This is a genomic window from Methylophilus sp. (assembly GCF_052437885.1).
In the GTDB taxonomy this organism is placed as follows: Bacteria; Pseudomonadota; Gammaproteobacteria; order Burkholderiales; family Methylophilaceae; genus Methylophilus.
Genome location: NZ_JBQVPB010000002.1, coordinates 229,150 through 286,820 on the forward strand (window position 1 = coordinate 229,150; position 57,671 = coordinate 286,820).

The 57,671-nt window shown below is 52.4% G+C and carries 50 protein-coding genes and 1 tRNA gene (2 of these 51 only partly in view); 35 read left to right on the plus strand and 16 right to left on the minus strand.

The features are described from left to right. The 11 genes from ACT6RZ_RS02925 to ACT6RZ_RS02975 form a co-directional block, all read left to right on the plus strand. Positions 1 to 118 carry the final stretch of a F0F1 ATP synthase subunit delta gene (locus ACT6RZ_RS02925; protein ID WP_444700692.1) on the plus strand. The gene continues 419 nt to the left of window position 1, outside the view, so the window shows 118 of its 537 coding nt (coding positions 420-537); the start codon falls outside the window, past its left edge; the stop codon is at positions 116 to 118. A 16-nt stretch (positions 119 to 134) separates the two neighbouring features. Next, complete coding sequence (gene atpA / locus ACT6RZ_RS02930; RefSeq protein ID WP_055830703.1) at positions 135 to 1,676, plus strand: F0F1 ATP synthase subunit alpha; 1,542 nt, start codon at positions 135 to 137, stop codon at positions 1,674 to 1,676. A 29-nt stretch (positions 1,677 to 1,705) separates the two neighbouring features. Next, positions 1,706 to 2,575: a F0F1 ATP synthase subunit gamma gene (atpG, locus tag ACT6RZ_RS02935; RefSeq protein WP_442585137.1), complete on the plus strand. Its 870-nt coding sequence runs from the start codon at positions 1,706 to 1,708 to the stop codon at positions 2,573 to 2,575. 66 nt (positions 2,576 to 2,641) lie between these two features. After that, entirely contained in the window at positions 2,642 to 4,078 is a 1,437-nt protein-coding gene (atpD, locus tag ACT6RZ_RS02940; protein WP_444700693.1) for a F0F1 ATP synthase subunit beta, read from the plus strand. Between the two features lie 72 nt (positions 4,079 to 4,150). Then, the gene (locus ACT6RZ_RS02945; RefSeq protein WP_444700694.1) at positions 4,151 to 4,576 is read left to right on the plus strand and encodes a F0F1 ATP synthase subunit epsilon; all 426 of its coding nucleotides are present in this window, start codon (positions 4,151 to 4,153) and stop codon (positions 4,574 to 4,576) included. Between the two features lie 78 nt (positions 4,577 to 4,654). Further along, positions 4,655 to 6,025, plus strand: a complete 1,371-nt coding sequence (gene glmU / locus ACT6RZ_RS02950; protein WP_444700695.1) for a bifunctional UDP-N-acetylglucosamine diphosphorylase/glucosamine-1-phosphate N-acetyltransferase GlmU — start codon at positions 4,655 to 4,657, stop codon at positions 6,023 to 6,025. Positions 6,026 to 6,029: 4 nt separating this feature from the next. Continuing rightward, positions 6,030 to 7,865, plus strand: coding sequence for a glutamine--fructose-6-phosphate transaminase (isomerizing) (gene glmS, locus ACT6RZ_RS02955; RefSeq protein WP_444700696.1), 1,836 nt, complete (start codon positions 6,030 to 6,032; stop codon positions 7,863 to 7,865). 150 nt (positions 7,866 to 8,015) lie between these two features. Next, positions 8,016 to 9,236, plus strand: coding sequence for an EAL and HDOD domain-containing protein (locus ACT6RZ_RS02960; protein ID WP_444700697.1), 1,221 nt, complete (start codon positions 8,016 to 8,018; stop codon positions 9,234 to 9,236). Positions 9,237 to 9,358: 122 nt separating this feature from the next. Beyond that, positions 9,359 to 9,823 carry an Hsp20 family protein gene (locus ACT6RZ_RS02965; RefSeq protein ID WP_444700698.1) on the plus strand — a complete coding sequence of 155 codons (465 nt, stop codon included), beginning with the start codon at positions 9,359 to 9,361 and terminating at the stop codon, positions 9,821 to 9,823. Between the two features lie 157 nt (positions 9,824 to 9,980). Next, positions 9,981 to 11,645, plus strand: coding sequence for an energy-dependent translational throttle protein EttA (gene ettA / locus ACT6RZ_RS02970; protein WP_444700699.1), 1,665 nt, complete (start codon positions 9,981 to 9,983; stop codon positions 11,643 to 11,645). Between the two features lie 199 nt (positions 11,646 to 11,844). Then, positions 11,845 to 12,180 carry a YegP family protein gene (locus ACT6RZ_RS02975; RefSeq protein ID WP_444700700.1) on the plus strand — a complete coding sequence of 112 codons (336 nt, stop codon included), beginning with the start codon at positions 11,845 to 11,847 and terminating at the stop codon, positions 12,178 to 12,180. Positions 12,181 to 12,199: 19 nt separating this feature from the next. On the opposite strand, the gene ACT6RZ_RS02980 is transcribed toward ACT6RZ_RS02975, so the two are convergent. Next, positions 12,200 to 13,009 (minus strand): SDR family oxidoreductase, encoded by an 810-nt coding sequence (locus ACT6RZ_RS02980; RefSeq protein WP_444700701.1) that lies wholly within the window; start codon positions 13,007 to 13,009, stop codon positions 12,200 to 12,202. Positions 13,010 to 13,069: 60 nt separating this feature from the next. Between ACT6RZ_RS02980 and ACT6RZ_RS02985 the strand changes: the two genes are divergently transcribed. The 4 genes from ACT6RZ_RS02985 (at position 13,070) to ACT6RZ_RS03000 (ending at position 16,275) form a co-directional block, all read left to right on the plus strand. Beyond that, positions 13,070 to 13,444, plus strand: a complete 375-nt coding sequence (locus ACT6RZ_RS02985) for a DUF6394 family protein (RefSeq protein ID WP_444700702.1) — start codon at positions 13,070 to 13,072, stop codon at positions 13,442 to 13,444. Between the two features lie 13 nt (positions 13,445 to 13,457). After that, positions 13,458 to 15,146 carry a potassium channel family protein gene (locus tag ACT6RZ_RS02990; protein WP_444700703.1) on the plus strand — a complete coding sequence of 563 codons (1,689 nt, stop codon included), beginning with the start codon at positions 13,458 to 13,460 and terminating at the stop codon, positions 15,144 to 15,146. A gap of 158 nt (positions 15,147 to 15,304) precedes the next feature. Next, entirely contained in the window at positions 15,305 to 15,898 is a 594-nt protein-coding gene (locus tag ACT6RZ_RS02995) for a hypothetical protein (RefSeq protein ID WP_444700704.1), read from the plus strand. Beyond that, positions 15,895 to 16,275 (plus strand): hypothetical protein, encoded by a 381-nt coding sequence (locus ACT6RZ_RS03000; protein ID WP_444700705.1) that lies wholly within the window; start codon positions 15,895 to 15,897, stop codon positions 16,273 to 16,275. The genes ACT6RZ_RS02995 and ACT6RZ_RS03000 overlap by 4 nt, the downstream gene beginning before the upstream one ends. 72 nt (positions 16,276 to 16,347) lie before the next feature. Here the strand turns inward: ACT6RZ_RS03000 and ACT6RZ_RS03005 are convergent, their stop codons facing one another. From ACT6RZ_RS03005 to argS, 3 genes are all read right to left on the minus strand, one after another. After that, positions 16,348 to 16,986: a thiol:disulfide interchange protein DsbA/DsbL gene (locus ACT6RZ_RS03005; protein ID WP_444700706.1), complete on the minus strand. Its 639-nt coding sequence runs from the start codon at positions 16,984 to 16,986 to the stop codon at positions 16,348 to 16,350. A gap of 127 nt (positions 16,987 to 17,113) precedes the next feature. Continuing rightward, positions 17,114 to 17,704, minus strand: a complete 591-nt coding sequence (locus tag ACT6RZ_RS03010) for an SPOR domain-containing protein (protein ID WP_444700707.1) — start codon at positions 17,702 to 17,704, stop codon at positions 17,114 to 17,116. 82 nt (positions 17,705 to 17,786) lie between these two features. Continuing rightward, positions 17,787 to 19,445, minus strand: a complete 1,659-nt coding sequence (gene argS / locus ACT6RZ_RS03015) for an arginine--tRNA ligase (RefSeq protein ID WP_444700708.1) — start codon at positions 19,443 to 19,445, stop codon at positions 17,787 to 17,789. 59 nt (positions 19,446 to 19,504) lie between these two features. Here argS and ACT6RZ_RS03020 point away from each other — a divergent pair, with 59 nt between their 5' ends. From ACT6RZ_RS03020 to ACT6RZ_RS03040, 5 genes are all read left to right on the plus strand, one after another. Next, a complete protein-coding gene (locus ACT6RZ_RS03020; protein WP_444700709.1) occupies positions 19,505 to 21,778 on the plus strand; it encodes a primosomal protein N' in 2,274 nt (757 codons plus the stop codon). 144 nt (positions 21,779 to 21,922) lie between these two features. Then, positions 21,923 to 23,638 (plus strand): ShlB/FhaC/HecB family hemolysin secretion/activation protein, encoded by a 1,716-nt coding sequence (locus ACT6RZ_RS03025; RefSeq protein ID WP_444700710.1) that lies wholly within the window; start codon positions 21,923 to 21,925, stop codon positions 23,636 to 23,638. Between the two features lie 190 nt (positions 23,639 to 23,828). Further along, positions 23,829 to 28,253: a two-partner secretion domain-containing protein gene (locus ACT6RZ_RS03030; RefSeq protein ID WP_444700711.1), complete on the plus strand. Its 4,425-nt coding sequence runs from the start codon at positions 23,829 to 23,831 to the stop codon at positions 28,251 to 28,253. A gap of 128 nt (positions 28,254 to 28,381) precedes the next feature. After that, positions 28,382 to 28,455: transfer RNA gene (locus ACT6RZ_RS03035), tRNA-Gly, on the plus strand. 451 nt (positions 28,456 to 28,906) lie between these two features. After that, positions 28,907 to 29,194, plus strand: coding sequence for a hypothetical protein (locus ACT6RZ_RS03040; protein WP_444700712.1), 288 nt, complete (start codon positions 28,907 to 28,909; stop codon positions 29,192 to 29,194). A gap of 12 nt (positions 29,195 to 29,206) precedes the next feature. On the opposite strand, the gene ACT6RZ_RS03045 is transcribed toward ACT6RZ_RS03040, so the two are convergent. After that, a complete protein-coding gene (locus tag ACT6RZ_RS03045) occupies positions 29,207 to 30,856 on the minus strand; it encodes an RNA-directed DNA polymerase (protein ID WP_444700713.1) in 1,650 nt (549 codons plus the stop codon). A gap of 303 nt (positions 30,857 to 31,159) precedes the next feature. Here ACT6RZ_RS03045 and thiD point away from each other — a divergent pair, with 303 nt between their 5' ends. The 7 genes from thiD (at position 31,160) to ACT6RZ_RS03080 (ending at position 37,892) form a co-directional block, all read left to right on the plus strand. Beyond that, positions 31,160 to 32,020, plus strand: coding sequence for a bifunctional hydroxymethylpyrimidine kinase/phosphomethylpyrimidine kinase (gene thiD, locus ACT6RZ_RS03050; protein WP_379058183.1), 861 nt, complete (start codon positions 31,160 to 31,162; stop codon positions 32,018 to 32,020). Then, a complete protein-coding gene (gene thiE, locus ACT6RZ_RS03055) occupies positions 32,004 to 32,630 on the plus strand; it encodes a thiamine phosphate synthase (RefSeq protein ID WP_444700714.1) in 627 nt (208 codons plus the stop codon). Before thiD ends, thiE begins: the two co-directional genes overlap by 17 nt. 86 nt (positions 32,631 to 32,716) lie before the next feature. Beyond that, complete coding sequence (gene mpl, locus ACT6RZ_RS03060) at positions 32,717 to 34,087, plus strand: UDP-N-acetylmuramate:L-alanyl-gamma-D-glutamyl-meso-diaminopimelate ligase (protein ID WP_444700715.1); 1,371 nt, start codon at positions 32,717 to 32,719, stop codon at positions 34,085 to 34,087. A gap of 18 nt (positions 34,088 to 34,105) precedes the next feature. Then, positions 34,106 to 35,050, plus strand: coding sequence for a TonB family protein (locus ACT6RZ_RS03065; RefSeq protein ID WP_444700716.1), 945 nt, complete (start codon positions 34,106 to 34,108; stop codon positions 35,048 to 35,050). Positions 35,051 to 35,136: 86 nt separating this feature from the next. Next, positions 35,137 to 35,451 (plus strand): (2Fe-2S) ferredoxin domain-containing protein, encoded by a 315-nt coding sequence (locus ACT6RZ_RS03070; RefSeq protein WP_444700717.1) that lies wholly within the window; start codon positions 35,137 to 35,139, stop codon positions 35,449 to 35,451. 9 nt (positions 35,452 to 35,460) lie between these two features. Beyond that, complete coding sequence (locus tag ACT6RZ_RS03075) at positions 35,461 to 36,717, plus strand: biosynthetic peptidoglycan transglycosylase (RefSeq protein ID WP_444700718.1); 1,257 nt, start codon at positions 35,461 to 35,463, stop codon at positions 36,715 to 36,717. Positions 36,718 to 36,761: 44 nt separating this feature from the next. Continuing rightward, positions 36,762 to 37,892 carry a pseudouridine synthase gene (locus ACT6RZ_RS03080; RefSeq protein WP_444700719.1) on the plus strand — a complete coding sequence of 377 codons (1,131 nt, stop codon included), beginning with the start codon at positions 36,762 to 36,764 and terminating at the stop codon, positions 37,890 to 37,892. A 1,116-nt stretch (positions 37,893 to 39,008) separates the two neighbouring features. Here the strand turns inward: ACT6RZ_RS03080 and ACT6RZ_RS03085 are convergent. Together ACT6RZ_RS03085 and ACT6RZ_RS03090 are read right to left on the minus strand one after the other, a co-directional pair. Then, positions 39,009 to 40,205, minus strand: a complete 1,197-nt coding sequence (locus tag ACT6RZ_RS03085; protein WP_444700720.1) for an MFS transporter — start codon at positions 40,203 to 40,205, stop codon at positions 39,009 to 39,011. Positions 40,206 to 40,237: 32 nt separating this feature from the next. Beyond that, on the minus strand, positions 40,238 to 41,011 hold the full coding sequence (locus tag ACT6RZ_RS03090) for an exodeoxyribonuclease III (protein ID WP_444700721.1): 774 nt from the start codon (positions 41,009 to 41,011) through the stop codon (positions 40,238 to 40,240). 27 nt (positions 41,012 to 41,038) lie between these two features. Here ACT6RZ_RS03090 and pyrE point away from each other — a divergent pair, with 27 nt between their 5' ends. Next, on the plus strand, positions 41,039 to 41,686 hold the full coding sequence (gene pyrE, locus ACT6RZ_RS03095; RefSeq protein WP_444700722.1) for an orotate phosphoribosyltransferase: 648 nt from the start codon (positions 41,039 to 41,041) through the stop codon (positions 41,684 to 41,686). A 46-nt stretch (positions 41,687 to 41,732) separates the two neighbouring features. Here pyrE and ACT6RZ_RS03100 read toward each other — a convergent pair whose 3' ends face one another. The 9 genes from ACT6RZ_RS03100 to rpe all read right to left on the minus strand — a co-directional run bounded on the left by ACT6RZ_RS03100 (position 41,733) and on the right by rpe (position 49,508). Then, the gene (locus ACT6RZ_RS03100; protein WP_444700723.1) at positions 41,733 to 42,122 is read right to left on the minus strand and encodes a YidB family protein; all 390 of its coding nucleotides are present in this window, start codon (positions 42,120 to 42,122) and stop codon (positions 41,733 to 41,735) included. Positions 42,123 to 42,324: 202 nt separating this feature from the next. Next, positions 42,325 to 43,320 (minus strand): porphobilinogen synthase, encoded by a 996-nt coding sequence (gene hemB / locus ACT6RZ_RS03105; RefSeq protein WP_444700778.1) that lies wholly within the window; start codon positions 43,318 to 43,320, stop codon positions 42,325 to 42,327. A gap of 79 nt (positions 43,321 to 43,399) precedes the next feature. Continuing rightward, the gene (gene trpC, locus ACT6RZ_RS03110; RefSeq protein WP_444700724.1) at positions 43,400 to 44,188 is read right to left on the minus strand and encodes an indole-3-glycerol phosphate synthase TrpC; all 789 of its coding nucleotides are present in this window, start codon (positions 44,186 to 44,188) and stop codon (positions 43,400 to 43,402) included. After that, positions 44,181 to 44,570 carry a DUF3465 domain-containing protein gene (locus ACT6RZ_RS03115; RefSeq protein ID WP_444700725.1) on the minus strand — a complete coding sequence of 130 codons (390 nt, stop codon included), beginning with the start codon at positions 44,568 to 44,570 and terminating at the stop codon, positions 44,181 to 44,183. The genes trpC and ACT6RZ_RS03115 overlap by 8 nt, the downstream gene beginning before the upstream one ends. An 89-nt stretch (positions 44,571 to 44,659) precedes the next feature. After that, complete coding sequence (trpD, locus tag ACT6RZ_RS03120; RefSeq protein WP_444700726.1) at positions 44,660 to 45,685, minus strand: anthranilate phosphoribosyltransferase; 1,026 nt, start codon at positions 45,683 to 45,685, stop codon at positions 44,660 to 44,662. Next, entirely contained in the window at positions 45,685 to 46,251 is a 567-nt protein-coding gene (locus tag ACT6RZ_RS03125; protein WP_444700727.1) for an aminodeoxychorismate/anthranilate synthase component II, read from the minus strand. The genes trpD and ACT6RZ_RS03125 overlap by 1 nt, the downstream gene beginning before the upstream one ends. A gap of 1 nt (position 46,252) precedes the next feature. Beyond that, entirely contained in the window at positions 46,253 to 47,779 is a 1,527-nt protein-coding gene (gene trpE, locus ACT6RZ_RS03130; RefSeq protein ID WP_444700728.1) for an anthranilate synthase component I, read from the minus strand. A 168-nt stretch (positions 47,780 to 47,947) separates the two neighbouring features. After that, positions 47,948 to 48,661, minus strand: coding sequence for a phosphoglycolate phosphatase (locus ACT6RZ_RS03135; RefSeq protein WP_444700729.1), 714 nt, complete (start codon positions 48,659 to 48,661; stop codon positions 47,948 to 47,950). 139 nt (positions 48,662 to 48,800) lie between these two features. Beyond that, complete coding sequence (gene rpe, locus ACT6RZ_RS03140; RefSeq protein WP_444700730.1) at positions 48,801 to 49,508, minus strand: ribulose-phosphate 3-epimerase; 708 nt, start codon at positions 49,506 to 49,508, stop codon at positions 48,801 to 48,803. Between the two features lie 234 nt (positions 49,509 to 49,742). On the opposite strand from rpe, the gene hemA reads away from it, so the two are divergent. The 7 genes from hemA to ACT6RZ_RS03175 all read left to right on the plus strand — a co-directional run. After that, on the plus strand, positions 49,743 to 51,002 hold the full coding sequence (gene hemA / locus ACT6RZ_RS03145) for a glutamyl-tRNA reductase (protein ID WP_444700731.1): 1,260 nt from the start codon (positions 49,743 to 49,745) through the stop codon (positions 51,000 to 51,002). A gap of 114 nt (positions 51,003 to 51,116) precedes the next feature. Continuing rightward, a complete protein-coding gene (prfA, locus tag ACT6RZ_RS03150; RefSeq protein ID WP_444700732.1) occupies positions 51,117 to 52,199 on the plus strand; it encodes a peptide chain release factor 1 in 1,083 nt (360 codons plus the stop codon). A gap of 31 nt (positions 52,200 to 52,230) precedes the next feature. Then, the gene (locus tag ACT6RZ_RS03155) at positions 52,231 to 54,348 is read left to right on the plus strand and encodes a hypothetical protein (protein ID WP_444700733.1); all 2,118 of its coding nucleotides are present in this window, start codon (positions 52,231 to 52,233) and stop codon (positions 54,346 to 54,348) included. A gap of 44 nt (positions 54,349 to 54,392) precedes the next feature. Further along, positions 54,393 to 55,241 (plus strand): DNA alkylation repair protein, encoded by an 849-nt coding sequence (locus ACT6RZ_RS03160; RefSeq protein ID WP_444700734.1) that lies wholly within the window; start codon positions 54,393 to 54,395, stop codon positions 55,239 to 55,241. Positions 55,242 to 55,243: 2 nt separating this feature from the next. Next, positions 55,244 to 56,086 (plus strand): peptide chain release factor N(5)-glutamine methyltransferase, encoded by an 843-nt coding sequence (prmC, locus tag ACT6RZ_RS03165; protein WP_444700735.1) that lies wholly within the window; start codon positions 55,244 to 55,246, stop codon positions 56,084 to 56,086. 47 nt (positions 56,087 to 56,133) lie between these two features. Then, the gene (locus ACT6RZ_RS03170) at positions 56,134 to 57,267 is read left to right on the plus strand and encodes a sterol desaturase family protein (protein ID WP_444700736.1); all 1,134 of its coding nucleotides are present in this window, start codon (positions 56,134 to 56,136) and stop codon (positions 57,265 to 57,267) included. Positions 57,268 to 57,330: 63 nt separating this feature from the next. After that, positions 57,331 to 57,671: the start of a TIGR01458 family HAD-type hydrolase gene (locus ACT6RZ_RS03175; protein ID WP_444700737.1), read on the plus strand. It continues 457 nt past the right edge of the window; the window shows 341 of its 798 coding nt (coding positions 1-341); its start codon is at positions 57,331 to 57,333; its stop codon lies off the right edge, out of view.

A 57,671-nucleotide genomic window follows, 5' to 3' on the forward strand; every position in this document is an offset into this window, starting at 1 on the left:
AAGCGTTTCGGTAGATCCGGAAATCATCGGCGGCATCAAAATTATTGTTGGCGACACCGTCATCGACGCGTCTGTCCAAGGTCAGTTACAAAATTTAGCCTATACGCTAACAGCATAAGGCATAGGAGATTTAAATGCAGTTATCAACATCAGAGATTAGCGAGCTCATCAAGAGCCGTTTGGAAAACTTCTCTACTACCGCTGAAGCGCGTACCCAAGGTACTGTGATTTCTGTGACAGACGGCATTGTGCGTATTCACGGTTTGTCCAATGTCATGGCTGGCGAGATGATTGAGTTTCCAGGCAATACATTCGGTCTGGCACTGAACCTGGAGCGTGACTCCGTGGGTGCAGTGGTGCTGGGTGATTACGAGCACATCACCGAAGGCGACGTATGTAAATGTACCGGTCGTATTCTGGAAGTGCCAGTCGGCCCGGAACTGATAGGCCGTGTAGTGAACTCACTGGGTCAGCCTATCGATGGCAAAGGCCCGGTTAAAACCAAACTGACTGACAAGATCGAAAAGATTGCACCAGGCGTGATTGCGCGTAAATCAGTTTCACAACCAGTACAAACTGGCCTGAAGTCTATCGACTCCATGGTGCCGGTTGGTCGTGGCCAGCGTGAATTGATCATTGGTGACCGTCAGACTGGTAAAACAGCAGTGGCTGTTGATGCGATCATCAACCAGAAGGGTCAGAACATGACCTGTATCTACGTTGCGATCGGCCAGAAAGCTTCTACCATTGCTAACGTGGTACGTAAACTGGAAGAGCACGGCGCGATGGCTTACACCATCATCGTGGCTGCTTCTGCTTCTGACTCTGCTGCATTGCAATTCCTGGCTCCTTATGCCGGTTGTACCATGGGCGAATACTTCCGTGACCGCGGTGAAGATGCACTGATCGTTTACGATGACTTGTCCAAACAAGCGGTTGCTTACCGTCAGATCTCCCTGTTGCTGCGCCGCCCACCAGGCCGCGAAGCTTACCCGGGTGACGTGTTCTACATCCACTCACGCTTGCTGGAGCGCGCTGCGCGAGTCAACGAAGAGTACGTAGAGAAATTCACTGAAGGCAAAGTCAAAGGCAAAACAGGTTCATTGACTGCATTGCCAGTGATTGAAACGCAAGCCGGTGACGTATCTGCATTCGTGCCGACCAACGTGATCTCGATTACCGATGGCCAGATCTTCCTGGAAACTGACTTGTTCAACGCCGGTGTGCGTCCAGCGATCAACGCCGGTATCTCAGTATCCCGCGTGGGTGGTGCTGCACAAACCAAGATCATTAAAAAACTGGGTGGCGGTGTGCGTCTGGCACTGGCTCAGTATCGTGAACTGGCTGCGTTTGCGCAGTTTGCGTCTGACCTGGATGAAGCGACCCGTAAACAGCTGGACCGCGGTCGTATGTTTACCGAGTTGATGAAACAGGCACAATACTCACCACTGAGCGTTGCCGCGATGGGCGTCAGCCTGTTTGCAGCAAACAAAGGTTACTTTGACGATGTACCGACCAACAAGGTACTGGCATTTGAAAACGCATTGCATGGTTTCTTGAACTCCAAGTACAAGAACATCATAGACGCGATCGATTCCAGTAAAGATCTGAGTGGCGACAACGAGAAAGCATTGGAAGCTGCGATTCAAGATTTCAAAGCAACCAACGCTTATTAATCTCTGACACTTCGACTTAGGAACCTAACATGGCAGGTAGTAAAGAGATTAGAACCAAGATCAAGAGTGTAGAAAATACACGCAAGATCACCAAGGCGATGGAGATGGTAGCCGCTTCTAAAATGCGTAAAGCGCAGGACAGAATGCGTGCTTCGCGCCCATATGCGGATAAGATCCGTAATGTGGCTGCTCACCTCTCCTTTGCACAATCCGAGTACAGGCATCCGTTTCTGATCAAGCGTGATGTGGTGAAAAATATCGGCCTGATCGTGGTCAGCTCTGACAAAGGCTTGTGCGGTGGTTTGAATACCAACGTATTGCGTTTGTCGCTGAACCAGATGAAAGCCTGGGAAGCTGAAGGCAAAGGCATCAGCGTCAGCGCGATCGGTAACAAAGGCTATGGCTTTATGAACCGTATCGGCGCACAGGTGAAATCACATATCACAGGCCTGGGCGATACACCGCATCTGGAAAAACTGATCGGTAGCATCAAAGTGATGCTGGATGCTTATATTGCCGGTGAAATCGATCAGCTTTATATCTGCTATACCAAATTCATCAATACCATGAAGCAAGAGCCGACCATGCAGCAACTGCTGCCATTGTCCGGCGAGCAACTGGGCAGCCCGAACGGCCATTGGGATTACATCTATGAGCCTGAAGCTAAACCAGTGGTGGATGAGTTGATGACACGTTATATCGAATCACTGATTTACAACGCAGTGGCCGAAAACATGGCATCAGAACAGTCTGCACGTATGGTGGCGATGAAGTCTGCATCCGATAACGCGAAGAGCGTGATCGGCGAACTGAAACTGGTGTACAACAAAGCCCGTCAGGCTGCGATCACCAAAGAGATTTCAGAAATCGTCGGCGGTGCGGCGGCAGTTTCGTCCTAAGACGCGCGCTTAAAGCGCAAGTGAAAGAATTCAATTAGATCTGACTCATACAGTTAGGAAAAGAAAATGGCAAAGGCAAATCAAGTAGTAACAGGTAAAGTAGTGCAGTGTATTGGCGCTGTGGTTGACGTGGAGTTTCCCCGCGACCAAATGCCTAAAGTATTCGATGCATTGATCATTGATGACAAAAACTCCAATGCAGAAACCGGTTTGACACTGGAAGTGCAACAACAGCTGGGTGACGGCGTGGTACGTACCATTGCCATGGGTTCATCAGACGGTCTGGCACGCGGTACCGCATTCAAGAATACTGGTTCAGCAATCTCAGTCCCAGTCGGTGAAGGCACTCTGGGCCGTATCATGGACGTATTGGGTCGCCCTATCGATGAAGTCGGCCCTATCGATTCTACAGAATTCCGTTCTATCCACCAGAAAGCCCCGGCTTTCGAAGAACTGTCTCCTTCCGTTGACCTGCTGGAAACCGGCATCAAGGTGATCGACCTGGTTTGCCCGTTCGCTAAAGGCGGTAAAGTAGGTCTGTTCGGCGGTGCTGGTGTAGGCAAGACCGTGAACATGCTGGAACTGATCAACAACATCGCCAAACAGCACTCCGGTTTATCCGTGTTTGCCGGTGTAGGTGAGCGTACCCGTGAAGGTAACGACTTCTACCACGAGATGGCAGATGCTGGCGTGATCAAGCTGGACAACATGAAAGAATCAAAAGTAGCCATGGTGTTCGGTCAGATGAACGAGCCTCCAGGCAACCGTCTGCGCGTAGCGTTGTCAGGTTTGACCATGGCTGAAAAATTCCGTGACGAAGGCCGTGATGTATTGTTCTTCGTGGATAACATCTACCGTTACACACTGGCCGGTACTGAAGTATCTGCCTTGCTGGGCCGTATGCCTTCAGCGGTAGGTTACCAACCTACCCTGGCTGATGAAATGGGCCGTTTGCAAGAGCGTATTACTTCTACCAAAGTGGGTTCTATTACTTCTATCCAAGCGGTTTACGTGCCTGCGGATGACTTGACCGACCCATCACCAGCGACGACTTTCCAGCATTTGGATTCTACAGTTGTGTTGTCACGTGACATTGCATCTCTGGGTATCTACCCTGCGGTTGATCCACTGGATTCAACCTCACGTCAGCTGGACCCACTGGTGGTTGGCGAAGAGCACTACAGCGTGGCACGTAGCGTTCAACAAACACTGCAACGTTATAAAGAACTGCGCGACATCATTGCGATTCTGGGTATGGACGAATTGTCTCCAGAAGACAAACTGTCTGTAGGCCGTGCACGTAAGATCCAGCGTTTCCTGTCACAACCTTTCCACGTGGCTGAAGTATTTACTGGTGCGCCAGGCAAATACGTACCATTGAAAGAAACCATCAAAGGCTTTAAAGCGATTGTTGCCGGCGAATACGATCACTTGCCTGAGCAAGCGTTCTACATGGTGGGTGGTATCGAAGAAGCAGTTGAGAAAGCTAAAACACTGAACTAATGTGTTTATGGATACAAGCAGGCGATGCTAATCCCTGCTTGTTTCTTTCAGTGAAATAGAAAAGAGAACATTATGGCAAATACTGTGCATATCGATGTAGTAAGCGCGGAAGAATCGATCTTCTCCGGCGAAGCTGAGTTTGTCGTGGCGCCAGCAGGTGCTGGTGAAGTAGGTATCTACCCTAACCATGCACCTATGATCACGACCATCAAGCCAGGTGCTTTGCGTATCAAGCAGGCTGCTGACAAAGACGAAACCCTGATTTATATTTCTGGCGGCATGCTGGAAGTTCAGCCAGGTGTGATCACTGTGTTGGCTGACACTGCGATCCGTGGTCAGGATCTGGACGAAGCCAAAGCCATTGCTGCAAAAGAAGCCGCAGAAGAAGCCTTGAAAAATCGTTCTTCTGAGATTGACTACGCGGCAGCGCAAGCTGAACTGGCCGAAGCGGTGGCTCAGATTCAGGCGATCCAGAAATTGCGCAAATCTGTACACTAGACATTGCGTACTAGAGGCAAATTACAAAACAAGGTGGCTTTCGAGCCGCCTTTTTTGTTTCTGAGATAAAATAGCAATATGACTGACTTGAACATTATTATCCTGGCAGCCGGCAAAGGCACGCGTATGCGCTCTGACCTGCCCAAGGTTCTGCATGCCGTTGGTGGTAAACCAATTTTGCATCATGTTATTGATGCAGCACGGCAACTTGATCCGCAGAAAGTGATTGTCGTCTACGGTTTTGGTGGTGAGCAGGTTAAGCAACAAACGCCAGGCGATGATTTGCATTGGGTATTACAGGCAGAGCAACTCGGTACTGGTCACGCAGTACAACAAGCCCTCCCCTTGCTGACAGATAATGGATCTACATTGATTCTATTGGGTGATGTGCCACTGGTTGATGTGCAAGCATGCAAAGAAATGCTTAAGCAGGCAGACCAGCATCTTGTGGTACAGACCTTTATCAAGGATGATCCAAGCGGCTATGGCCGTATTGTGCGCAATGCAGACCAGCAAGTGCTTGAGATCGTTGAACACAAAGATGCCAGTGAGGCGCAGCGTGCTATTCAGGAAGTGAATACCGGCATCATGGCGATGCCGAATGCGCAGCTTAAAAACTGGCTGTCACAAATCTCTAATCACAATGCACAAAAAGAATATTATTTAACCGATATCATTGCATTGTCAGTGAAAGAAGGCCGCGCGGTGTTGCCACTAGTGGTTGCAGATGCATGGTCAGTGACTGGCATTAATTCCAAACTGGATCTGCAAGAGATAGAGCGCGAATATCAATCTCGTCAGGCCATTAATTTGATGGCCCAGGGCGTGACTTTATTTGATGCAAGCCGCATTGATATTCGTGGAAAACTAAACTGTGGGCTAGATGTTGTCATTGATGTGAACTGTGTATTCGAAGGTTCGGTTACGTTGGAAGATGGCGTTGAAATCGGGCCTAACTGTGTAATCAAGAATGCAACCATTGCCAAAGGCACCAAGCTGGCGGCGTTCACGCATATTGACGATGCAACCATAGGTGAAGACAGTAAAGTTGGTCCATTTGCACGTTTACGTCCTGGCACGCAGCTGGCTGCGCATACGCACGTAGGCAATTTTGTCGAGATCAAGAATGCAACGGTGGGCCTGGGCAGCAAGGTCAACCACTTAAGCTATGTCGGTGATGCCAGCATAGGCGCCAATGTGAATATCGGGGCCGGTGTCATCACTTGCAATTATGATGGCGCGAACAAACATAAGACCACGATTGAAGATGATGTGTTTGTTGGTTCTGATACGCAACTGGTGGCGCCGGTCACCGTTGGAAGGGGCGCTACCATTGCGGCAGGCTCAACCATTACTAAAAATGTACCGGCTGACTCACTGACCCTGTGTCGGGCACGTGAGCAACGTTCAATTCAAGGATGGAAACGTCCGCAAAAGGTGAAAAAATAAGCGTATGTGTGGCATAGTCGGTGCGGTAGCAAACAGAAATATCGTTCCATTACTCATAGAGGGCCTGAGCCGCCTTGAGTACCGTGGTTATGACTCAGCCGGCATAGCCGTGCTCAACCAGCAGATCGAGCGCGTGCGTTCAGTCGGCCGCGTGGCTGAGCTGGAGAACAAGGCGCAAGGCTTGCAAAGCCATATCGGCATCGGTCATACCCGCTGGGCGACCCATGGCGGTGTCACCGAGCAGAATGCGCACCCGCATGTCTCGCCAGCGCAGGATAATGCACAGATCGCCGTGGTACATAACGGTATCATCGAGAACCACGACCAACAGCGTGACCGCCTGACGGCCCTGGGCTACCAGTTCTATTCACAGACCGACACCGAAGTGATCGCCCATCTGGTGCACTATTATTACCAGCAGAGCAAAGATCTGCTGCAAGCGGTTCAACAGTCTATCACTGAGCTGACCGGCGCTTATGCCATCAGCGCGGTGGCACTGGATAATCCCGGACAACTAGTAGTTGCCCGCCTCGGTTGCCCATTGCTGATAGGCCTGGGCGAGCAGGAGAATTTCGTCGCTTCCGATGTGTCTGCAGTGCTGTCTGCCACGCGCAAAGTGATCTACCTGGAAGATGGTGATGTCGCCACGCTCAGTACCGATGCCGTGGTCATTTATGACAGGCAAGGCGAAACAGTGCAACGTAAAGTGCATATGAGTGATGTTTCACTGGCCTCGCTGGAACTTGGCCCTTACAGCCACTTCATGCAAAAAGAGATACACGAACAACCGCGCGCCATAAGCGATACCATAGAAGCGCTGATAGATGATGGCGCTTTTAGAAGCGAGCTGTTCGGCACCGCTGCCGCAGATATCTTCCGCCACATCGATAGCGTGCTTATCCTGGCGGCAGGCACCAGCTATTATGCCGGCCTCACTGCCAAATACTGGCTGGAAAGCATCGCCCGTATCCCTACCTCGGTCGAAATTGCCAGTGAATACCGTTATCGGGATTCGGTACCTAATCCCAGACAGTTAGTGGTCACTATCTCGCAATCCGGCGAAACGCTGGATACCATGGAAGCGCTCAAGCATGCGCAGAAACTGGGCCATGGCTACAGCCTGGCGATCTGCAATGTGCAGGAAAGCGCCATCCCGCGTGCCTCTACACTGATTTTCTACACCCGTGCCGGCGCTGAGATCGGCGTTGCCAGCACCAAGGCGTTCACCACGCAATTGATCGCGCTGTTCGTACTCTCGGTGACGCTGGCAAAAGAACGCGGCTTATTAGCGCCAGCGCAGGAACAAGCTTACCTGACCGATCTGCGCCAGCTCACCAGCAGCGTACAGATCGCCCTCAATCTTGAACCGCAGATCCGCGAATGGGCAGCCCGCTTCGGCGATAAAGAACATGCCTTATTCCTGGGCCGTGGCGTGCACTTCCCTATTGCGATGGAAGGGGCCCTCAAGCTCAAGGAGATCTCCTATATCCATGCCGAAGCCTACCCGGCCGGTGAGCTGAAACATGGCCCGCTGGCACTGGTAGACAGCAATATGCCGGTAGTGGTGATCGCCCCTAACGACGCGCTGCTCGAAAAAGTGAAATCCAATATGCAGGAAGTGAAAGCGCGCGGAGGTGAATTGTTCGTGTTTGCCGACGCTGACAGCCACTTTAATGCGTCTGAAGGTGTGCATGTCATCCGCACACCAAGACATGTAGGCGTGCTATCCCCTATCCTGCACGTGATCCCGGTGCAATTGCTCGCCTATCATGCGGCCCTGCTCAAAGGCACGGATGTCGATAAACCGCGTAACCTGGCCAAGAGCGTCACTGTAGAATAAGCGCAAACCTGAAAATAAGCCCAAACTGGGAAAAGCCCCGGCAATTGGGGCTTTTTTGCAATTAAGAAGTAGATTGCTTTCACCTATACTAGTGGTTGAGCACTAGTCACCGGTCACTCGTAATCGGTGCTAATTAGGAAAAATGTAGTCATGACCACATCACATCAGAGTATTATCGGGCGCCAGCCTGTTGTTAATGACAAGCAGGAGATCATAGGCTACGAATTCTTTTTCAGAAAAGAATCCGCTGGCAGTGATACGCCGTTTGCAGAAGATATTCAGACCTGCGCCAGGATTCTTTCCACCACCATGGATGAAATGCATGAAAGCTGGCTGCTGGGTCAGCAACTGGCTTTCATCAATGTCGATCACGTCATGCTCAATAGTGAATTCCTGGAACTGATGCCAGCCGAGAAAACGGTGCTGGAGATCGTGCATCAGGTCGATGTGACGCCAGAGATCATTGCGCGTTGCCAGGCACTGAAAGCCGCAAAATTTAGGATCGCCCTGGATAACCCGCAACGCCATGCGCATCTGGAAGCCTTGCTGCCGCTGGCAGATTACATCAAGCTGGATATGCGCGATGTCGATATTGCAACCGCCAGCGCATGGCTGAAAAAGTACCAGAAACCAGGCTGCAGATTGATTGCAGAAAAGGTTGAGCAAAACGCCCAGTTCAAGAGTCTGCAAGAGGCAGGCTATCAGCAGTTTCAGGGTTATTTTTACGCCAGGCCAGAAAATCTGAATGCCAAAGTCATCAACCCCAGTTTTGAAGGGGTATTGAATTTATTGAACCTGGTCAGCCAGGAAGCAGACAATCGCGACATTGAGAACGGTTTCAAGCGCGATACCACCCTGAGCTACAAATTATTGCGTTACATCAACTCGGTAGGCTTTGGCTTGTCTTGCGAAGTGCAATCCATAGGGCATGCCTTGACCATACTCGGGCGTAACCAGCTCTACCGCTGGCTGACCTTGCTGATGGTCACCGCCGGCAATAACAGCACCTCGCCTGCCCTGATGAAAACGTCTATCACGCGTGGCCGCCTGACCGAGTTACTGGGTGAGCCTTTCTTTGACAAAAAAGACCGCGACAACCTGTTTGTGGTCGGCGTATTTTCGCTGCTGGATGTCATGCTGAAAGTGCCGATGGAAGATATCCTGGAAAAACTGCAATTGCCAGAACCTATCGTCGATGCACTGACACAGCGTTCGAGTATTTTTGGCCCTTTCCTCAAGCTGACCGAGGCTTGCGAGGACGCCAACAGTGATCAGATCCTGCATCTGGCTGAAATGTTGCAGCTCAACCCGGAGAAGGTCAACCAGTGCCATATGGAAGCCTTGGCCTGGACCGAGAAGCTGGGCGTTTAAATACACAGATACTTTTTATCCACTTGAAAAAATCAGGCGCATTCCCATATTGAAATCACAGATGCTTGCAGTTTGAGGTCTGTGAATCATGTTGATCGCTTAATTTTTAAAAGGATAAACGTATGCGTACTTATGACTTAACCCCACTCTACCGCACCGCCATTGGTTTTGATCGTCTGGCAAAAATGCTCAACGACGGCCAGCGCAGTGAGAACGAGATCAGCTACCCGCCTTATAACATCGAACTGGTCGATGAAAATGCCTACCAGATAGTCATGGCCATTGCCGGGTTCCAGTTAAACGAACTGGAGATCGAGACCGAACACCAGACCTTGCGCGTGACAGGCCGCAAAGCCAAAAAAGAGCAGGAAACCACTTTTCTGCACCGTGGCATCGCCAACCGCGATTTTGAACATAAATTCCAATTGGCCGACCACGTTAAAGTCACCGGCGCCAACCTGGAAAACGGTTTATTGAGTATCGCCCTGGTACGCGAGATCCCGGAAGCGCTTAAACCGCGCAAGATAGAGATAAACAGCCAGGCATCAGCCAGTGTCTCTACATTGCTGGCGCAAAAAGCTGCCTGATCGACCTGATATAGTCACCTGATATAGAAAGGGCCCGCTGGGGCCCTTTTTTCATGGCGGCCAGCCGAATAATCTGATTCGGGTGCGTTTAAGCAAGCGCAGTTGGGGGATGCGTATTAAAATACGTTTTTAGAATTTTTCAAGGCTTGTCCATCCTATGGCCCAATATGTCATGTCCATGCTCCGCGTGAGCAAAATCGTGCCGCCCAAGCGGCAGATCATTAAAAACATCTCACTGTCGTTCTTTCCTGGCGCCAAGATAGGCTTGCTCGGCCTGAACGGTTCAGGTAAATCGACCGTTTTGCGTATCATGGCCGGCGCGGATAAAGATTATGAAGGCGAAGTGCAATGGCAGCCGAATATCTCCATAGGCTATTTGCCACAGGAGCCTGAGCTGGATGCGGAAAAGACCGTGCGCCAGGAAGTCGAAGCCGGCCTGGGTGCGGTGATGGAAGCCAAGCAAAAGCTGGAAGAGATCTACGCCGCTTATGCGGAGCCGGATGCCGATTTTGACAAGCTGGCCGAAGAGCAGGCCAAATATGAGAATATCCTGACTGCCAGCGGCAGTGATGTAGAGCAGCAGCTGGAGATCGCCGCCGATGCGCTGCGCCTGCCACCGTGGGATGCCAAGATAGGCCCGCTGTCAGGTGGCGAGAAGCGCCGAGTCGCCTTGTGCAAACTGCTGTTATCCAGGCCGGATATGCTGTTGCTGGACGAACCGACCAACCACCTGGATGCCGAATCTGTCGATTGGCTGGAGCAGTTCCTGGTGCGTTTCCCCGGCACTGTGGTCGCCGTCACCCATGATAGATACTTCCTGGATAATGCCGCCGAGTGGATACTGGAGCTGGACCGTGGCGAAGGCATTCCCTGGAAAGGCAACTACTCTAACTGGCTGGAACAGAAGGAGGAGCGCCTGGCCCAGGAACATAAACAGGAAGATGCGCACCGCAAAGCCATGAAGCAAGAGCTGGAATGGGTACGCCAGGGCGCAAAAGCACGTCAGTCCAAGAGCAAGGCACGTCTGGCCCGCTATGAAGAAATGTCCGGCGTCGAATACCAGCGTCGTAACGAGACACAGGAGATCTTTATCCCGCCAGGCGAGCGTCTGGGTAACCAGGTCATTGAATTTAACAATGTCTCCAAAGGCTTTGGTGACCGCCTGCTGATCGATGATTTGTCCTTCAGCATCCCGCCGGGAGCGATCGTCGGCGTCATCGGCCCTAACGGTGCCGGTAAATCTACCTTGTTCCGCATGCTGCAAGGTAAAGAACAGCCAGATAGCGGTGAGATCATCACTGGCCCAACCGTGCAGCTGGCCGCAGTCGACCAAAGCCGTGAGGGGCTGGATAACGATAAAACGGTATTCGAAGCCATCTCAGGTGGCCTGGATATATTAACGGTGGGCAAATTTGAAATGCCTAGCCGTGCCTATATCGGCCGCTTTAACTTTAAAGGCGGTGACCAGCAGAAGATAGTGGGTCAACTGTCGGGTGGTGAGCGTGGCCGCCTGCATCTGGCTAAAACCCTGATCTCCGGCGCCAATGTCCTGCTGCTCGATGAACCTTCAAATGACCTCGATGTGGAAACCCTGCGCGCGCTGGAAGACGCCTTGCTGGAGTTCTCCGGCTGCGTACTGGTGACCTCGCATGACCGCTGGTTCCTGGATCGCATCGCGACACATATCCTGGCGGCAGAAGGTGAGTCGCAATGGACATTCTTCAACGGCAACTACCAGGAATACGAAGCCGACAAGAAGAAACGCCTGGGTGAAGAAGGCGCCAAACCCAAGCGTATCCGTTACAAACCGATCGCACGTTAAAACAAAAAGTCCCGTTCTGATGAATGGGACTTTTGCTTTCAGCCATTACTTATCGCTATCAATATGATTTTAATCATACAAATGACGATAAATGCGCCATTTTGGGGCGGGAAAGATTTACAAATAAAAAAACATTGTTCATGATGAATATTCGTTTTTGTAGGAATTTCTTTATTCATCAGAAAACAAGGAGCGAGCGATGGCAGGTTGGTTTGAACTCACAAAAAGTGCTGCAAATGGTCAGTTCGGTTTTGCGCTGAAAGCCGGTAACGGCGAGCAGATCCTGAGAAGCGAGCAGTATACGACCAAAGCAGCGGCACAAAATGGCATTGAATCGGTACAGAAGAACAGTGCTGTGGACGAGCGTTATCAAAAACTGGTGGCCAGGGATGGCAGCCCTTATTTCAATTTGCTGGCAGCTAATAGTCAGATCATAGGCACTAGCCAGATGTATTCCTCAGAGGCCGGGCGTGATAACGGCATCGCGTCAGTCAAGAATAATGGCAGCAGCGCAACCATTAAAGACCTGACCTGATCGCCCTGCTACGCTGAACCTAAAGCCTCGCCTTGTGCGGGGCTTTTTTCATCAGCGCGTCCCACAAGCCGGCCGGGATCAGGCGTAGCAAACGCGCCACGATAGCCATTTGCCAGGGGATGACCGTATAGCGCCTGCCGCTGGCGATCGCCTTGACGGCCCGCTCGGCGAACACCTCTGCATCCAGCAGAAATGGCATGGCATAGGTGTTGATATCCGTCATCGGCGTGCGTATATAGCCAGGCGAGATGGTAGTGACGCCTATCTGATGCAACTGCATTTCAACGCGCAGGCTTTCCAGGTAGGTGATCGCTGCCGCCTTGCTGGCACTGTAAGCGCCGGAACCGGGCAAGCCGCGTATGCCGGCCACACTGGCGATGCCTACCAGTTGCGCCGGCTCGCCCCGGCCTGCGGCTGCTTTCATGGCGGCAATAAAGGGCTGGAAGGTGTGTACCAGGCCCATGACATTGGTGTCGAACACCGCCTGAAAGGCCGGAATATCCTCCTGGTATTCGGTGAGCGTGCCACGGCTGACCCCGGCATTGGCGATGACGATATGCGGGGTGCCGACCTCGGCCAGCCAGGTTTGCGCAATCGCCTGCATGCGCTCAGCATCGCGCACGTCTGCTGTATAGCAATGCACCTGGCTGCCATAGGCAGCACCGATCTCATTTTGCAGGCTTTCCAGCGCAGCCTGCTTGCGCCCTATCAGGCCCAGGGTGCAGTGCGCGCCATACCGGCGGGCATAAGCCCTGGCCAATGCCTGACCTATGCCGCTGGAGGCGCCGGTGATGATGATGTGCAGATGCGGGGGAATAGCTTGTTGCATAAATGGTACAGGAGAAAATGGTTGGGTTAGAATGCCATAAAACATCACGAGGGAACAATCATGAATCTGGAAAAAGTGATCTTTGGCTTTTTTATTATTTTGGCCATGACACTCAATTTTGGTTTTTTTGTCGGCCAAATTGATAATCCCAAACACCATTTGCATTATGAGTTGTATACCGCGATCGTGGTCAACCTGATCGCGACGGTGTTGAAATTCGGTGATCGCACGCAGATAGGCGCCATCCATCTTGCCACCAGCCTGGTCGCTGACCTGCAGTTGATCGCCGCCGCCATTATCTGGACCGCCGCCGGCACCCAGTCTACCGAAGCCGAAGTGATCGTGGGTATCGTGTCGTTGTCTGGCGGTGCCTTTCTGGCCAATGTGACTTCGGTGATCCTGCTGATTTACGAAACCGTCACCCTGCGCCGCTAGTGATATTGCAGCAATGAACCTCAACCAGATCATCTTTCTGATCCTGCGGCGCATGCGCGCGCCGTTGCTGATGGTGATCATCAGCTATGCCATCGCGCTGATCGGTTTTGTGCTGATCCCCGGCGCGGATGATCACGGCCAGGCCTATAGACTGAGTTTTTTCGACGCTTTTTATATCCTGAGCTATACCGCTACCACCATAGGCTTTGGCGAGATCCCCTACCCGTTCACCGGCCATCAGCGTATGTGGATGACCTTCGCTATCTATTTCACGGTGATTGCCTGGTTTTATGCCATAGGGGCGATCATTGCGCTGTTTCAGGAGGCATCGCTCAAGCAGGCGATCAAAACCGCCAGGTTCAAGCGCGATGTGTGTAACCTGATGGAGCCGTTCTACCTGATTTGCGGTTATGGCGAAACCGGTAGCGAGCTGGTGCGGGCGCTGGATAAAAATGAATTGCGCGTCGTGGTGCTGGAGATCTCGCCGGAGCGCATGAGTGAGCTGGAAATGACCGATTACCAGTTTTATGTGCCGCATCTGTGTGCTGATGCCAAACTGTCTGAAGTATTGCTGTTTGCCGGCATTAAAAACCCCATGTGCCGCGGCGTGGCAGCGCTCACCGATGATGACCATGCCAACCTGGCGATCTCGGTCGCCATCAAACTGATCAAACCGCAATTGCCGGTGCTGGCCAGGGTGGAAAATGATGTGGTGGCTGCCAATATGGCCTCGTTCGGCACCGACCATATCATCAACCCTTACAAGATCTTTGGCGAACATCTGGCCATGCGGCTCAATGCCCTGGGGACTTACCTGCTGCACGAATGGCTGACCAGGGCGCCGGGCGATGCGATCGCGCCACCGGCAGCCATCCCCAAAGGCAAGTGGATCGCCTGCGGCTTTGGCCGCTTTGGCAAATCGGTAGTCAGCAGCCTGCAGAATGGGGCCATGGATGTGACCATCATAGAGGCCGACCCCAAAGGCACGCAATGTAAAAACTGTATCGTCGGTAGCGGCGTTGAATCACATATACTGCAGCAAGCCGGCATAGAGCAAGCCACAGGCATAGTGGCAGGCACTGATAACGATATTAACAACCTGTCTATCGTGATGACGGCGCTGGAGGTGAACCCCGAGCTGTTTGTGATCATCCGCAAAAACAAGCGTCATAACGATCCGCTGTTCGATCACTTTAATGCCGATATCACCATGCAGCCTAGCGATGTAATCGCGCATACCTGTCTGTCGTATATGGTATCGCCCATGCTGGCGGAGTTTCTGACCACTGCCAGGCACCAGACCAATGCCTGGGCCAATGCGGTGATCGCGCAACTGGTGTCCAAACTGGGTGAGCAGGTGCCGGATACCTGGGATATCACCATTGAAGGCGAAATGGCTTTTGCGGTGTGTTCACTGCTGCAGCAAGGCTTGCAACCCACGCTCAAACACCTGGTCACCAGCTATGCCGGCAACCGGCACGAGATGCCGGTGGTACCCTTGATGCTGGTGCGCGGCGAACAAAAATACATGCTGCCCGAGCTTTCTACGCCGTTGCAGATAGGCGATAAGATCTTGTGCTGCGGCATGGATCAGGCAAAATCAATACAGCGCTATGTCATGCATGACATTAAAACCCTGCATTACATCGTCACCGGCACCGAAATGCCTGAAACCTGGATAGGGCGCTGGTTGAAATCGTGAAGTCTGCATCCGATATACCAGTAAGCCACAGTTGTTAGATTGAAAGTTTTGCCATGACCCTATGCGTGCTGACACACGTATCGTATTAACACCCCGCCGAATGAAACCCGCTCACATTTAAACCGGGTAGCTTTTGTTGTTGAATTTTTTAAGGCTGTATGACCGAATTATTAATTACCCCTGCCAAGGGTGCGCTTAAGACCAAAACTGTTTTATTGTTTGCCTTATTGTTGTCTTGCACTGTCACAAGTTATCTTGCTAAAGGCCTCAACGCGCTGACGCTAGCCCTGTTGATGCTGACAGTCCTGCTCAGTGCTTATGGCAGCTGGCGCATGTATATCGCTTCAAAAACGAAGATACTGATCAACAAGACCAGCAGGCAGATAGAAGTCACCCGCTATACTTTTTTTGGCAGCCGGCAACAGCAGCATTACCCGGTGATGTATTTCGGCGCTATCCGCTCTTATATTTCATTAGATCATGGCGCTAGAAATGTAGTCGAACTGATCACCAATGATGGACATGGCAGTTTGCATCTATCCAGCTTTATGCCCAGGGGCGGTAAAAAATTCTGGTCGGTAGAAGTTGAAACAGAGCATCCTGATGCCAGGCAGTTAGTCAGCCGCGTGGCTAATTTTATCCCGGTGCAGAACCTGGGCTTTGTCGGTCATCATTTTGCAAAGCTTCCACTAGAGAAAGACAGAACTCATTTTATTAAACATATATTAAATGATGATGAGGCTAAAAAATGATTCCACTCTATACCGCGCAAACCGAGTCTGAAGTCGCCGTCATCTCATCCATGCTGCAAGCGTATGAAGTGCCATATTTCATACGCGGCGCAGCTTTTAGCAAGCTCTACCCCGGCCTGCAGATCAAGGACTACAACACGCAGACCTTTATGGTGCCTGGCGAGTCTCTAGACCTGGCGCGCGAATTATTGAGTGACTTTATCAAGCCGCAACCGCCACAGCCCCGGGTGGAGGCCAGCGCCCCTATTTCCAGGGTATTCCGGGTAGTGCTCGAAATGCTATTGATAGGCTGGGTGTTTACCGGCAAGCGCTGGGACAAGAACCAGGCTGAAGAACAGCAGCCCACCGATGGTAACAACGCGAGAGATGATGCTTGAGAGCTGCCTTGCATTTAAGCCAAGCCAATAAAAAAGCCCTGCAGTGCAGGGCTTTTTTATTGCAGAGCAACCTTATTTCTTGGCTTTGTCTTTGCGTACATTGTTGATGATGAAGTCTGCCGTTTGCAGTGCTGCATCGTTACCACCGGCCATAGAACTGCCGGTAATGTATTTGCCATCAATGATCAGGCTGGGGACGCCGGTAGCGCCTGAAGCCTTGAACACTTGCATGGCTTTGTTCAGCTGCATGGTGGTGGCAAAAGATTTGAAGGCTTTTTCTACTTTCACTTTGTCCAGGCCGCCCTGCTTGATCACCCAGTCCATCGCCGCTGCTTCATCCGCCGGATTCAGAGTCTTGCTTTTATGGATAGCGTCAAACAACTGGCCGTGCAATTTGTCGAGCACGCCCAGCTCCTGCATGGCGTAAAAGGTTTTAGCCATGGGTGCCCAGCCGGCGTTAGGCAGCGCTGGCACACGTTTGAAATAAACGTCGGCAGGTAATTTTTTCACCCAGGCGTCCAGCGGCTGTTCCATGTGGTAACAATGCGGACAGCCATACCAGAAGATTTCCATGACTTCGATTTTGGCTGGCTGGTCGGTGGCGATCTGTTGCGTGACCTGGTCAAACTGCTGACCTGCTTGTGGGTCTGCCAAGGCCGCAGTGGAAGTGAGTCCTGCCAGTAGCATCAGACTTAACAACATTTTTTTCATAGAGTGAGTTTCCTTGTTCGATGGAAAGTAATGATTAAACGTGGATGATCTTTAATACATCTGTGACGTACTGGTGGTTTAACGTCTCAGGGTGACAACACGATGACAGCGCGCTGAGTCCATGCCATTAATGCGCAGAAGATTCAATATTGACCTTGATCAGATTGGCCTGGAAGCCATTGGTTTCCAGGTCGTGGCTGATTTTGCTGATCTTGGCCAGGTCGCGCAGCGGGCCTATGCGAACCCTGTGCATGGTGCCCTTGTTGGGGATATCCGCTGTTTGCACGAACGCCTCAAAACCGACCAGCGCCAGCCTGGTTTTCAGGTTGTTGGCATCATCTTCTTTGGCGAAAGCACCCACCTGCACAAAATAGCTTTCCTGCTTGATGGTGGGGTTCTTTTTCACTTGCTCTTCACTGATCTTGCTCTCGGTGTCGGGCAAGATAGTGTAGAAATCAAATTTGTTCGGGTCTTCGATCGCCGTGCTGCCGGGTTTGACTTCTTCTTCAGTCACCGTGTTCTTAATCGGTAATTCCTGCTGGCCTTCATCTTTTTTGAAAGTGCTGGAGAACGGGCTATGGTCGCCTTTGATATAAATGATCAGGGCCACTGTCAGGGCGACCCCCAAAAAAAGCCCTACCAGCAGGCCGTTAAAAAACGAGCTGCCACTGCTCTTGGCTTTGGCTTTTGTTTGCGAGGGTTTGTAATCGCGACTCATGTGTAGTGTTCAACCATTCATTTCTGTGAGGTATTTCTAACTCGTTATGCGACAGCGCAAGTTCTAACGCATTTAAATACGCTTACATTTTTTCCGGCGCGCTCACACCCAGCAGATGCAAACCGTTACGGAGTACTGACCGTGTGGCGGTGATCAGCGCCAGGCGGGCCTGTTTGATCTGCACGTCATCCACCAAAAATTTGGTGTCATTGTAATAACTATGCAAGGCACTGGCTAGTTCTTTCAGGTAATTGGCGACCATATGTGGCGCCAATGCCTGGCAAGCGGTGGTGACCACTTCAGGATATTGGCTCAGTGCCTGCATCAGGGCGGTTTCTGCCGCAGATGCCAGCGGTGACAGGTCAGCCCCGGCCAGGCTGCTGCTATCGCCGCCCCATTGATTGAGCACACTGCAGATACGCGCATGCGCGTACTGGATGTAGTAGACCGGGTTGTCATTGGTCTGTGCGCGGGCCAGGTCGATGTCGAACACCAGTTGCGAATCTGCACTGCGCGCCGCCAGGAAATAACGCGTCGCGTCACAGCCGACTTCTTCTATCAGGTCGCGCAAGGTGACATAACTGCCAGCGCGTTTGGACAGTTTGACTTCCTCGCCACCGCGCATCACGGTCACCATCTGGTGCAGCACGTATTCCGGCCAGCCTTGCGGGATGCCGGTATTCAAGGCCTGCAAGCCAGCACGCACACGGGTGATGGTGCTGTGGTGGTCGGCGCCCTGCTCGTTGATCACGCGCTTGAAGCCGCGGTTCCATTTTTCTCTGTGGTAGGCCACATCGGGCACAAAATAGGTGTAACCGCCCTCTTTTTTGCGCATGACGCGGTCTTTATCGTCGCCAAAGTCTGTGGTGCGCAGCCATAGCGCGGCATCCTGTTCGTAGGTATGGCCACTGCTGATCAGGGCTTGCACAGCGTTGTCTACCTTGCCTTCGGTATACAGGGCGCTTTCCAGCGAAAACACATCGAATTTGATCTGAAAGGCCTGTAGATCCAGGTCTTGCTCATGGCGCAAATAAGCCACGGCAAATTTGCGTATCGCTTCGGCGTCATTGATATCGCCGCTGGCGGTCACTGCCATATCATCCGCGGTCACGGTTTCTTTGGCCAGATAAGCGCGGGCGATGTCGGCGATATATTCACCACGGTAGCCATCTTCGGGAAAGCGCGCATCGTCAGTCGCTATGCCCTGCGCCCGCGCATGCACGGATTTGCTCAGGTTATCGATCTGGGCACCGGCGTCGTTATAGTAAAACTCGCGCGTGACATCCCAGCCATTCGCATCCAGCAGACGGCATAAACAGTCACCCACTGCTGCACCACGTCCGTGGCCCACATGCAGCGGGCCGGTCGGGTTGGCAGAGACGAACTCCACCTGCACTTTTTCATTGCGGCCGGAATCATTGCGGCCAAATGTGTCACCGGCCTGAAAAATGGTTTTGACTATGTCCTGCTTGCTTTGCGCCGAGAGGAAGAAATTAATAAAGCCGGCACCGGCGATCTCTACCTTGCTGATCACGTCATTGGCAGGCAAGCCATCAATAATGGTCTGCGCGATGGCGCGTGGATTCTGCTTAAGCGGTTTGGCCAGTTGCATGGCGATATTGCTGGCAAAATCACCATGCTCGGCAGACTTGGGCCGCTCAAGAATGATATTCAGGCTGGAGGTGTCTGCAACCAGCGGAGTGACCGCCTGCAGAATCAATTCTGTGATCGTTTGTTTCAAGGTTAAAATGGGGCTGAATAGTCAAACCGCCATTTTAACCTAATAAACCACTTTCACCCATGTGTTCAGCAGCCCTTTCCTCTCAGCCCACCGCTTCTGCCGGCATAGTCCGCGTGGTGCTGGATGTGCCATTGGATAGACAGTTCGATTACCTGAACCCCGGCCTTGATATACGCCTGGGCAATCGGGTGGTGGTGCCGTTTGCCGGCCGGCAGCTCATCGCTATCGTGATGGCGCTGCCAGAAAAAAGTGAAGTGCCGGCCAATAAGCTGAAAGCGGTGCTCCAGGTGTTTGACGATGTACCGTTTGATGACGCCACGCTCAAGTTACTGCGTTTTTGTGCAGATTATTATCACTATCCGTTCGGGCAGACAGTACTCTCCAGCCTGCCCTTGCGTCTGCGGCAGATCAAACCGGCAGTGTCGCGCAAAATGTGGATGTATGCCTTGGCGCAAGCGGTGCCCGAAGGCCTGGCCGGCAAGCGCCAGCTGGTGCTTGCCCGGCTGCTCACGCTGTTGCAGCAGCACAGTGAATGCAGCGAGGCCCAGCTGGGGGAGGTGTCTTCCGGCTGGCGTAAAAACATACAGCCCTTGCTGGACAGCGGGCTGGTGAGCCGGCGTGAAGTGGTGGCGATACGTCCCTCGCTAGCGGCTTCAGGCCATGAGCCGACGCTGAATAATGAGCAGGCGCACGCGGTTAAAGCTATCCTGGATCAGGCGGACCGCTTTCAACCCTGGCTGCTGTTTGGTGTCACCGGCTCCGGCAAAACGGAAGTCTATATCCGCCTGCTGCAGGCGGTGCTGGCTGAGCCGCGCTCACAGGCGCTGATCATGGTGCCGGAGATCAACCTCACGCCGCAGCTGGAAGGTCGTTTCCGCAGCCGTTTGAGCCAGTTTTCACTGGTCACCCTGCACAGTCATTTAAGTGAAAGTGAGCGCTTGCAACACTGGCAGGCGGCGCAGTCAGGTGAAGCACGCATAGTCATAGGCACGCGCCTGAGTGTATTCACACCCATGCCGCACCTCAAGCTGATGATCCTTGATGAAGAGCATGACAGCTCCTACAAGCAGCAGGATGGCATGCGTTATCACGCGCGCGATGTGGCCCTGGTGCGTGCCAAACAATGCCGGATCCCGGTGGTGCTGGGTAGTGCCACGCCTTCGCTGGAAAGCTGGTACAACGCGCTGGGGCAGACAGCCGGCCCTGCGGCCACCCACAAGAAACCAAGTTACCGCCTGCTGACACTGAAACACAGGGCCGCAGCACAGGCGCAATTGCCGCGCATATTCTGTGTCGACACCACGCACTCGCCACCTGAAGCCGGTTTGACGCCACAGTTAAAACAGGCGATCACACTACGCCTGCAACGCGGTGAACAGAGTTTGCTGTTTATCAATCGCCGCGGTTATGCGCCGGTATTGCATTGCTCCGCCTGCCAGTGGCTGGCAGATTGCCGCCGCTGTTCTGCCAAAGTGGTGCTGCACCTGCGGCAACGGCTATTGCGCTGCCATCACTGCGGTGATGAACAGCCGGTTCCCCTGCAATGCCCCAGCTGCGGCAATGCCGATTTGCGCCCGGTGGGCCAGGCCACCCAGCGGGTAGAAGAAACCTTGCAGCAACTGTTTCCACAAGCGCGGGTGGCGCGGGTGGACAGGGATACCATACAGGGCAAGGATGCACTGACTGAGCTGCTCTCCGCCGTGCATGCCGGCAAAGTCGATATTCTGATCGGCACACAGATGCTGGCCAAAGGCCATGACTTTGCCAATCTGACCCTGGTAGGTGTGCTGGATACCGACAGTGCGCTGTATAGCCCGGATTACCGCGCCAGTGAACGCTTGTTCGCACAGCTGATGCAGGTGGCGGGGCGCGCCGGACGCGGCGACAAGCCGGGTGAAGTATTGATACAGACGGCGTTTCCGCAGCATGCTTTATTTGCCGCCCTGCAACAGCAGGATTATGCCGAATTTGCCAACAGCCTGTTGCAGGAACGCATCACGCTACAGTTCCCGCCTGCCGCCTATATTGCGGTGATGAAAGCGGAAGCGGCTGACTATGCGCTGGTGGAGCAGTTTTTAACCGATCTGACGCAATCTGCCCGCGAATTCGTCGCGCAACATGCAGATGCTTTCCCTGAAAAACCGATGATTTACGACCCGGTGCGTCCGGGTATCGCCAGATTGAATCGCATGGAGCGTGGCTATGTGATGTTGCAATGTGGGCAACGCGGAGCATTGCAGCAACTGTTACAGGCGGCGGTCGCCTGGGCGAGGCAGCACCCCATGCAGGCCAAGATACGCTGGGTAGTGGATGTAGATGCGCTGGAATACTGAGTTTTGCAGGTTTTTTACAACAATTGAGGTGCTTAGTTTTTAAAGATTGTAAAACATTGTAGCCATGACTGTTAGGCCCGGAATGAAAATTGCTAGTGATATATCATATGGGCTTAAATATAAGGGTGCAATAAGGGAGTAATCTTGAAAAAACAAATAACCCGTTGGAGTGTAGTTAATCTGCTGGCGGTAGGTTACACAGTGCAGGCGTTCGCTGGCGGTGTGCAACTACCTGATGTACAAAACATACAGCAAAATTTACCTAGGCCTATCCTACCCCAACCTACGCCTATCATTCAAGTGCCGGAAGAGACGCCAGTGCCTGAGAAAAAGCAAAAAAAATCCGGCCTCAAGATCGTCGTCAAAGCATTCAAATTCTCTGGCAACAAACAATTCACCAATGAAGAGCTGGCCGCCCAGGTCGAGCATCTGACCGGTCACGAGATCGGTATGAAAGAGCTCAATGAAGCGGTGGGTACCATACGTAATTTTTACCGTCAGCGCGGCTTTCTGCTGACGCAAGTCTACCTGCCTACGCAGGATCTGCAAAAAACCACAGACACCGATTCGGTGGTCGAACTTTCTATCCTTGAAGGCACACTGGGTGATGTCAAGGCAGAAGTCGGTGAGGGGCTGAACCAGCCTTATTTCCAGTCGCTTTCTGAATATGGCCTGGATAAGGGTGAAGTGCTGAATGAGCGCAACCTGGTGCGTAACCTGATGGTGATGAATGGTTTGCCTGGCATACAGGTGACTTCGCAGCTCAACCCGGGCGAAGCAGTGGGTAGTTCAGATGTGGCAGTGTCTGTAGAACCCAGGACCAAGTACAACGGTTTTATCAGCGCCAGTAACTACGGCAACCGCTTTACCAATCGCGAGATGGTCGGTTTCGGCCTGGCGGTGAATAACATCAGCGGTCGCGGCGACCAGCTGGCGGTGGTTGGTAAATTCTCCAACGATGGCGGGCAACGCTCCCTGAGCGGCTTGTATTTCACCCCTGTGGGCGATGCCGGCACCATATTGAACCTCGCCTATAGCTATGTTGATTACAAACTGGGCAAAGACTTCAAGATATTCGATGCTTCTGGTGATGCACATTATTTCTATGGTTCCCTGGAGCATCCATTGCTGCGCGAAACCAAAAAAGGCATCGCCTTCAAGGTCGGCAGCAACTACAAGATCCTGGATGATGATGTGGATCTTTTCCTGATCAATAACCGCAGGGATATCGCCAGCCTTGAACTGGGCCTGGTAGGTGACTGGATCGATGAGAGCGGCAGTGTGGCTTATCAATGGAGCCTGATGGCGACACAAGGGCATGTTTCTTATAAAGACAACGTTGCCAAAGCCAATGATAGAGCGCAGCTGGATACCCAGGGTAGTTTCCTGAAGTGGAACTGGACTTCCAGCCGTACGCAGATCTTTGAAAATGGCATCAACTGGATAGTGCGTGCCGATTATCAGGGCACTGACAGCAACCTGGATATCGCCGAACGCTTCGGTATCGGTGCCATCAACCGCTGGCGCCAGTACTCCGAGATCCCTAGTCAGGCTGACCAGGGCTGGATGGTAGGTACGGATATCCGCAGGACTTTCGTCTCAACCGCAGCAGATGTCACGCCGTATATCCAGTCTGTGACGCCGTTCGTATTTTATGACGCGGGCCGCGGCAAGCTGAACCATGATCCATCTGGCAGTAATAACCATGTGCGGTCAAATCACGTGGGGATAGGTACTGATATCCAGTTCCCGGCGCAGTGGATATTGACCACCACCTACTCACAGCAAAAACGTGATCTGGATGGCGCTGCCAGCGATACTGAATATCAGTTATGGGCACAACTGCGTAAAAACTTTTAGATCATTGCAAACTAAATTGCAAGGTCAAAAAAGGCACTAAATTATAAAAAAATTAAGTAGCCCATTAGTCATACTGGGCTACATACAAAAAAAACTTCCTGAATCAAACTAGCGACTATCAGGAATTGAGAGAAGTTATGGAAGACCACCGATCTTGGAGGATCGGTGTACCCCCTTAGAGGAGAATGTCATGAAAGCAGCATCCCTAAACCACGTTTATCGATTGATCTGGAGCAAAGTCCAGCAAGCATGGGTGGCCGTAGCCGAAGGCACGCGCACCAGCGGTAAATCTTCTTTGAATGGCCAGGTGAATGACTCTAAAGAGTCTGGCAGTCGCAGCGCTTTACGCGCGGCTTTCACCTCTGGTACCAAATGGCGCGTTGTCATCGCGAGTGCGTTCGCCGCGACCTTGCTGCCATTCTCGGCCCTGGCCGATAGCAATGTAGTGGCCGGCGTGGTGGCGGGTGACCTGACTATCAAAGATATCAGTGCAACGCATACCCAATATACCCATACCGCCAACGTCAATATTGTGAATTTCTACAAATTCGGCGTGCTTGAAGGTCACCAGCTGGATGTGGTGATGCCAGATGCCGGTCGCGCACTCTATCGTGTGCTTGGCAACAGCGCCTCTGAGATCATGGGCAAACTGAATTCTAACGGCAGCCTGTTTCTGATCAACCAGAATGGCATACTGTTTGGCGCAAACTCCGAAGTCAACGTCGGTAATATCGTGGCTTCTACCCTGAATATCTCCAATGACGACTTCCTGTCAGGCCGCTACCATTTTTCTGGCGGCGATATTGGCGGCAGTGTCATCAACAAAGGCGCGATCAAAGCCCAGGACGAAGGCTATATCGTCATGCTGGGTAAAACAGTAGAAAACGCCGGTACACTGGTTGCCAATAACGGTAGCGTAGTGCTGGCAGCTGCCAAAGAGGCGGTACTGGATTTTTATGGCAATGGGCTGGTGAGAGCCAATCTGACTGCACAAGCGGTTGAAGGTATCGTGAAGAACAGCGGCCTGATTCAGGCCAATGGCGGTTTGGTGCAATTAGCCACCAATGCCCGTTCAGCTGCGATCAATATCACTGGTATCGTAGAAGCCAACCAACTGGTAGAGCGTGACGGTGTGATCCGCCTTGAAGGTGGCGATAACGCCAAGGTACAGGTTTCAGGCAAATTGCTGGCAACCGGCGAAAACACCACAGGCGGCACTATCGCCGTGACCGGCGAGCAGGTCGCATTGCTTAAAGGCGCAGTGCTGGATGCTTCTGGTGATAAAGGTGGCGGTACCGTGTTGGTCGGTGGCGATTACCAGGGCAAGAACGACAATGTCTATAACGCCAGGACCACCTATATTGACCAGGGTGTCACGATCAAGGCTGATGCCATCCAAGAAGGCAATGGCGGTAAAGTCATCGTTTGGGCCAATGATCTGACCCGTTACTACGGTGCGATCTCTGCCCAGGCAGGTGCATTACGCGGTAATGGTGGTTTTGTCGAAGTTTCCGGCAAGCAGAATCTGGATTTCCACGGCAAGGTCGATGTCAGCGCTGCCAATGGCGTGGGCGGTATCCTGTTGCTTGATCCGCAAAATATCTTCCTGAACAACAGCGTACAACCTGCCCCGACTAATAATCCGAATGGCACACCTGATATCGCATTTGCTGATAATGCGGGGGGTGACACCACAGTGCAGATCTTGGATGTGATTGGTTATAGCGAGCTGTTCCTGCAAGCCACTAACAATATCAATGTCGACAGTGCGCTGACCATGGCCGGTGGCAGCGTGCGTTTTGTCGCTGATAACAATATCAATATCAATGCTGCACTGACCACCACCATTGGCGGCAACATCGATTTAACCGCTGGTAACGACGTCAACGTGAATGCGCTGGTCACTGCAGGCACAGGCAACATCAATCTTGACGCGGGTAACAATGTCAACGTGAATGCGCTGGTCACCACAGGGTTTGGCAATGTGACACTGGCAGCCGATAACAATGTCAATGTGGCTTCTGACGTGACCGCAGCCCTTGGTGTGGTGACTATCAAAGCCGATGACGATAACAGTGGCGCGGGTAATATCGCCCAGGGCGCAGATATCACTGGTACAGGCGGCGTAGTCCTGACTGGCGCTACTATGTCTCATACCGCTGGCAATATCAGTTCAAATGGCGTTTTTCTTGGTCAGGCCGGTGGCGTGACTATCAATATTGCCGGTCTGGCAACACTGGGTAATGCCAATATCACTGCTAAAGGCGGCACTGCGGTCGCGGCTGGCCTGAATGGCGGCAACGTCAACATCACCGCCGGTAGCCTGAATATGGATGGCAACATCGATACTTCCGGCTCTGCTGCTGGTGTCGTCGGTGGCGAAGGTGGCCAGGGCGGTAAAGTCACTATCCTTGCCACCACAGGTGATGCCAAGGTTGGCAATATCACCACTGGCGCTGGCAGTGCGAGTACTCTTTCAACCATCTCAGTCTCCTCAGGTGAGGTCAGTGTGACCAGTAACGCTGGTGATGTGAATGTAGGCAATATCAATGTCAAAGGTGGCTTTAACGCAAAAGGCGCCAACGTCGCCCTGACAGCGGCCAATGGTGAAGTGACTGCCGGTAACATCGATGCCAGTGCTGGCACTGGACGTAACAATACCAGTGGCAAGAGCGCCGGCAAGGTAGATATCACTGCAGGTACAGGCATCACCACACAAGCCATCAATGCCAATGGTGCCAATGGTCTTGGTATGAACAAATCTGGTGGTAATGCCGGTGCTGTGACCCTGAATACCACCGCTGGCAACATCAATCTGGGTGCTGTGACAGTGAATTCTGGTACGAAAACAGGTGGTGGCAGTGTAGGTAATGCCGCTAATATCCTGGCCCAGGCTGGTGGTGACATCAATGTGAACGGCAATGTGGCTACCAATAGAGGCAGTGTGACACTGAAAGCGGATAACGACAATAGTGGCGCCGGTAATTTAGCCATAGGCGGCAATATCACTGGTCCTGGTAACGTGGTTCTGTCTGGCGCAACCCTGACACATACTGCTGGTGATATCAATGCCAACGGCACCAGCCTGACTACTGGTAATGCAGGTGGCGTGACTATCACGGTCACCAATCTGGCAACGCTGGGCACTGCTAACATCACTGCCCAGGGTGGCACTTCCACCGCGGCTGGCTTCAATGGCGGCAACGTCAACATCACCGCCGGTAGCGTGGATATGGATGGCAATATCAATACCTCCGGCTCTGCTGGCGTGGCCGGTAACGAAGGTGGCCAGGGCGGTAAGGTCACTGTGCTTGCCACTACAGGTAATGCCGAACTAGGCAATATCACCACTGGCGCTGGCAGTGCGGGCAGCGGAACAGCGATCTCGACCTCGTCTGGTGACGTCAGCGTGACCAGCACTGCAGGCAATGTGACGGTAGGCAACATCAACCTCAAAGGTGGCATCAACGCCAAAGGCGCCAATGTGCTGCTGGCAGCTGCCAATGGTGCGGTGACTGCCGGTAACATCGATACCAGTGCCGGTACAGGCAACAACAATACCAGCGGCAAGAGCGCCGGTAAGGTAGACATTAACGCCGGTACAGGCATCACCACACTGGCAATCACGGCCAATGGTGCTAATGGTCGTGGCGCCAACAGGTCTGGTGGCAATGCCGGTGCTGTGACCTTGAAAACCACCGCAGGCGATATCGCCCTCGGCCCTGTCACTGTGCTAGCGGGTGCTAAAACCGGTGGCGGTACGGTAGGCAATAGCGCTGATGTCCTGGCCCAGGCTGGCCGCGATGTGATACTGAACGGTAATATTCTGAGTGACAGCAATGCTGCTACTGCGGTCCAGCTGGTCGCAGGCCGTAATTTCCTTAACAACAGCAACTCCGGTATCACAACCGGGGCCGCTGGTAGCTGGACGGTTTACAGTAATGACCCGACCGGCGATGTCAAAGGTAGCACTCTGCTTGCGGATTATGACTACAAGCAATATGGCACTACCTTCGGTGGCGCGCTGTTAGGCACTGGTAACGGTTTTGTACATGCAGTGAGCCCGACTGTGACCGCCACACTGAACGGCACAGCGACCAAAGTGTTTGATGGTACCAATGTGGTGACTGACCTGAGTGGTCTGAGCATCACCACCAGCGGTGTGCTTGATGGCGACAAAGTCACTATCACTCCTACCCCTATCACGGCTGCCACTTACGATAATGCTGCGGTTGGCGCAGGTAAGCCGATAGGCAGCGTCTACAATGTGGTCAGCATCACCACCAATGAAGGCAAACAGATCTTTAACCCGACTGCAGCTTTGGGCTACACCGTAGTCACCAACTCAACCGCAACCGGCACTATCCTGGCTGTGCCTGGCGCACCGTTCGCGCTGGGCTTTGCCTCGCCGCGGGATGATGCAGGTCTGGGTGGTCTGATCCCGAATAACCCGGCATTGAACACCATGACCATCGTTTCCCTGAACCCTGCTGCGGGTGATGAGGAAGATCTGGACGCAGTCGCATGTCCGGTCAACGAAGATAGTCTGGGTAGCACGCCTATCCTGAATTCAGGTGTGAAATTGCCGGATGGTGTAAGCTCTAATTGTATTTAATTCAGCGCTTTAGCTTAATGAGCTGAGTAAAGGCCGGGCCATCGCCCGGCTTTTACTTTTTTGCTGAATAACATTTTCTTTGGCCGCTTAGCCAAGCAAGTAAAATACAAGTAAAATAATGGCTATTCGCGGCTGTAGTTCAATGGTAGAACGCCAGCTTCCCAAGCTTGATACGCGGGTTCGATTCCCGTCAGCCGCTCCAAGCCATACTTAAGCAATTGATTTTATTATGCTCCCATAGTATAGGAATCCAGTTCTTCGTAAGACTACTACGAAAATGTCTATGCAAAGAAGTCTTGGTTTATACCGCCGCCCGAGTGGAATCTATGCAGCGAGAATTTCTGTTCCAGAAAGGTTAAGAGTTTTCATTGGCAACTCAGAAATTCGCGCTTCAACCGCGTGCTTTGATTCAAATTCTGCAATTTTAAATGTGTCTGGATAGAGTCTGGGATATTGTTTGAATTATATCTATAAATAATTTATGGGATTCTAATCGCAGGGTTTTTCTTTGAGATTTATCCACTCAAAACACCTCAATATTCGCATGAAATCGATGAGTTAATTGAACGTGATCAATCAAGAAATCCCTAAATCAAATATCACAGCTAACCACTCGTCAATCGTATTAGAACTTTTAATCCAGGAAAGCCAATATGACATTAAGAGATGAGTTTTTAGCAGAGATCAAATCCGCGGTTAGTAAGTGTTATGAGTTGGGCTATGCGCCTACACGATTTGAACAAATGATTGAGTCCAACCACCCTGTCGAAGTAGCTAAAAAATTTGTTCTCTCAGGAGAATTTCAATACGGTTTTAAAGAACTTAATAAGCTTGGAAAGCCTGAATTAACTATTGAAAGCATCATGTTACAACCGAAATTTAGCTCTCTATTTACTTTTTTTGAGCTTGATGCCGCTAAATGGCGTTTAGCTAATGTCTAAAATCAAAATTAGTTACTGTGGAATGTCATTGGTTTCATTAGTAGGTGATTTAAAAAATTGAAAATCTTGCTCTTTCAATTCAGCCAGAAAGTGCTGGTTGTTATCGCGAAGCTCCTTAACTGACCAAAGTTGATATATAAGAAGCCATTGCTTATCACTTTCACGAGAGTCATAAGATTTGAGTTCATCGATTTTTGTTTGTATCGCATCCCTAACTTCATGGATATTGAATTTTTTAACATACTCTAAGAGTAAAATATTCACTACGCAATCTTCAATTGAAAGCACTTCCAAGAGTATTTCGTTAGTTACAGCTAAGTTGAAATTGTATTTCAAAGTTAGATAAAGAGCGTGTGCTATCGTATCGGGGTATAGTTTTTGAAGACCTAATCCTATAAGTGATATAGCAAATCTTGAAATTTTAGTTTCCAATCCAGGATAGCGATATCGTTCAAAAACTGAGGTGTCTAGTGATGGAACGAGATATGGAAAAGCTAGAGCTAAATTCATAACTTCTTGAGCATACATCCTCTTGGCACGTTCATTAAGATTCAGGGGGGTATCATTACCGGCAATGGTTTTAATGGCGTAATTCAGTGGAGTGGATTTGCCAAGTGTTTGTGAACACTCCAATGCTAGATCAAGGTAAGTCCTAATCATTGAGAAGTTTATCTCTTCATCTTTGGGAAATGTAAATCTGTTAAGTAATAGTCTCCAATTTTCCTCACTAGGTCGTGGCAACTCTAATACACGAGTTTTTCTCTCATTGAGGAACATTTCGTAATAACGTAAGCTTCGCCCCAATTGTTTTACGAATGACTCTGCTTCTACCAAGCTTTTTGCATAAAATTTGTAATCATCGATGTGTCTTTCTACATTCAAGAAACCTTTATCTTGTAGCTCCTTATCAATACACGTCAAAACGATTTCTGAAATGATATTTGAAGCATGAGGTCCAATCAGCAGGCCGTTGGTTTGTTTGTCTTTAGTGTTTTGAGTGCATTTATCTAACAAACAGCCAGCAAACTCTGTGATATTCCTTTCAATTTTACCCACAGCTTTAGTATGCAGGGCCCAAGGAATGGAATGTGTGTATATACTTGGGAAGCAAGCAGAAACATCGGTTTCCACTACATATTTGGCCCCGGACATCCAATCTTGCAGTACCTCTTCATGCTCTAAAGATTCAGAGCCCTTGTAGTTCATTTCGAAAATAGAGCCATCTCCTACAGGCCTTACATAAACACGGCTAATAGCAGGCTTGGGCTTGTTGCAATGAGTAGCTATCTCTTTCCAGTACTTAGAAATAGCCATTGCTTGCGCAGCATAGGCTTCTGGATGAGGTATCCCCATATGTCTAGGTATGTTTATGTCCCTCAATGCTTCGTATCGTATGTAATCGTGTGAAGATTTATCCAGTAACGCCCCCAGTCGGTTTCTATTATTTTCCTCAAAGGTATCTGCCATTCTTTGAGTTGTGAAGGCTGATAGGCCTTTACTAGTGAAGCATGGGGGAATCTTTTCTGCAAAAAGACCATAATCAAGCAATCCATTTAAGACTTCATGTGATGCAAGGTTTTCTTTTGTCTCAGTCCACCAAAAAAGTTGCGCTAATGATTCGAAAAGCTTTTCTATTGACTCTGGGTCTAGTCGGGCTGTCATATGTTAGTTGTGCACTATAAGGTGATTGTCAATTTGTGAATATAACTCGTTATGCAAAGAATTTGTACCAAGTAAATCTAATTGGATTTGCTGGTCTTTGGGAGTTGAATTGGAGCTGAAACCAAATGAAGTTAAATATGTTATCAATTACTCGGACAATCTAACTTTCCATAGTAAAATTACTAATACGATTCACTACTAATAAATAGTTTTTAAGCCGCTCATAATTTGTTATTAAACAATAGCTTACGATGATATGGTTTGTGCGGTTCGATTCCCGTCAGCCGCTCCAAAGGAATTTTCATGGCTATCACTCCCCCGACCGTTCTTACATTTGCAGCAACAGACCCCAGTAGTGGTGCCGGTGTGCAAGCGGATATCATGGCGCTTGCCAGCATAGGTTGCTACCCGCTTTCAGTCATCACTGGCATTACGGTACAAGATACGGTAGGTGTAGAAAGTGTCATGCCGCTGGATGCCGACTGGATCAATGACCAGGCGCGTACCATTCTTGAAGATGTTTCCGTCAGCGCATTCAAACTCGGTTTGCTGGGCAGCGTGGAAAATGTCGCCGTCATCGCCGAAATCGTGGCCGATTACCCCGATGTGCCGCTGATCATAGACCCTATACTCACTTCAGGCCGGGGTGACGAGCTTTCCAATGAAGAAATGCAGGCCGCCATGTGTGAACTACTGTTCCCGCAGGCGACGCTGATCACGCCTAACAGCCTGGAAGCGCGCCGCCTTGCCTATTACGATGAGGGCGATGAGGTCAAACACAGCTCGCTGGAAGAGTGCGCGCTGCGCCTGCTGGAAATGGGCAGCGAATACGTCATGATCACCGGCACGCATGAGCGCTCTATCGATGTGGTGAATAGCTTGTACGGCATGCAGCTGAGCAATATGCCTGGCCTGATCAAGGATTATCACTGGGAACGTCTGCCAGGCAGCTATCATGGCTCTGGCTGTACCCTTACCAGCGCCATCACCGCCTGCCTGGCGCACGGGCTGACCATTGAAGAAGCGGTGCATGAAGCACAGGAATTCACCTGGCAGACTTTGCGCCATGCTTTCCGTCCCGGCATGGGGCAGTTTATCCCTGACCGTTTCTTCTGGGCACGCGAGACCGAGGTACAGGAAAAAGCCAGTGAGCTACAGCATTAAAGGGCTGTACCTGGTCACGCCAGACTGCGACGACACCGCATTGTTATGCCAGCAGGTGAAACAGGCGCTGCAAGGCGGCGTTGCCATCGTGCAATACCGCCATAAAACCGCCTGTGAGGCATTGCGGCTAGCGCAGGCCAGTGCGCTGTTAAATATATGCCGTCAGGCGGCAGTGCCTTTATTGATCAACGACCATATCGCCCTGGCGCTGACGCTGGATGCAGATGGTGTGCACATCGGCCAGCACGATGAGGCGATAGAGCAAGCGAGAGCGCTGCTGGGGGCAGGCAAAATCATAGGCGCCTCCTGCTATAACCGTTTTGAGCTGGCAGAGCAGGCACAAGCGGCAGGTGCAGATTACATCGCATTCGGCGCCTGCTACCCCTCGCCTACCAAGCCCGAAGCGCCACGCGCCAATGCGGCCCTGTTCACCCGGGCGAAACAAACACTGTCATTGCCGGTGGTCGGCATAGGCGGTATCACCCTGGATAATGCGCCGCCGCTGATCAACGCCGGTGCCGATGCGCTGGCTGTGATCACGGATATTTTCCAGGCCAGTGATATTTCGGCGCGTTGTCGCCAGTACCTGCCGTTGTTTGCGAAAAATTGAGTTTTCTTGAGATTGAGTTTCCTGGCTGCCGTTTTATCAAAACTTGTTTGGTAAAATGCCTAGCTTAAATTGATTCGGTAAATTCTATGCACATTCATATCCTTGGTATCTGCGGCACGTTCATGGGCGGTATCGCCGTGCTGGCAAAAGCGGCCGGGCACCGTGTCACCGGCTGTGATGCCAATGTCTATCCGCCTATGAGTACCCAGCTCGAAGCACAAGGCATAGAGCTGATAGAAGGGTTTGACCCTGGCCAGACCGCTTTCAAGCCGGATATGTATGTGATAGGCAATGTGGTCGCCCGCGGCAATCCGCTGATGGAAGAGATCCTCAACCAGGGCCTGCCGTATATCTCTGGCCCGCAATGGCTGGCCGAGCATGTGTTGCAGGGCAAATGGGTATTGGCGGTGGCCGGTACTCATGGCAAAACCAGCACCTCTTCCATGCTGGCCTGGGTGCTGGAATATGCCGGCCTGGCACCGGGTTTCCTGATCGGTGGTGTGCCGGAGAATTTCGGCGTGTCAGCCCGTTTGCCGCAAGCGCCCAGGCAAGACCCCAAATCCATCTCGCCGTTCTTTGTGATCGAGGCCGACGAATACGATACCGCCTTTTTCGACAAACGTTCCAAGTTCGTGCATTACCGTCCCCGCACTGCCGTGCTGAATAACCTGGAATTTGACCATGCCGATATTTTTGAAGACCTGCCGGCGATAGAAAAACAATTCCATCACCTGGTGCGCACCGTGCCGCAACAAGGCCTGGTCGTCGCCAATCAGCAGCAAAGCCTGGACCGCGTGCTGGCCAGAGGTTGCTGGAGTGCTGTTGAGCGCATAGACAGTGCTGCCGGCTGGCAAGTGCAGAATGTGGATGCGCAAGGCCGCTTCGATGTGTTCTTTAACGGCGAGCGCCAGGGCAATGTCAGCTGGGCGCTCATGGGCGAGCATAACCGCAGCAATGCACTGGCGGTGATCGCCGCTGCCCGCCATGTCGGTGTCGCGCCCTGTATCGCGATCGAGGCATTGAACGAGTTTAAAAACGTCAAGCGCCGCATGGAAGTCAAAGGCGTAGTCAACAATATCACCGTGTACGATGACTTTGCCCATCACCCTACCGCCATCGCCACTACCGTGGCCGGCCTGCGCGCCAAGATAGGCCAGGCGCGCATACTGGCGGTGCTGGAGCCACGCTCCAACACCATGAAACTGGGCGTGATGAAAGACGCATTGCCGCTAAGCCTGCGCGATGCCGACGCCGTATTCTGCTACGCCAACAACCTGGGCTGGGATGCAGCCGCTGCCCTCGCCCCCCTGCAAGACAAAGCGCAAACGTTTGAGGATCTCTCTGCGCTGGTGCAAGCTGTCAGCCTTCTGGCCCAACCCGGCGACCATGTGCTGGTGATGAGCAATGGCGGTTTTGGTGGTGTGCACCAGCAATTATTACAGGCTTTGCAGGGTTAAACAGGCGGCAGATGCCCTATGCGCTTTCGTGAACGTTCGCCACTGGTGTGGGCTGTCTGGTTTTCGCTGATCGTGCATGCAGTGCTATTGACGCTACATTTTCAGCCTGAATTAAAAGCGCTTAAAGACCAGATCCCCTCACTGAAAGTGATGCTGGTGAACAGCAAGACCCAGCAAGCACCTAAAAAAGCCGATGCGCTGGCACAGTCCAACCTGGATAGGGGCGGTAACACCGACGAAAAACGCCAGATGAAAAGCCCCTTGCCCAGTGTGCAGAAAATGCCTGCCACTACCCCGCAAGCGACGGAGGCGACCATGCAACCCGCAGTGCCAGCGACCCCGCAGGACGCAGAGTTGCAGCGCCATCAACAACGTGTGGCGCAACTGGAGCAGGAAGCGCAGGCGCTGCTGACGCAACTCAAAGCCAGTCAGGCAGTGAGTACCGTGCAGGCCCCACCGCTGTCACAAACGCAGGCCGCTGCCAGAAAGCCGACGCCGCAAGCGCTGAACCAGCCGGTGCAGACGCAGCCGGAGATCATGGCCATGCAAGAGATGGCAAAGCTGGAAGCCCTGATCGCCAAACAGCAGGATGCATACGAAATGCGTCCCAAGCGCCAGTTCATAGGTGCGCGCACGCGTGAATACCGCTTTGCCAATTATGTCGATCAATGGCGGCAAAAGATCGAGCAGGTGGGCAACCTTAACTACCCCGAAGCGGCGCGCACGAAAAAGCTGTATGGAAAATTGCTATTGACGGTAGCGATACGCGCCGATGGCAGTATAGAAAACATCAAGATAGAGCAAAGCTCGGGCAACCGCCTGCTTGATGAATCCGCGCGCCGCATCGTGCAACTGGCGGCGCCATTCCCGGCGTTTGCTGCAGATATACGGCGCGATACCGATGTGCTGAACATCACCCGCACCTGGACCTTCAGCAAAGACCACCAACTTTCAACAGAATAAAGCGTCCAATCTTTTTCTAGCGCACAGGTTTTTCTGTGGTATTTTTCCAAAGATCATTTGTTTAAGCGGCACCGGAAAGCAACCTTATGAATCAAAGTCACTTTCAATATCATGTGTTTTTCTGTCTTAACCAGCGCGAAAAAGGCGAAGACTGCTGCATGAACCTGGGGGCTGAAGCGGCCTTTGACTATATGAAGAAAAGCGTCAAAAAACACGGCCTGGCGGGTACCGGCAAAGTGCGCATCAACCGTGCCGGTTGTCTGGACCGTTGTGGCGAAGGGCCGGTGATGGTCATTTACCCGCAGGCGGTGTGGTATACCTTTGTCGACAATGAAGATATCGACGAGATCATCAGCAGCCATTTGCAGCACGGCAAAGTGGTGGAGCGCCTGCTGGTTTAGGGCAACCGCATGCTGTTACTGTGGTTTAAAAGGCTGCTGCTCACTTTGCTGGCCGTCACGCTGCTGACGCTGCTGGCATTGGCTGGCTGGATCTGGCAACCCTATGATGAGCAGGCCTGGCGCGTCAGGTTGCCGGTGGCTGGCGGGGTGCAAGTGCGGGTGCTACCGCTGTTGATGCTGGCGACTTCCGCCCCCGGGCGCTGGCTGCTGGACAGGCAGGCTTTTAATCTGCACCACGGCGATATCCAGTTATATGACGAAGATGGTTTGCGCGCCCGCTGCCGCGATTGCTGGATAGAGGCAAAGTCGGTCAGTGATCAGCCCATCGTCCTCCCCATGGTAGAACTCTGGCTGCAAATGGACCAGCAGCATATCCATGGTTACCTCGCAGTGGGCGAAACGCAGCCGCTGTTTAAAATAGATTTCACTGGCAAGATCAGCATGCGCAACCTGAAGCTGACCTGGCAACTGCCGCAAACGCCATTGCAGGCATTGCTTAAACCTTTGCAGCCGCATTCTGCTGTGATAAGCCAGGCGGTGGTTGCCGGCTCCCTGAGTGCTTCGGGAACCTTGCGCTGGCCCAAGCAGGAATGGAGCGCGCAACCGCACCTGGAGGCAATGGCTGTTTCCGGCCTGAATATCAGCGCCGCCACCACGCTGCCCTTACAGTATGACTGCCCGCTGCTGGATGAGCACAAGCACCCGGAAAACATGCAATGGGTGGCTTACGACAAATTGGGGCGCTGGCTGCCGGTGGCTGCCATCATCGCCGAGGATGCCGAATTCAAGCACCATCCCGGTTATGTGATCGCACAGATGCAACATCTGCTGGGCAAGGAAAGCGCGGATAAACAAGTCGGTGGCAGTACCATTACCCAGCAACTGGCGAAATACATGTTCACTAACGGCGAGCGCACCTGGAAACGTAAAGTAGAGGAATTGCTCTACGCTGTGCAACTGGAAGCTGCACTGACCAAAACCGATATCCTCGAGCTTTACCTGAACACGGTGGATCTGGGCCCCAGTCTTTGCGGCGCACATGCTGCCTCGCGCTATTATTTCGATCTGACGCCAGATAAACTGAACCCGATACAAGCCGCGTGGCTGGCTGGCATTATCAGCAACCCACACCGCGCCTGGAAAAAACAGTATATCCAGCAACAGCCAGATCTAAAGCGCGCGCAAGATATCCTGCATTTTATGCCGCGCAGTGCGCGTAAAGAGCCCGGCAATTTGAATTTTAGGCCGGTGAAAGCCGCCGGATAACTTACAATAGCACTTTATTCCCCAATCAAGTCGGGACCCGTATTTTGAGTACAATCAAACTGAATAAACCCCCTGCGGATAGTGACGAAACGCCCAAGCGCAGCAAACCGGTGCGTCGCGTCTCATCTACCCTGCGTGACCGCACGCAACCACCGCCTAAACCTGCGCCTAAAGTGCTTGAAAAAACGGCTCCTGCTGACAGACAGCAGGCCAGTGCAGAAAAGCCGGTGCGGCAGGAGCGCAGCCGGCATGAAGGCAAACCCGGTGATAAACCTTATGCACGTAAAGAGCCACGTAATGAAACCCGCAATGAACCCCGCCGTGAGTCACGCAACGACTCTCGCTATGGCTCACAGCGTGATACTCGCAAGGCATACAGCGCCGATAGCCCTGTGCGTCGTGAGGATGCGCCACCCAGACGCCCCATCCCGCCAGTAGACCCGGATGCGCAACCCCGATTATCCAAAGTCATGGCAGACCGCGGCCTGTGTTCCCGCCGTGAAGCCGACGACTGGATAGTCAACGGCTGGGTCAAGGTCAATGGCGAGATCATCGAAACCCTGGGCACGCGCATAGATGCCGATGCCGAGATCATTATCAGCACCTACGCCAAAGAATATCAGGCCGAAAATGTCACCATCCTGCTGCATAAACCAGTTGGCTATGTGAGTGGTCAGGCCGAAGATGGTTATGAACCGGCTGTGGTTCTGGTCAAGCCCGAAAATCAGTGGTCAGAAGACCCAACCGAGAAAACCTTCCACCGAGGGATGTATCACGGCCTGGCACCTGCCGGACGCCTGGATATAGACTCCACCGGCCTGCTGGTACTGACTCAGGACGGACGCATTGCGCGAGTATTGATAGGCGATGATTCCAGCGTAGAAAAAGAATACCTGGTGCGGGTAGAGGGTGAGCTGAGTGCCAATGGCATGGCAAAATTGAATCATGGCTTGAGCCTGGATGGCGTGCAGCTCAAGCCAGCCAAGGTTTCGTGGCAGAATGAGGATCAGTTGCGCTTTGTGCTGCGCGAAGGACGCAAGCGGCAGATCCGCCGCATGTGTGAGCTGGTAGGGTTGAAGGTGGTGGGCCTGAAGCGCATCCGCATCGGTAGGGTTAATTTGGGGAAATTACCGGCGGGGCAGTGGCGGTATTTAGCGGCGAATGAGAAGTTTTGATGGCAGTATTGCGGGCTAAGCTTTAGTCGGTGTTTCTTTGGACGGTTCTGTGCTCTGTTTCGGCATTTTATTTCGCCTCTAGGCGAGTTACTTTTCTTTGCTTGCCCAAAGAAAATGTAACCAAAAGAAATGCACCCTAGCTTCCGCTTGTTTCCTGCGTTGCTCGTCAACGTGGGCGTCCAACGAAACTCGCCCTAGCGGCTTGCACAAGACGCAAGCCACCGCGGAACTCGAACAGACGCTGGCCGACCCCTCCCACGCTGCCTGCGCTACTCGGCGCGTCAGATAGGGGCCCGTTAAAACCACACGCGCTCAGTTAAGGTGAGACTAGCTGCATTTATTCCCGCGCGACCAGTGAAATAAAACAAATCAAAAAACCAAAATGAAACAAAACCCACCAACAAACCAAAAGAATCGGTTGGTTGGTGGGTTGGTGGGTTTTAGTCTTGGAAGTTAAGAGGGTTACTAAGCGCCCTGTGCAGTTTGAGCTTCACCACTCTTTAAACGTGGTGGTTTTAAACGGGCCCCTATCTGACGCGCCGAGTAGCGGAGTCAAAATAAGGAGGAAGGGAGCGACTGTCTGAGCTCCGCAACAAGCCACGAAGTGTGTGGCTTGTCAGGGCGAGTTTCGTGACCGCTTATGCCTAAGTCCGGCAAAGCAACGGACGAAAGTCCTGAGGTGAGCAACGCAGGAAGAAAGCGGAAGCTAGGGTGCCCTTTCTTTTGGTTACTTATTCTTTGGGCAAGCAAAGAAAAGTAACTCGCCTACAGGCGAAAAGCATCTGTCCAACATAAGAACATTAGAAAACCACTCCTCTACAGGCGAAAAGCAACGTTCAAATCATCCAAAGAATAACCTATTAATACTCAACCACCATGTGAGTAGTCAGGGACTATTTATCGTTACTAAGCGAAGCATCAGTGTTGCCTGGATTCTCCCTTGCAGGGCGCGTTGGCTTCTGCATAAGCCAACCGTTTCGCAGGCTCTGAGCATGCTCAGAGAAACCCCTGCTACACCCTACGCCAGAATGACGAGCTGTCATGCATCCTTATTGCAGAGGGCTCAAACTCCGCAGAAGCCAGTCATTACGACGCGCAGAACTGTTGCGCGAGACCCTATTCAGGCTTAGTCTCTCTGATCGGCAGATTCACCAGCGCCGCCAATGTCGCCAGCACGATATCCCCCAGCCACATCCACTGATAATCGCCATTGGCATAAAACACCAGCCCACCCAGCCACGCGCCAAAAAAACCACCGATCTGGTGACTGAGCAAAGTCAATCCAAACAGGGTCGCCAGATAGCGCGGACCAAACAGTTTACCCACCAGCCCGGCGGTGGGTGGTACGGTAGACAGCCAGGTGAAGCCAAGCACGGCGGCAAACATATAAAAGGTGAGTTCGGTTTTTGGTGCTGCCAGATACACGGCTACCGCCACAGCGCGTGAAGCATACATCCAGAACAGGATCATTTTCATGCGTTGGTACTGGCCCAGCCAGCCGGCATACAGGCTGCCCAGCACATTGGCTAAACCAATGATCGCCAGTGAGGTCGCCCCTACCGCAGGTGCCAGGCCACAGATATTGACCTCGCCAGGCAGGTGGGTGACCAGAAACGCGATATGAAAGCCGCAAGTGAAAAATCCGGCATGCAGGCACAGATAACTGCGGTCTTTAAAAGCGCTGCCTATCTGTTGCCTGAGAGTGATAGTTTGCACAGTTTGGGCAGCCGGTTGTGCAATAGCGGCCTGCTTTTCCCGCAATGGCAGGGCCAGGAAGATACTGCCTAATGATGTGCATGCCAGGATCAGCAAGGCATTGATCCAGTTAAAAGAGTGGATCAGTGCCTGCGCCAGGGGGGCGAATATAAATTGTCCGAATGAGCCACCGGCGTTAATGAATCCGGCGGCAAAAGACCTGCGTTCAGCGGGCAAGCGGGCCGCCACTGCCCCGATCAGGATAGAAAAGCTGCCGGCACCGGCGCCGACCGCCGTCATGATGCCGATCGCAAACACCAGGCCGAATTCAGAGCTGACAAACGGGGTGATGGCCAGCCCGGCTGCCATCAGCACAGTGCCGATGACGATCACTTTGAATGAGCCTACCCGGTCAGCCAGCATGCCAAACAACGGTTGCGCCAGCCCCCAGGCGAACTGGGCAATGGCCATCGCAAAGCTGATGCTGACTATGCCCAGCCCGGTGCTGGTGTTCAGCGGCGAAACAAACAGGCCCAGCGATTGGCGTATGCCCATGGTGACCGCCAGGATGGCAGCCGCAGCGATGACTACCGGCCACAGGCTGATCTGTTTATGCATATACCCCTCTCTGAGCCAGAAAGCTGGCCTGTCTAGTCGCGGTAATCCACGATCAACGGTGCGTGGTCACTGAAACGCTGCTCTTTATAGACACTGACTGCGGCGGCCCGTTGTGCCAAAGCCTGTGTGGCAAGCTGGTAGTCTATGCGCCAGCCCACATTTTTCGCCCAGGCCTGACCACGGTTGCTCCACCAGGTATAGCATTCATCTGTGGTTTCCGGGTGCAAGGTGCGGTAAACATCGACCCAGCCGACACGCCCCAGGATATCTGTCATCCAGGCGCGCTCTTCAGGCAAAAAGCCTGAATTTTTGCGATTGCCTTTGTAGTTTTTAAGGTCTATCTCCTGGTGGGCGATATTCCAGTCGCCACAGATCACCACCTCGCGGCCACCGGCGACCAGTTGCTCCAGATGCGGCAGAAACAAGGCCAGCACCTGAAACTTGAATTGCTGACGTTCTTCACCACTTGAACCGCTGGGCAGGTATAAAGACACCACACTCAGGTTGCCATACTGGCATTCCAGGTAACGGCCTTCAGCATCGATAGCCGCGTGCCCCAGGCCGATAATCACTTTATCGGCAGGCTGTTTGCTGTATATGCCGACGCCGCTATAACCCTTTTTTTCAGCGTAGTGGAAATAGCCGTGATAACCCGGCGGTTGCAACATTTCCGGCTGCATATCGGCCGCCTGTGCTTTGAGCTCCTGCAAGCAGACGATATCGGCGCCAGTGCCAGCCAGCCAGGGCAGAAAGCCTTTGTTACAGGCTGACCGTATGCCATTCAGGTTCAAGGTTATAATACGCATTGTTCAAATTCTTTCTGTTTTTCTCAAATGACTGCAAAACCACTCAGTGCCGATTTTATTACTTTTTCCATCCAGAAACAGGTGTTACGTTTTGGGGAATTCAAAACCAAAGCCGGGCGGCTAAGCCCGTATTTTTTTAACGCCGGCCTGTTTGATGATGGTGAAAGCCTGCTCAAACTGGGTGAGTTTTACGCACACAGTATTCTACAGTCTGGCTTGCAATTCGACATGCTGTTTGGCCCTGCCTATAAAGGTATTCCGCTGGTGTCGGCGATCAGCATCGCCTTTGCGCGCATGGGGCAGAACCTGCCTTATGCCTATAACCGCAAGGAAGCCAAAGACCACGGCGAAGGCGGCACACTGGTCGGTGCGCCACTCAAGGGCCGCGTGCTGATCATCGATGATGTGATCTCAGCCGGGACTTCTATCCGCGAATCGGTAGACATGATACGCCAGGCCGGCGCCACCCCTTGTGGCGTGAGTATCGCATTAGACAGACAGGAAAAAGGCCTGGGTGAGCTTTCGGCAGTGCAGGAAGTCGAACAAACCAACCAGATGCCGGTGGTGAGCATTGCCAAACTGGCTGATCTATTCGCTTACTTGCAAGGCAACGACAGCCTGGCGCAACACTTTCCGGCTATTCAGGCATACCGCGCTCAATACTGCATCGTTTAACACAGTCATTCTGCATAAAAATAGCGCGTATTGAACGCGCTAATTTTTATTTGAGCATGCCCATTAACCGCGACATGATCAAAGCCGGATTATTTTCCACCGCCCCGTTAGGCGTCAGTTGATTGACCACATCCGGGATATATTCCGCGATCTTCGCCGTGAGTTCTTCGGTGCTGATATCCAGTTTGCTGGCAATGCCGGTTAACACGCTGGTGCCCAGGGCCGCACCTATCTGTTGCGGGGAGACATTCAGATTGGCGCCAGTGCCTACCCAGGAATCGACTTGTTCGCTCAAACCGGCAGTTTTAAGGGTTTGCAGGATGCCGGGTAAACCGCCGTATTGCTGAAATAACTCCATGGCCAGTTTGGCCATGGGGGCTTTGTCGCCCATGACTTTGTTCATCATGCTACTGGCTAGATTGTCGAATAATCCCAATTGTGACTCCTTATAATTTAAGTTTTTATTTTTACTGTGAGAGATGTCAGTCACTTGGTAAGGCATTTTTTCGCCTAGGGGCGAAAAGCATCTGTCCGACACAGGAGCAAGCGGAAATTGCTCACCTACACGCGAAAAAAAACCTCGCTTATTTTAAGCATGCCGCAATAAGAAATATTTGCTGTCTAATGTGAAAGAGTCGTTACTCTTTCAACCATTTCGCGATGTCCATCGCATAGTAAGTCAGTACTCCATCCGCGCCTGCGCGCTTGAACCCCAGCATCGCCTCCAGCACACAAGCTCGCTCGTCCAACCAGCCATTCTGCGCTGCTGCTTTCAGCATCGCATACTCACCGCTCACATGATAAGCATAGGTAGGCACGCCAAACTCGTCTTTCACGCGGCGTACGATATCCAGGTAGGGCATGCCTGGTTTCACCATCACCATATCGGCGCCCTCTTCAATATCCAGCGCGACTTCTTTCAAGGCTTCGTCGGAGTTGGCGGGGTCCATCTGGTAATTGTATTTATTGCTCTTGCCCAGGTTGCCCGCGGAGCCGACCGCATCACGGAACGGGCCATAAAAGGCAGAGGCGTATTTAGCCGAGTAAGCCATGATGCGCGTATAGATGTAACGGCTGTCTTCCAGCGCATCGCGGATGGCACCGATGCGGCCATCCATCATGTCAGAAGGGGCGACGACATCGGCACCGGCTTCGGCATGACATAGCGCCTGTTTGACCAGTACTTCAACTGTTTCATCATTGAGCACGTAGCCAGTATCGTCTATCAGGCCATCCTGGCCATGGGTGGTGTAGGGGTCCAGGGCGACGTCGGTGATCACACCCAGTTCAGGGAATGCTTTTTTGAGCGCCCTGACCGTGCGCGGCACCAGGCCTTCCGGGTTGTAGGCTTCTTTGGCGTCCAGGCTTTTGTACGCTTGTGGCACGACCGGGAATAGTGCCAGGGCCGGAATGCCCAGTTTCACACATTCTTTAGCGGTTTTCAGCAGTTCATCCAGGCTCTGGCGCTGCACGCCGGGCATGGACTTCACTTCTTCGACCTTGCCTTCGCCTTCAAGCACGAATACCGGGTAGATCAGGTCGTTCACGGTGAGGACGTTCTCACGCATCAGGCGGCGTGAAAAGTCGTCTTTACGCATGCGGCGTGGGCGGATAGCTAGAAATTGGCTCAAAATGATCTCCTGTTTGCCCGGGCTGATAGGTGCCTGGCAGTAAGGGTTAAAAGCAGTGCCGGCGGTAAGCCGCTGGCATTGCTTATGCAAATACCTTTGCGAGTTCGGCGCCCGGGTTTTCCTGGCGCATAAATGCTTCACCGACCAGGAAGGTGTGTACAGCATGGTCGCGCATCAGTTTGACATCGTCAGCGGTGAAAATTCCGCTCTCGGTGACCACGATCTTGTCGCTGGCGATGTGATCCAGCAGACCCAGGGTGGTATCCAGCGTCACTTCAAAGGTACGCAGGTTGCGGTTGTTGATGCCCAGCAATGGCGTGCTCAGCTGTAGTGCTTGCGCCAGCTCTTCGCCATTGTGCACTTCGACCAGCACCGCCATGCCCAGGCTGTGGGCGACACTTTCCAGTTCTTGCATCTGTGCCAGCGTAAGCGCGGCGGCGATCAGCAGAATACAATCTGCACCCATGGCGCGTGCTTCGTAGACCTGATAGGCATCTATCATAAAGTCTTTACGCAGCACTGGCAGCTGGCAGGCGGCGCGCGCCTGCTTCAGGTAATCGGCCGAGCCCTGGAAATACTGCTCGTCGGTTAACACTGACAGGCAGGCTGCGCCACCCTGCTCATAACTGGCAGCGATCTCGGCCGGTTTGAAATCTGCACGGATCACACCTTTGGAGGGGCTGGCTTTTTTGATCTCTGCAATCACGGCGGCCTGGCCGGCGGCGATCTTGTTGCGGATGGCGGCGCTAAAGTCACGTGCGGGTGCTTGCTGTGCAGCCAGCGCCTGCACCTGGTCCAACGGCAGCCTGGCTTGCGCGGCAGCGATCTCTTCGGCTTTGGTGGCCAGGATCTTGTTTAAAATATCACTCATAGATTTTTCCGTTAACCTTAATCCAGCCGCCTTTAATACCGTCAGGGTCATGATGCGTCCAATGCATGATGCCGCCCTTGGGGTTGTAAATATATTCACCTTTAAACTGCACCTGGTCGCCCACAGTTAAATCAGCCACCCGCGGTGCCAGATCGATATTATGCGCAAACAGCAATGTTTGTTCAGGCGAGACACTGACCAGAAAGCGCTGGTGCCTTGCGCCTTTGGTATCGTCCGCCAGCAGTTTTTTTACCGTGCCATTGCCCTGCAGCCAGACATGACTTTGCTTTTTTGCAAATGCCTGTGTGAGCGCTGCGTTATCTTCTGTGCTTAGCCCGGCAGAAAGTGATCGCAGGTCTATCGTCTGCACAGTCGATCTCACTTCTACCGCTGATTGGGAGTGATTACTTACGCTCTGTGTCGACTGCTCGCAGGCAGTTAACAAACAGCATAGTGTAATCAGAAAATGCTTCATGCGGCTTGGCTCAACGCCTTCAATTGCTGCAATTTACTCAATGCGATGCCCGAATCGATCGATTGTGCGGCTTGCGTGATGCCTGATGCCAGATCACCGGCCAGGCCAGAGACATAAATGGCGGCGCCTGCATTCAGCAAGACGATATCGCGTGCCGGGCCTTTTTCGCCAGACAGCAAGCCGAGGATGATCTCGCTGGAATGCTGTGCGCTTTCAACGCGTATGCTGTTGATATCGTGCAGCGGCATGCCAAACTGGGCCGGATTCACGGTGTATTCGGTGACGTTGCCATCTTTGAGTTCGGCCACATAAGTGTCGGCAGAAAAAGAGATCTCGTCCATTTCGTCGGCACTATGCACCACCATCACATGCTCGCTACCCAGTGTTTGCAAGGTCTGCGCCAGCAAAGGCACCAGGTCGCGGTGGAACACGCCCATCACCTGCCGCTTGGCTCCGGCCGGATTGGTCATGGGCCCCAGCAGGTTAAACAGGGTGCGCACGCCCAATTCACGCCGTACCGGCGCCGCATATTTCATGGCCGCATGATGGTTGGGCGCGAACATAAAGCCTATGCCGGCCTGGTTGACACAGCGTGCGACTTGCTCGGGCGTCAGGCTGATGTTGACGCCCAGTGCTTCGAGCACGTCGGCCGAACCGCTTTTGGAGGAGGCGGCACGACCGCCATGCTTGGCGATCTTTGCGCCAGCGCCAGCGGCAACGAATGCCGAGGCTGTCGATACGTTGAATGCCTTGTTCGGGGCGCCGCCGGTGCCACAGGTGTCTATCAGATGGCGGGCGTCGGTGATGGTCACCTTGCTGGAAAGGTCGCGCATCATCTGGGCCGCGGCCGCGATCTCGGTCACGGTTTCGCCTTTGACACGCAAGGCAGACAGAAAACCGGCCACCTGGATCTGGGTGAATTCGCCACTCATGATCTGGCGCATGATCTCCAGCATTTCCTGGTGGGTGAAATCGGTGTGGTCTATCAGCCGCTGCAGGGCGATTTTAGGCGTGATGCTCATCAATAACCCTTCAGGAAGTTATCCAGCAACTCATGCCCGTATTCAGTCAGGATAGACTCGGGGTGAAACTGCACACCTTCCACCGCCAGGGTCTTGTGCCTGACGCCCATGATCTCGCCATCATCAGTCCAGGCGGTGATCTCCAGGCAGTCCGGCAGGGTCGCACGCTCTATCACCAGCGAGTGATAACGCGTGGCGGTATATGGGTTGGGCAGGTCTTTGAATACACCAGTATTGGTATGGTGTATCAGGGAAGTTTTACCATGCATCAGCGTTTTGGCCTTGATGATATTGCCGCCAAAGGCCTGGCCTATGCTCTGGTGACCCAGGCACACGCCCAGCAGGGGGATCTTGCCGGCGAATTCATGGATCAGCGGCACCGAGATACCGGCTTCATTCGGCGTACACGGGCCGGGCGAGATGACGATCTTTTCCGGCTGCATAGCCTTGATCTGTTCCAGCGTGATCTCATCGTTTCTATGCACATGCACGTCTTGCCCCAGCTCGCCCAGGTATTGCACCAGGTTGTAGGTAAAAGAGTCGTAGTTATCTATCATTAACAACATATCAGGCTCCTTTTCCTGGGTTAAGTTGGGCGGGACTACTTAATTGAGCTGCGCTATCCAGCCCGGCCTGCACCAGTTCGGCAGCACGGATCACGGCTTTGGCTTTATTCTGCGTCTCGTCCCATTCGTTCTGCGGGATAGAATCTGCCACTATGCCAGCACCGGCCTGCACATACAGTTTTTTGTTTTTGATCACGGCGGTACGGATGGCGATCGCCACATCCATGTCGCCGTTAAAGCCTAAATAGCCGACCGCACCAGCATAAATGCCGCGTTTGGAAGGCTCCAGTTCTTCTATGATCTCCATGGCACGCACTTTCGGGGCGCCGGAAACCGTGCCAGCCGTGAACGTCGCTTTCAGCACATCAATCGCATCCAGGCCGGGTTTGAGCTGGCCTTCTACATTGCTGACGATATGCATGACGTGTGAATAACGCTCTATGGTCATATTGTCGGTGACTTTCACAGTGCCGGTGAGCGCCACGCGGCCTACATCGTTACGGCCCAGATCCATCAGCTGCACATGCTCGGCGCGCTCTTTGGGGTCAGCCAGTAACTCGGCTTCCAGCGCCAGGTCATGGTCGCGGTTCCTGCCGCGCGGGCGGGTACCGGCGATAGGGCGTGAAGTCACTGTGGTGTTGTCCAGCCGCACCAGGATCTCTGGCGATGCGCCAACCACATGGTGGTCACCCATATCGTAATAGAACATATAGGGCGAAGGGTTCAGGCTACGCAAGGCGCGGTAAAGGCTTAATGGCGAGGCGTCAAAGTCTTGTGACAGGCGCTGGCTGAGCACCACCTGCATGATGTCGCCTTCGAGGATATATTGCTGGCCTTTTTGCACTGCCGCCTTGAAATTCTCTTCGCCGAACTCGGAGACGGCGGCTGTTTTGCTGGTGGCTAAAGCGGTGGGGATCTCAACCTGCGTACGCAGTTTTGCCAGCAGTGCCTGCATGCATTCACGCGCGGCTTCATAGGCATGCGCCTGTGCCGGGTCGGCATAGACGATAAAATATAGCTTGCCGGAAAGGTTGTCGATGACCGCGATCTGTTCTGACACCATTAACAGGATATCCGGGGTGCCTATCGCATCCGGCTTTTTCTGTTTGCCCAGGCGTTTTTCGATATATTGTATGGTCTCGTAGCCAAAATAACCGGCCAGGCCGCCGGTAAAGCGTGGCAAGCCTTCGTATGGCGGTGTTTTAAACCGCGCCTGGTAGGCCTTGATAAAGTCCAGCGGGTTTTGGTCATGGTGCGACTCTATGACGGCGTCGCCCTGTATCACCTGCAACTGCTGGTCGCGCACCTCGATACGGGTGGTGGCAGGCAGGCCGATGATGGAATAGCGGCCAAAACGTTCGCCGCCTTGTACGCTTTCCAGCAAATATGAGTAGGGTTGGTTAGCCAGCTTGAGATACAGCGACAACGGCGTATCGAGATCGGCAAAGGTTTCAAGCACCAGCGGGATACGGTTATAACCTTGCGCCGCCAGCGCGTCAAATTCAGTCTTGCTTAATGTGCTTAACATGATGCTTTTTTCCAAGTTGATTCGTTGAGTATGCCGCAGATAAACATCACGACAGATCAGTGCGCGCAGGCGACTGTTTAGGGTCGCGCGCTTGCAGGCTGAGCTAGCCTCGCCACGAACGACGCCAGCTTAACACCGGCCAACTGGAAGAATGGTAAGTACAAAACATCATGATATTTGAATAGTTTTTTCTAAACCCTGCTTTAAGAGAGCAGGTGGCTCAAGCAGCTTGACCAGTTCGGTCAACTGCTGCACCGTGGCATCCACGGTTGCCACATCAATGGCGCGCCCCTGATTATACCCATAAGGCACGGTCACGACAAAGCACCCTGCAGCATGTGCGGCCTGAATATCGGTTTCCGAGTCACCGACCAGCATGGCTTCGGCAGGCAGCACAGCTAGCTTTTGGCAAATATGCAACAGTTGCATGGGGTCTGGTTTCTTTTTGGGCAAACTATCGCCGGAGACCACCATCTCAAAAAAACCGGCTAATCCGGCTTTTTCCAGCAGCGGCAGCGTAAACGCCTCTGGTTTATTAGTGACACATGCCAGCAAATAACCCAGTTTTTTTAATTGTTGCAATGCCGGCACGACGCCCGCAAACGGCTGGCTGTCATTGGCATGCGCTGCATACAAGTCGTGATACAAAGACTGCGCCTGGGCAAACAGGCCAGCTTCGGGCTCTGCATGCAGCTCGCCGGTCAGGCAGCGCTTGATCAGCTTGTGCACGCCTTCGCCGATATAGCTGCTGATCTGCGCCTGCGGCAACATGGGTCTGCCCAAAGCCACCAGCATACGGTTCGCGGCTTCTGCGATCTGCGGGGCAGTATCCAGCAGCGTGCCATCCAGGTCGAACATCACCAGCTTGACTTGAAACCGCATCTATATACCTTAAAACAACATGATCCTGGCAAGGCCTGCATAAAAAACAGGGCTTGGCCTATACAGCATAGGCAAGCCCTGGATGTTTATGCAGCTCGCGTGCATAGTGAACAACGAATGTTTTTAAACAGTCGCCAGTTTAAACCGAAGCCAGTGAAGCGCGCATCGCCGCCACAACGGTGTCGTAACGGTTAGGGTCTGCTTCGTTAGGTGAACCAAAGATCGCGCTACCGGCAACAAAGGTATCCGCACCGGCTTTGGCGATCTCGGCGATATTGTTGGCGTTCACGCCACCATCGACTTCCAGCCAGATCTGGCGGCCGGTTTTTTCATAATAGGCGTCAATGCGTGCACGTGCTGCTTTTAATTTGTTCAAGGTTTCAGGAATGAATTTCTGGCCGCCAAAACCCGGGTTGACTGACATCAGCAAGATCATGTCGACTTTGTCCATCACATGGTCCAGGTAATGCAAAGGGGTTGCCGGGTTGAATACCAGGCCAGACTTACAGCCGCTGTCACGCACCAGCGCCAGGCTACGGTCAATGTGGTCAGACGCTTCCGGGTGGAAAGTGATGATGTCGGCACCGGCTTTGGCAAAGTCGGGAATAATGCGGTCTACCGGTTTCACCATCAGGTGCACGTCTATCAGCGCGCCCACGTTATGTGACAGGTCGCGAATGGCGTCGCATACCAAAGGCCCTATGGTCAGGTTAGGCACATAGTGATTGTCCATCACGTCAAAGTGGACGATATCAGTACCGGATTTGATGACGTTTTCAATTTCCTGGCCTAGTTTGGCAAAATTGGCAGAAAGAATACTGGGGGCAATGCGAAAAGTTTTGTCCATGCTGGTGTTCCGTATCTGAAGTTCAATGAATTTTTTATTGTAAAACCAATATTTTAACGCCATTCTGCTGCAAATTGCCATTCTGAACCAAATTGTCAGTTTTCTTGATTGCTGAGCACTAATGTAAGAAAATGTCGGCACCTTTGCTACAGGCACCACTCGAATCAACCATGAACGACTTGCAAGCGCCAGTTAATTTATCCTTTTGCCTGAGCTCAAAGGTAAAATAGCGGCATGCAGCTGTTTACCATTGGTGTCAACCACACCACCGCCCCTATCGCTATCCGCGAGAACGTTGCGTTTAACAACGAAACCCTGCCGCATGCGCTGGAAGACCTGACGCGCCACAACGTGGCCGAAGTCGCCATACTCTCCACCTGCAACCGTACCGAGATCTATGTGCAATCGATACGGCCGGAGATCGTGATCGACTGGCTGGCCAATTACCACAAACTTGAAGCCAACAAGCTGCTGCCTTACACCTACACCCTGAGCAGCCATGAGGCGGTGAAGCATGCTTTCCGAGTGGCCAGCGGGCTGGATAGCATGGTGCTGGGTGAAGCGCAGATATTGGGCCAGTTCAAGCAATCGGTCAAAATCGCACAGGATGTCGGTACGTTGGGCACCATGTTGCACAAATTGTTCCAGCGCACCTTTGAAGTCGCGAAAGAAGTACGCACCAATACCGATATCGGTGGCAGCTCTATCTCTATGGCGGCTGCCGCTGTAAAGCTGGCGCAGCGTATTTTTGGTGATCTGAGCGCGCAAAGCGTGCTGTTTATCGGCGCAGGCGAAATGATAGAACTGTGTGCCGACCATTTTGCCGCGCAAAAGCCGAGAAAGATCACGGTTGCCAACCGCACCCTGGAGCGTGGCGAACAACTGGCAGAAAAAATACGCAGCCAGGGCCTGAACATGCAGGCGATATTGCTCAATGACCTGCCTGAACGTTTTCATGAGTTTGATATTGTGATCACCAGCACTGCCAGCCAGTTGCCCATGGTGGGTCTGGGTATGGTGGAGCGCGCCATCAAGCTGCGCAAACACCGGCCCATGTTTATGGTCGACCTGGCGGTGCCGCGCGATATCGAACCTGAAGTCTCGGCGCTGGACGATGTATTCCTGTATACGGTGGATGACCTGGCACAAGTGGTTTCCGAAGGCATAGGTAACCGCCAGGAAGCCGCGGTGAATGCCGAACTGATCGTCAACGCCAGGGTTGAGCATTTTATGCAGTGGCTCAAACAGCGCGAAGCCGTGCCCACTATCAAAGCCCTGCGCGACCAGATAGATGCCGTGCGGCAGGCCGAGCTGGAAAAAGCGCTCAAGCTGCTGCAAAAAGGCGAATCGCCCGAAAAAGCGCTGGAACACTTAAGTAACGCGCTGACCAATAAGTTTTTACACAGCCCCAGCCATGTGCTCAACAATGCGCATGGCGATGCCCATGCGCATATGGAACATCTGGTAAAACAACTGTTCCAGCTGAAAGAATAAATTTTTAACCATCACCTTTTCACCGGCCAACCTGCAAGTGCAGCGAGCCAGGCCAGAAAAAGCGTGGCAGGAAATAAATTGGCGGAACGATCCCGCCAACATTTAGGGTAACCAATGAAACCAAGTATGTTGCAAAAGCTCGCCAACCTGAGCGAGCGTCTGGAAGAAATCAACCGCCTGCTCAGCAGTGAAGGCGTGACTGACAATATGGATAACTACCGCAAGATCATGCAGGAGCACACCGAGATCACGCCTATTGTTGAGCAATATCATATCTATGTGCAAACCGAGTCTGATCTGAAAGAAGCGCATGCCATGCTCTCGGACCCGGAGATGAAAGAGTTTGCCCAGGAAGAGATAGACAGCGGCAAGCAGCGTATGGAAACGGTCGAGCTGGCCTTGCAGAAACTGCTGCTGCCGAAAGACCCCAACGACGATAAAAGCATTTTTCTGGAAGTGCGTGCCGGTACCGGCGGTGATGAATCCGGCCTGTTTGCCGGTGACTTGTTCCGTATGTATTCGCGCTATGCTGACCGCCAGGGCTGGAAAGTCGAGATCGTGTCTGCCAACGAGGGTGAAGTCGGCGGCTACAAAGAGATCATCGCCAAAATCAATGGCTACGGGGCTTACTCAAAACTCAAATTCGAGTCTGGTGGCCACCGGGTACAGCGCGTGCCGGATACCGAGACCCAGGGCCGTATCCATACCTCGGCCTGCACGGTCGCTATCCTGCCTGAGGTAGAAGAAGTCGGTGATGTGGAGATCAACCCGGCAGATATCCGCATAGATACTTTCCGCGCCAGTGGTGCCGGTGGTCAGCACATCAACAAAACCGATTCTGCCGTGCGCATCACCCATGCGCCTACCGGCATAGTGGTGGAATGCCAGGATGGCCGTAGCCAGCACGCCAACAAGGCGCAAGCCATGCAGGTACTGGCAGCGCGGATCAAAGCCAAGCAAGTCGACGAGCAGCAGAGCAAGATCGCCTCGGAACGCCGCAACCTGATCGGCTCGGGTGACCGCTCGGAACGCATACGCACCTACAACTACCCGCAAGGCCGTATCACCGACCACCGCATCAACCTGACCCTGTACAAGATAGAAGCGATCACCGAAGGCGATATGGACGAGCTGATAGGCGCGCTTTCCAATGAGTACCAGGCTGATCTGCTGGCGAGTCTGGGCGAAGAGAACTAACTAATAATAATACTTGCGAAGGATTAACCGTATGAAAAAATTCTTGTTAAAGATATTAATACTGTCGTTAATTCCTTTGTTTGTATTCGCCGCCCCCGACAAAGCTCAAGAGCGGATTGATTATGAAGTTTTTAAAGCTAAAACAGAAACCAATATAGAAGCTCTGAAAACAATTAAATCTCAAGATTTAGAAAATTTTAGATCTCAAGTCGAAGCACAAAAATCCCTATCTGAACAACTTAACCATCAGGTTGATTGGCTCGGGCATCAATTAACGATAGGCTCAGCAATAATTACGGGGCTTTTATTACTGATTGGTTTTTTTACTTACAGAAATGCTCGCTCGGATGCAAAAGAAGTCGCACAGACAGAAGCTAAAGCTTGGCTTGAAAATAATACTATTGCGTTAAATGCAGAAATAGAAACATTAAGAGCGAAACTTAAAACATTAGAATTAGAAGCTAAGAGTCATGCTGATGCCACTCACGAACAATTAGACCGGATATTGTCTGATGTTGGGGAGAGAAGTATTAACGATAGCAAACCATCGATTACCAATGAACAAGCAAATGCGCTCAATCAAAAAGCTGAGGAATTAAAATCAACACCAGAGGCAATGTACAAATACAAAGATTGGAATACGAAAGCCTTTGCTTCGTACCATCAAGGTGATTTTTTAGATGCCGCAAAATTCTGGGGTTTAGCCGCCGCCTCTGCAGACGCAAAAGAAAATGAAATCAGCAAAACACTGTTCAACAAGGCTACTGTAGAGTTAACTAACCTCAATCAACCAGCTGCCGCGATTGTCACCTATGACAGCTTAATCCAGAAGTTTGGTGACTCTCAGCACGCAGAAATGCAAGCGCAGCTGGCAAGGGCTTATGTTAACAAAGGCTTTACTCAAGGCGACAAACTCAATCAACCAGCTGCTGAGATTGCGACCTATGACACCGTAATCCAGAAGTTTGGTGACTCTCAGCATGCCGAGGTGCAAACACAGGTGGCAAGGGCTTATGTTAACAAAGGTTTTACTCAAGGCGACAAACTCAATCAACCAGCTGCCGCGCTTGCCACCTATGACAGCTTAATCCAGAAGTTTGGTGACTCTCAGCACGCAGAGGTGCAAGCACAGGTGGCAAGGGCATATTTCAACAAAGGCTTTACTCAAGGCGACAAACTCAATCAACCAGCTGCTGAGATTGCCACCTATGACAGCTTAATCCGGAAGTTTGGTGACTCTCAGAACGCAGAGGTGCAAACGCAGGTGGCAAGGGCTTATGTTAACAAAGGCGTTACTCAAGGCGACAAACTCAATGAACTAGATGCTGAGATTGCCACCTATGACAGCTTAATCCAGAAGTTTGGTGACTCTCAGAACGTAGAGATGCAAGCACAGTTGGCAATGGCTTATTTCAACAAAGGCTTTACTCAAGGCGACAAACTCAATCAACCAGCTGCTGAGATTGCCACCTATGACAGCTTAATCGAGAAATTTGGTGACTCTCAGCACGCAGAGGTGCAAGCACAGGTGACAAGGGCTTATGTTAACAAGGGCGCTACTCAAGGCGACAAACTCAACCAACCAGCTGCTGAGATTGCCACCTATGACAGCGTAATCGAGAAATTTGGTGACTCTCGGCACGCAGAGGTGCAAGCACAGGTGGCAAGGGCTTATGTTAACAAAGGCGCTACTCAAGGCGACAAACTCAATCAACCAGACGCCGTGATTGCCACCTATGACAGCTTGATTGAGAAATTTGGCAACTCCGAACATGTCGTAGTGCAAGAGCAATTGGCAAGATCTTACAACTCTTTAGGATTCGCTAATTTAATCGAAGCTAAAAAGAATTGGAAAGTCAAATCTAAACGTGATGCACTTCTTAGTAAAGCGGCGAGCTCTTTCAGTAATGCAATCGATAAATGTAATGCAAATGACAAGGCAACGATATTAGGGAATATTGCGTATACAGCATGGTTATTAGGGGATAGAACAAATACTAAACAACAATTAAAAGAAGCGCTTAAGATTGGTGGCGAAGAGTTATACAGAGGTACAATCGGTGACACAGAAATAGAGACCGTTTCATCTGATAAAGCGTTTAGAGTACTGTTAGATAAAATTTGGGCTGAGGTAAGTACAAGTAAATAGTAAGCTCATTTACCCTGCGATCTGTCATCGTTCAACTCCTAACTATGCACACCTTTAAAGTCCCTGTCGCCCCACGCAGCATTCAAAAAGACCAGCCTATCAAATTTATTCTGGATAGCGAAGCCATAGATTGTCTGGCGCACAATATTGCGCTGGTGCACCCCGGCTTTGATGCGCAGGCATTCAGGCAGTTGGCGCTTACTGACATTGCAGCGCTTGGTTTTATGGATAGGTCAGCGCATATTGCCGCGGCACTCAAGGCCACCTTGCCGGCCAAGTTCGCCGACGCGACCGAAGTACTGATCAACACGCTGACGCCACCGAATGCTCATACCGAGCGCCTGGGCCTGGGCGTGTTTTTCTATTTGCCGCATACCCGCTTTGTGGCGGAATATGGCCGCGATGTTTCGCACAATGCCGGTGAAGACCCGTTTGACGCCGCCATGCGCGCGCAATATGAACTGACCCGCCGTTTTACCGCTGAATTCTCCATACGGCCGTTTTTAATGCATGATTTTGAGCGCACGCTCAGGCAACTCACGCAGTGGCTGGATGACCCCGACCCGCATGTGCGGCGTTTGTGTTCGGAAGGTACGCGCGCCCGCTTGCCATGGGGTGCACGTATCCCGCAACTGATCAAAGACCCGACACCCACCCTGCCTATTCTCGATGCGCTGAAAAGCGACCCTAGCCTGTATGTGCGGCGTAGTGTGGCCAACCATGTCGGCGATATCGCCAAAGACCATCCCGAGCTTGCTTTTGACCTGTGTGACCGCTGGCTGAGCCATGCCGACAAAGAGCTGAAATGGGTGATACGCCACGCAGTGCGCCACCCGGCCAGGCAGGGCAATGCGACGGCGATCGCCTTGCGCAAAGCTGCCGGCGGCCGGTAGCCATGTCCCTAACGGTACAACAATCATTACAAGCCGCGCGGCAACAGCTGGCGCAAATGCTGCCCGCCAGCGAAGCTTCGCTTGAAGCGCAGATCTTGCTCATGCATATACTGCAAGTGAATCGCGCCTGGTTACTGGCGCATACCACCGACGCAGTGCCTGAGACAGCCTTGAAGGACTTCACTCACTTATTGCAGCGCCGTTTGCAAGGTGAGCCGGTCGCCTATATTCTCGGCTACCGCGAATTTTTTGGCCTGAAGCTCACCGTCACTTCCGACACCCTGATTCCGCGGCCGGATACTGAGACTCTGGTTGAAGCTGCCCTGCAAAAAATAGCTCTTCCTATGCGGGTACTGGATTTAGGTACAGGCACAGGCGCTATTGCCCTTGCTATTGCCCATCATGCGCCACAATCGCAGGTAACAGCCGTCGACGCTTCTGAGGGCGCCTTAAAGGTGGCTGAAATAAATCGACATAGCTTGCAGCTGGCGAATGTCAGCCTGCTGCATAGCCACTGGTTTTCTCAGCTGGCTGACCAGCGATTCGACCTCATTGTCAGCAACCCGCCATATATCGAGGCAGACGATCAGCATCTGACCCAGGGCGACTTACGCTTTGAACCGCTCTCTGCACTAGCAGCGGGCGCAGACGGTCTGGCAGATATCCGGCAGATCATCGCGCAGGCGCCAGACTATCTGAACCATGGCGGCTGGCTGCTGCTGGAACATGGTTACAACCAGGCTGAGGCTGTGCAAGATATCTATCAGCGCGCCGGGTTTCAGCATATTCAGACTTTGCGCGATCTGGGCGACAATCCCAGAGTCACCTTGGCGCAGTGGCTGTAAACCATTTAAACAGACTAAGAATAATCAACAAAAAATAAGGGGAAATCATGATTCATCAATTACGGCTGGCGATACGCAATGATCTCGAAGCACCTGAAGAGTTAAGGCGCTTTGGCTCGGGCTGGTTAAGTGGGGTTGCCGCACTGGTGCTGGGCATTGCCAGCCTGTGCCTGCTGCTTGGCGAGCGCCTGCAAGGCGTGTTTTCCACCCAGATGCTGGCACCCTTGTATGCCTTGCCACAATTCACGCTGATCATTCAGGGCTTGTTAGTCGCCAGTTTTTTACTGGCCTGCACCAACCTGATTTTGCGCAGAAACCGCATCCTCGGCTTTAGCGCCATCCTGCTGGTGCTGGTCACCATGACCATTGCGCAAACGCTGGCGGCCCAGGCGGCGCGTAGCAGTAGCCTGGCACTCAGCCTGGACTGGTTCGTGCTCAACATACTGCTGACTGGTTTGCTATTCATCCCGCTGGAAAAACTGTTCGGTCGCTTGACCCAGCAGGCATTGTTCAGGGATGAGTGGCGTGAGGACCTGTTTTATTTTTTGATCAGCAGTGTGTTCGTGCAGACCCTGACGCTGTTTACCCTGGCGCCATCAATGACGGTGTTGCATTACACCGGGGACTGGGCGATATTCAGAGATGCCGTTGCCAGCCAGCCGCTGTGGCTGCAGGTGATTGAGATCATGTTTCTGACGGATTTTGTCCAGTACTGGTTTCACCGTGCGTTTCACCAGATACCGTTTCTGTGGGGCTTTCACGCCGTGCATCATTCCGCCAAAAAGATGGATTGGCTGGCTGGTTCGCGTATGCACATCGTTGAGATCGTCGGCTTGCGCAGCATGACCGTGATCCCCATGTATGTGCTCGGCTTTGCCGAAGCGGCATTGCATGTGTATATCCTGCTGGTCTACCTCAATGCCACTTTTGTGCATGCCAATGTGCGTTTTAATGTCGAATGGCTGAAACCGTTCATCGTCACGCCACGCTTTCACCACTGGCACCATGGCATAGAAAAAGAAGCGATAGACGTCAATTTTTCCATCCACTTCCCGCTATTCGATAAATTGTTCGGCACTTATTACATGCCGAAAAACCAATGGCCTAGTGGCTATGGCATAGGCGGGCACCCGGTGCCTAATGGTTACTGGAAGCAATTGCTGTATCCGTTTAAAAAGTAATGCTGCGCTGTGCACGATTCTTGCTGCAACAGGTCTATCTGTGTGTAGCAAGAAAGGCCGTTTATGTTTAATTTCAACGCAATCAAAGCCGTCCTGTTTGACCTGGATGGAGTCTTGTATATAGGCAACCAGCTGATCCCGGGCGCGCTGGCGGCGGTAGCCCAGCTACGCAAAGCCGGTATCGCAGTGCGTTTTGTCACCAACACCAGCACGCTGTCGCTGGACTCATTGCAACAAAAACTCAACCGGCTAGGCTTCAATACGGTGCCCGAAGAAATCATGAGTGCACCACAAGCGACCATACAGCACTTGAACAAGCAACCTAACCCGGTCTGCAAACTGCTGCTGGCCGAAGATGTTAAGAAAGATTTCGCCGGCTTTGACCAATCGGATACCGCAGCCAA

Bases quoted from the DNA above. Each gene is read 5' to 3' on its own strand.
- atpA (WP_055830703.1), top strand. From the start codon at position 135: ATGCAGTTATCAACATCAGAGATTAGCGAGCTCATCAAGAGCCGTTTG.
- atpG (WP_442585137.1), top strand. From the start codon at position 1,706: ATGGCAGGTAGTAAAGAGATTAGAACCAAGATCAAGAGTGTAGAAAAT.
- atpD (WP_444700693.1), top strand. From the start codon at position 2,642: ATGGCAAAGGCAAATCAAGTAGTAACAGGTAAAGTAGTGCAGTGTATT.
- ACT6RZ_RS02945 (WP_444700694.1), top strand. From the start codon at position 4,151: ATGGCAAATACTGTGCATATCGATGTAGTAAGCGCGGAAGAATCGATC.
- glmU (WP_444700695.1), top strand. From the start codon at position 4,655: ATGACTGACTTGAACATTATTATCCTGGCAGCCGGCAAAGGCACGCGT.
- glmS (WP_444700696.1), top strand. From the start codon at position 6,030: ATGTGTGGCATAGTCGGTGCGGTAGCAAACAGAAATATCGTTCCATTA.
- ACT6RZ_RS02960 (WP_444700697.1), top strand. From the start codon at position 8,016: ATGACCACATCACATCAGAGTATTATCGGGCGCCAGCCTGTTGTTAAT.
- ACT6RZ_RS02965 (WP_444700698.1), top strand. From the start codon at position 9,359: ATGCGTACTTATGACTTAACCCCACTCTACCGCACCGCCATTGGTTTT.
- ettA (WP_444700699.1), top strand. From the start codon at position 9,981: ATGGCCCAATATGTCATGTCCATGCTCCGCGTGAGCAAAATCGTGCCG.
- ACT6RZ_RS02975 (WP_444700700.1), top strand. From the start codon at position 11,845: ATGGCAGGTTGGTTTGAACTCACAAAAAGTGCTGCAAATGGTCAGTTC.
- ACT6RZ_RS02980 (WP_444700701.1), bottom strand. From the start codon at position 13,009: ATGCAACAAGCTATTCCCCCGCATCTGCACATCATCATCACCGGCGCC.
- ACT6RZ_RS02985 (WP_444700702.1), top strand. From the start codon at position 13,070: ATGAATCTGGAAAAAGTGATCTTTGGCTTTTTTATTATTTTGGCCATG.
- ACT6RZ_RS02990 (WP_444700703.1), top strand. From the start codon at position 13,458: ATGAACCTCAACCAGATCATCTTTCTGATCCTGCGGCGCATGCGCGCG.
- ACT6RZ_RS02995 (WP_444700704.1), top strand. From the start codon at position 15,305: ATGACCGAATTATTAATTACCCCTGCCAAGGGTGCGCTTAAGACCAAA.
- ACT6RZ_RS03000 (WP_444700705.1), top strand. From the start codon at position 15,895: ATGATTCCACTCTATACCGCGCAAACCGAGTCTGAAGTCGCCGTCATC.
- ACT6RZ_RS03005 (WP_444700706.1), bottom strand. From the start codon at position 16,986: ATGAAAAAAATGTTGTTAAGTCTGATGCTACTGGCAGGACTCACTTCC.
- ACT6RZ_RS03010 (WP_444700707.1), bottom strand. From the start codon at position 17,704: ATGAGTCGCGATTACAAACCCTCGCAAACAAAAGCCAAAGCCAAGAGC.
- ACT6RZ_RS03020 (WP_444700709.1), top strand. From the start codon at position 19,505: ATGTGTTCAGCAGCCCTTTCCTCTCAGCCCACCGCTTCTGCCGGCATA.
- ACT6RZ_RS03030 (WP_444700711.1), top strand. From the start codon at position 23,829: ATGAAAGCAGCATCCCTAAACCACGTTTATCGATTGATCTGGAGCAAA.
- ACT6RZ_RS03040 (WP_444700712.1), top strand. From the start codon at position 28,907: ATGACATTAAGAGATGAGTTTTTAGCAGAGATCAAATCCGCGGTTAGT.
- ACT6RZ_RS03045 (WP_444700713.1), bottom strand. From the start codon at position 30,856: ATGACAGCCCGACTAGACCCAGAGTCAATAGAAAAGCTTTTCGAATCA.
- thiD (WP_379058183.1), top strand. From the start codon at position 31,160: ATGGCTATCACTCCCCCGACCGTTCTTACATTTGCAGCAACAGACCCC.
- mpl (WP_444700715.1), top strand. From the start codon at position 32,717: ATGCACATTCATATCCTTGGTATCTGCGGCACGTTCATGGGCGGTATC.
- ACT6RZ_RS03065 (WP_444700716.1), top strand. From the start codon at position 34,106: ATGCGCTTTCGTGAACGTTCGCCACTGGTGTGGGCTGTCTGGTTTTCG.
- ACT6RZ_RS03070 (WP_444700717.1), top strand. From the start codon at position 35,137: ATGAATCAAAGTCACTTTCAATATCATGTGTTTTTCTGTCTTAACCAG.
- ACT6RZ_RS03075 (WP_444700718.1), top strand. From the start codon at position 35,461: ATGCTGTTACTGTGGTTTAAAAGGCTGCTGCTCACTTTGCTGGCCGTC.
- ACT6RZ_RS03085 (WP_444700720.1), bottom strand. From the start codon at position 40,205: ATGCATAAACAGATCAGCCTGTGGCCGGTAGTCATCGCTGCGGCTGCC.
- ACT6RZ_RS03090 (WP_444700721.1), bottom strand. From the start codon at position 41,011: ATGCGTATTATAACCTTGAACCTGAATGGCATACGGTCAGCCTGTAAC.
- pyrE (WP_444700722.1), top strand. From the start codon at position 41,039: ATGACTGCAAAACCACTCAGTGCCGATTTTATTACTTTTTCCATCCAG.
- trpC (WP_444700724.1), bottom strand. From the start codon at position 44,188: ATGAGTGATATTTTAAACAAGATCCTGGCCACCAAAGCCGAAGAGATC.
- trpD (WP_444700726.1), bottom strand. From the start codon at position 45,685: ATGAGCATCACGCCTAAAATCGCCCTGCAGCGGCTGATAGACCACACC.
- ACT6RZ_RS03125 (WP_444700727.1), bottom strand. From the start codon at position 46,251: ATGTTGTTAATGATAGATAACTACGACTCTTTTACCTACAACCTGGTG.
- trpE (WP_444700728.1), bottom strand. From the start codon at position 47,779: ATGTTAAGCACATTAAGCAAGACTGAATTTGACGCGCTGGCGGCGCAA.
- ACT6RZ_RS03135 (WP_444700729.1), bottom strand. From the start codon at position 48,661: ATGCGGTTTCAAGTCAAGCTGGTGATGTTCGACCTGGATGGCACGCTG.
- rpe (WP_444700730.1), bottom strand. From the start codon at position 49,508: ATGGACAAAACTTTTCGCATTGCCCCCAGTATTCTTTCTGCCAATTTT.
- hemA (WP_444700731.1), top strand. From the start codon at position 49,743: ATGCAGCTGTTTACCATTGGTGTCAACCACACCACCGCCCCTATCGCT.
- prfA (WP_444700732.1), top strand. From the start codon at position 51,117: ATGAAACCAAGTATGTTGCAAAAGCTCGCCAACCTGAGCGAGCGTCTG.
- ACT6RZ_RS03155 (WP_444700733.1), top strand. From the start codon at position 52,231: ATGAAAAAATTCTTGTTAAAGATATTAATACTGTCGTTAATTCCTTTG.
- ACT6RZ_RS03160 (WP_444700734.1), top strand. From the start codon at position 54,393: ATGCACACCTTTAAAGTCCCTGTCGCCCCACGCAGCATTCAAAAAGAC.
- prmC (WP_444700735.1), top strand. From the start codon at position 55,244: ATGTCCCTAACGGTACAACAATCATTACAAGCCGCGCGGCAACAGCTG.
- ACT6RZ_RS03170 (WP_444700736.1), top strand. From the start codon at position 56,134: ATGATTCATCAATTACGGCTGGCGATACGCAATGATCTCGAAGCACCT.